This window comes from Candidatus Accumulibacter phosphatis (genome assembly GCF_012939955.1).
GTDB classification, from domain to species: domain Bacteria; phylum Pseudomonadota; class Gammaproteobacteria; order Burkholderiales; family Rhodocyclaceae; genus Accumulibacter; species Accumulibacter delftensis.
On sequence record NZ_SPMY01000005.1, the window covers coordinates 1 to 57,445 of the forward strand.

Below are 57,445 nucleotides of genomic sequence, written 5' to 3' on the forward strand. Positions count from 1 at the left end.
GTGGAAGCGCGAAGCGCGTCAATGAAAATGATGTCCATGCGGCGTGGCGTCAGGTCGGTGTAGAATCCCGGGCTGGTCGCGCAGTCTGCCGCGCGACGAGGAGTGTGCGCATTCTAACCCAGAGCCACGCCGACCATCTGAGCAAGCGAGCAGCCAAGCCGCCACCGACCGTCCGACGACCCACTTTACCCCTATGCCGCCCTCCCTGCTTACCGCCCTTGCCGTCCTGGCTGCCTATCTGCTGGGGTCGATCTCCTTCGCACTGGTCGCCAGTCGCCTGTTCGGCCTCGCCGACCCGCGCAGCTATGGCTCGAAGAACCCCGGTGCGACGAACGTCCTGCGCAGTGGCCACAAGGGTGCGGCGATATTCACCCTGATCGGCGATGCCGGCAAGGGCTGGCTGGCAGTCTTTCTTGCCAGCCACTATGCGGCGCAGTATGGTCTGCCCGACTACACCCTTGGAGTGGTCGCGCTGGCGGTTTTTTTTGGTCACCTGTACCCCGTTTTCCTCCGCTTCAAGGGCGGCAAGGGCGTTGCCACGGCAGCCGGCGTCCTGCTGGCGATCAACCTCTGGCTGGGCCTGGCGACGCTGGGCACCTGGCTGTTCATCGCCTTGATCTCGCGCTACTCGTCACTGGCGGCGCTGATGGCGGCTGCGGCAGCACCCGTTTTCGCCATTCTCGCTTGGGGCAAGGATGGCATCGTCCTGGCCATCGGCATCATTTCGATGACGCTGATCGGCAAGCACTGGCCGAACCTGCAGCGCCTGATGGCTGGCAACGAGCCGAAAATTGGCGGCAGGACGCAAACGCCGGCCAGCGACACCACGTCAGTGAAAGCAGCGAAGCCAGTGAAACCAACGCGATCAAAGAGCCCGCGTTAGGCGCTAAACGCCATGCAGCGGCCAGCGTGGCCGCACGGCAAAAGCGCCGGCCACTTTTCCGGCCATGTCGGAATTGGCGCTCTGCAAACGCAAGGCACCGGCCAGGGCGATCATCGCGCCGTTGTCGGTACAGAATTCGAGTTCTGGGTAAAAGACCGCGATTCCGGCCTTCCCGGCGCGCGCGTCGAGCTGGCGGCGCAGTTCACGGTTGGCGCCGACGCCGCCGGCGACAACCAATTGCTTGAGACCGCTCAAGGCCACCGCGCGCAGCGCCTTGCTGACCAGCACTTCGACGATCGCATCCTGGAAACCACGCGCAATATCCGCCCGCTGCTGCTCGCTGATCGTCGCCAGCTCGCGGACCTTGGTCAGCACCGCGGTCTTCAAGCCGCTGAAGCTGAAATTCAGATCAGCGGACTTGAGCATCGGGCGCGGCAACTTCACCACATCCGGGCGACCCCGTTCGGCCAGCTCGGCCAGCGCCGGCCCCCCCGGGTAAGCCAGGCCGAGCAGCTTGGCGGTCTTGTCGAAGGCCTCGCCAGCCGCGTCGTCGAGGGTTTCTCCCAGCAACTCGTACTCGCCGACAGCGGTAACGCGCATCAATTGGCTGTGGCCGCCCGAAACCAGCAAAGCGACAAAGGGAAAACGCGGCGGCCTGCGCGACAGTAGTGGCGACAACAGATGGCCCTCGAGATGGTGGACCGGCACGCTTGGCCGCTCGAGCGCCGTCGCCAGCGCTTCGGCAAAGGCCGCACCGACCAGCAAGGCGCCCGCCAGACCCGGTCCCTGAGTGTAGGCAACGGCGTCGATGTCGGTCAGCGAGCGGCCGCTGTCGGCAAGAACCTGGCGCAGCAAGGGTACGACGCGCCGGATATGATCGCGCGAGGCGAGTTCTGGCACCACGCCGCCGTAGGCCTGGTGCATGGGTACCTGCGAGTGCAGGGCGTGCGCGAGCAGGGCGCCGCCAGCAGAGGTGCTGTACAGCGCCATACCCGTTTCGTCGCAAGAGGATTCGATTCCAAGAACCAGCATCGCGCCATTCTACCGCGGCCGGCCGACACGGTTTCATGAGTGCTCGCCGGCACGCGTAAGCAGAGGACAAAAAAAAAGCCCTTGCCCAACAAACGGGCAAGGGCTTTGCGAGCAACGAGCACTAGTTGCGTTGCTGCAGAACCGTCGGCAACACGGTCTTGGCCATGCGCTTGGCGAAGTAGTAGATACGCTTCTGTTTCTCGATGATCTCCACTTCCAGCGTGTAGGCCAGGATGCGATTGGGCTCCTCCGCCACCAGCCGGCGAGCCTCGTGAGTGGCGGCGGAGTCGGCGATTCGGTTGATCTCGTCCTTCATCCCGGTGACTATCTGTGCGGAGCGCTCGTTGCTCTGCGCAACCGCCATCACCGCCGCCGCAACGGCCTTGCTGATGGCCGCCTGGAAGCCATTGAGCACTCCCTGGGTCTGTTCGCTGACCTGGATCTTGTCCTTGATGCGGTCATGCCCCAGCGCTACCAGGTTGGTTTCGACGATATCGCCGATGTTCTCCAGGTTGCTCACCGCTTCCATCAGTTGCATCAGCTCCTTGGTCTGTTCTTCAAGCAGCGGCTGCCGGCTGATCTTGGCCAGGTAGTCGAGGATGCCAGCGTGCAGGATATCGACCGTGTCGTCCATCTGGCGTATTTCCTCGAGCGCCTTGATATCGCCCTTGATGATCGCCGGCATGATCCCCTTCAACATCGCGTTGACGGTTTCGCCCATGTGCATGACTTCCATGCGCACGCTGTCCAGGGCCAGCGTCGGCGTGGTCAGCAGCTCCTCCTGCAGGAACTTGGTGCGTACGATCATCGCCTCCTCCTCGAGCGGCTTGTCAGGCACCAGCCACTCCGCCGCGCGTGCGATATAGGTGGTGAACCAGATGAAGATGCAGCCATTGGCGACGTTGAAGAAGGTGTGTGCGTTGGCGATCTGGCGCGGTGTCTCCGCTGCGAGCAGCTCTATGCCGCTGAGCCCCGGATAGACCGGCGACATGGCGACGGCCACGTCCCTGATAACGGAGACAAACGGCAGCCACATCAGGACGCCGGTAGTCGCGAGACCGGTATGCACGATGGCGCAGCGCACGGCTTCCCGCGGCTTGCCGATGGCGGCCAGCATTGCCGTCACGCAGGTGCCGATGTTGGCACCCATGACCAGCGGGACACCGGCATCCAGGCTGATAAAGCCCTGCGACGCCATGACGATGATAATCGCCGTGGTTGCCGAAGAGGACTGGATGATCCCGGTAAAGATAGCCGAGACGAGCACCGCGAGAAGCGGGTTGGTCATCGTCTGCATCAAGTCGAGGAAGGGCTGGTAGCTGCGCAGCGGGTGCATTGCCTCACCCATCACGTGCATGCCGAAGAACACCAGGCCGAGGCCCATGAGCATGCCGCCATAGGCCTTGATCTTCTCGTTCTTGGAGACAAAGAGCATGCCAAAGCCGATGGCGACCATCGCCAACGCCGCCTTGGTGATCTTGAAGGCGACAATCTGTCCGGTAATCGTGGTGCCGATCTTGGCACCGATGATCACTCCGACCGACTGTGGCAACGACATCAGCCCTGCCGAAATGAAGCCGACCAGGAGTACGGTGGTCACCGACGACGACTGGATCACCGCCGTAACCACGGCGCCGGTTCCAACGCCCGCGAACCGATTGACGGTCAGCTTGGCGAGGATGCTCTTCATGCGCTCGCCGGCCACCGCTTTCAGCCCTGTTTCCATCTGCGTCATGCCGTAGAGGAAGAGCGCCAGGCCGCCGAGCAGCTCCATGGTCATGCCGCCCCAGTTCATGCCGGCATCGCTCGCCGTCGCGGCCAGCGCCGGCCAGGCGATGACGCCGAGCAGCGCGCCGACGATGCCTAGCGCAACCGTCGCCCCGGTAGTTGTCTGGGATTGTTTCAGATAAGCGTCGAGCATAGCTTAAGTCTCCTCCGGTCGTTACGACTCAGTGTTTTGCTTGTTCTTTGACGATGGTCACCGGCAGCTTGGCAAGGCCAAGAACCTGCTCGGCCACGGATCCCAGCAGCAGGTGCCGCAGGCCCGTCGCGCCTTTGCTGCCCATGACGATCATCCGGGCCTTCTCCTTCTCTACGACCTGGAGAATGCGCGTCACCGGAATACCTGTCACCAGCAGGATTTCTGCGCTGTGCAGTGCTTTCCGCTCGGGGTGCCTCTTCTGCACTTTGGCCATGAACTCATCGAGCATCTCGGCAGCGATATCGGCGATTCTGGTCAGCGTCTTTTTGCTGGCCATGCGCGCGTAGTAGCCGGGCATGTTCTGTGGATCGTGGACCACATGCAGAACCACGAGCCTGGCCCCCAGGCCAGCAGCAAAATCGCTGGCCAGCAGCAGCGCAGCCTCGGAATGCGGGGAGAAATCGACAGGCACGAGAATCGGCCCCTGGGCGGAGTCCTGCGGGTGTGAATCGTGTTTCTTGTCAGTCATGCGGCAAAAAGTCCTCTTCTGGTGGAAACTGACTTGCGCAGTCAGTCGCCGAATGAAATTCAGACCGAGAAAGCCGAGCAAGCCGACATCTCGTCACGAGCTTTCGGCCCCCGCCGCCGCCCCCTCGACAGCCGCTCCTGGGGCAATAGGTCACGGGCGAGCGCCCGACTGATAAATAACTGAAGGCTTCACTGAGAATGCTTTTTGTAGGCGCTCTGCGGCCAAGCAGACGCAAGAATACTATAGGTTGTTGCCACATATCGTGTTTTTTGTGCGTTTTTTTTCCCGCCAAATGCGCACGCTTGGCGGCGGGGCGCTGCCGACGAGACGGCGTGCAGTCACACGCTGGCAAACTGCTGGCGGCGGCGCGCCAAACGACGCTAAAGCTCGGAACAAGCGGTGTTTTCCCGGGAAAAGGCTTGTTTCAACACCGTATTGCGCCTATCCTTGCGGCTTGCGCGTTCCCCGCATCGTCTCGGCTGCCAGTCGGTCGGTCGAAGGGTAGTGCACTGCGATCCGGCTCGCCAAATGGCGATCTATGCTGGCCAACAAATCCTGGGACGGGGGCATTTCATGGACTGGTTGAGGGAAACCGTCGACTTGATCAATCTGTCGGAAATCGATTGGGAACTGACCATTCGAATTCTGATTCAGTGCATTCTGTTCTCCTTTTCGGCGTTTTTTCTCCGGCTCCGAGACCGCACTTTTCTCGCTTAGTCGCATTGATCTGCAGAAATTGCGCAATTCGCGCAGCCCGCATTCCGAAAGCATCCATGCGATGCTCGACGAGCCGCGGCGACTGATCGTCTCGCTGCTCTGCGGCAATGAGTTGGTCAACATTGCGGCAGCCGCCAACATGACCATGATCCTGGTCACAGTGTTTGGCGAGAAGGATGCCGGCTGGATCAACATCGTCGTCATGGTGCCGCTGCTACTGCTCTTCGGCGAGGTGACGCCGAAAACCATCGCCGTCAATGCGCCGGTAAAGTTCGCCACCAAGCTGTCAGCGCGTTTCCTGCCCAAGTGGATCTTCATTGTCACCCCCTTGCGTGACGTGGTACGGCTGGTTGCCGACCGCGTCACCACCTTCGTCGTCGGCGAACACGTCGATCGCGAGAACATCCTCAAGCCCGACGAGTTACGCACCCTGATGGCCGACAGCGAGGAAACCGGGGTCATCGAAGCCTCTGAGCGAGTGCTCATCGACAAGGTCCTCGAGTCCGCGGAAACCGACGTGGCGCGAATCATGACGCCGGGACCGCGCATCCGCTTTCTCGACGCCGATCTGCCGATTGCGGAATTGATCGAGCGCTTCCGTGGCTATCGCCATCCGCGCGTTCCCGTCTACCGGGGCCACTGGGACAACGTGATCGGTTTCCTGCACGCCGAAGATCTGCTGCGCCGGGTGCGTGTCGATGGCGATATCGCGAAGATCGAACTGCCCGAGATTCTGAAGCCCGCGCATTTTGTCCCACCCACCAAGAAAGTCGACGAGATGCTGGAATATTTCCAGCGCTTCAACACCCGCGCCGCGGTGGTCATTGGCGAGTACGGCGAGGTCCTGGGTATCGTTACCATCAAGGACGTAATGACTTTCATCTTTGGCGAGATTTCCGGGAAGATGAGAGGACAGGAGCATTACCAGCAGGAAGGCAACAACAGCTTTACCGTCCCGGGCTACATGCGCCTCGCCGATTTCCGCACGCTCACCAACTTTGACATCGACGACCCGCTGATGAACACCATCGGTGGCGTTGCACTGGTACTTTTTTGGCCGCCTGCCGCGGGTCGGCGAGAAGATATTCAGTGCCGACTATGAGCTCACGGTGAAGGAAGTGAGCGGCATGCGCATCACCAAAGTGCGCGTCTCGTTTGGACGTACGCAGGAGGAAGATGGCAGCTCTGCTCCGGCAGAACCGCTGGACATGGAAAGCCTCGCCGATGCAACGTCGAACGAATCACCAGCCGATCAGGAACAGGAGTCGCTGGACGAATACGAGGACGAGTTGTTGCGAGAAGCCAGAGACGAGGATTCCGAGACCGCTGACGATCAGCCAGCGGAGAACGACAAGCCGGTAGATCAAACCACGGCCGCGACAAACTAGGCGAGGAGAAGAAGAATGGACGGGGTTTCGATGGACGTAGTCTTTCAACTGCTGATCATCCTGTTTTTTCTATTGCTGAAGGGGTTTTTCTCGGGTTCCGAGCTAGCAATGGTCAATGCCGACAAGATCCATCTTCGCCATCAGGCACGCCTGGGTGACCCGGGAGCGAAGCTGGTGCTGGAGCTGTTTCGGACACCCGATGTCATGCTCGGAACGACACTGGTCGGGACCAACATTGCCACGGTGACCATCACCACCATGGGCACACTGATGTTCATCGACCTGCTGGGAGAGTCCGGTGACCTGGTCTCGGTGCTGGTGTTCACGCCCTTCCTGCTGATTTTTGGCGAGATCGTTCCGAAGAGTATCTGCCAGCAAAAGTCCGACTGGATCGTCACCAAGATCATTTACGGGCTGCGCTTCTTCTCGTTCGTGTTCTATCCGGTGATCTTCGTCTTCAGCCGCGTCGCACGTTTTGCGGCGCGCCTTTTCGGCGGAGCATCATCTGGGCAAATTGGCTTTATCACCAAGGACGAGTTGCGCGTTTTGCTCGATCTCTCGGAAACGCCCGCCGACGGCGGTGGAGCCACCAATAAGCAGCGCATTCGGCGCATTTTTCGCTTCGCCGACACCACGGTCGGTGAAGTGATGACGCCGCTGGCCGAAGTCATTGGCTTCAGCGAGCGGCGCGGCATGGACGAAGCGGTCAGTCGAGTCTGGGAGCACGGCTTCAATCGTCTGCCCGTCTTTCGCGGCAACATCACCAACGTCACCGGCGTGATGACCCTGACTACCTGGGACCTGTTGCTGCCGGACATTGACAAGCGTCCAACGGGTGACTTCATTCGCCCGGCGCTCTACCTCTCTCCGAAGCAGACCATCGATCAGGTCCTGCCCATGCTGCGGGGGCGCAACGACCACATGGCGATCATCGTGGACGAGTTCGGCTCGGCGGTCGGCATCCTGACCATGGAAGACATTTTCGAAGAGGTCGTCGGAACGGTCGACTCGGGCTACGACTTCGACAACATGAAGCCACCACGGGTCGTCATCGAGTCGGAGAACGACGATCGACATCTGGTCGGCGGCCGAGCCCCGATCTCGGAACTCAACGACTCGCTACGGCTGAATCTGCCTGTTGGCGAAGCGCACACCCTCGCCGGTTTCCTGATCAGCCGTCTGCGCCACATTCCCCTGGTCGGGGACAGTGTCGAAGAGCGAGGCCATCGCTACACGGTCATCGAAGCCGATGCGCGCACCGTCACCAAGGTGCGCGTCGAACGTTTGTAAGCTTCTCCCGGCGAGGCGAGAAGCGAGTTTCGTCAGTCGCTGATGCGAGGTGCACGATAAGCCGGTAGCACCAACGCTACCCCGGCTTGCCCACGGTCACTTGCCGCACTTCACGCCAGCGGTGAGCGTGGCCCACCGTCCGGGATGTAGGCCTCCTGCGCCGATTCTCCCGTTCCTGCTGTCGGAAGCGAACTGCGTTTCCCGAGACTTTGTCTCGCGCTCCGTGACCTATTTCCTCTCGCGTTCTACCGTACAAGCCTATCGTCTCGGTCAACGGGGCGCATTGGCGCCAACCGGTCAACAAGGAGGCAGGAAGTGAGTGAAGGCGGTCTGGAGAAATGCGAGCTATGCGACTCACCAGGTGGGGAAATAATCTGGGAGAACGGTATCTGTCGCGTGGTGATGGTCGCAGACGCGGACTATCCAGGTTTCTGCCGGGTGATCCTGAACCGCCATCTCCGCGAGATGACCGACCTGCCGCACAAGGAAAGAATGCAGCTAATGACGGTGGTTTTTGCCGTCGAAAGCGCAATGCGCCGCCTTTACCAGCCGGACAAGGTCAATCTGGCGAGCCTGGGCAATATGACGCCACACGTGCATTGGCACCTGATTCCTCGTTGGCAGGACGACCGGCATTTCCCACAGCCCATCTGGGCGCCAACACAGCGGGCGAGAGCTGCCACGCAGCGCCAGCAGGTCAATGCCCGGCAGCTGGGCGACCAGATCATCGCCGCCCTACGTACCACTTAGATCGCAGCTTGCAGTCAGCAAAGAGGCAACATCATGAGCGCAGTTCTCACCACAACCAGAGCCACCATGAAAATTTCGGACCTCCAAACGGGTTTCAGAATTCTCTCGCGCCTGCCTTTGGCCAACTCACATCAAGCTCAGTTGGAGATCAACAACTTCCTGGATAGCATGCTGCAGGCACCGCCACCGGCCGACGTCTACCTGCAACTCCTCGAACAGACCCGGATTTCCCTGTGTTTCATCGAGGAACAGCTGGCCCGCGAGTACACCGGCAAGGCCTTGCCACTGAACGACCTGGAGGAAGCCGCTTTTCGGCAGGTGGTCGCGACCTGGCTCAAGGCCTCGCACGCCTACGCGCATTGCGCGCAGTTGCAGGCCGCTGACGACGGCGAGAACGAGGCCGACCGGCTGGCACTGATCCTGCATCGCTGCATCTACTACACCGGGATGGCGATCACCGAACATCATCGCGCCCGTCGGCAACTGCCGCATGGGATATGGTTGAACCTGCACGGCTTCTATGCCAGTGCCGAGGAATGGGGGGGTGGCGACGCTGGCGGTGCCAGACTCCCTGGACCCGCTGGGGCGCAGCACACACTGCACCGCCGCATTCGCCACTCAGCTACTAACCGAGCTTGCCGGCCCGTACAGTCTCAGTGTGCGGCAACTCGGCGTGGTTCGACGCTGGGCGGGCAACTGGGCGCCACTGCTGACCGTCCATCCGGTGCTGCCCGGGGAAACCCTTCCAGCCACGGCCGTGGACCTGATGAAGGATGCCGGCCTGCGGCCCACCAGTGAGTGCCGGCAACCAGAAAACATCCGTCGTATCGACAGCACTCGTCTGGCGCTGCAGGTCAAGCAGACCATGAAGCAACTGCAGGAGAAGATTGCACCGTCACAGCTCGGTCTCGGGGAGGACAGCACCGCCAGCCAGTGCCTGCAGCTGCTTAAGGACCTGGCCAGGCCGTGGTCCTTCCTGCGCGCGGCGCGCCATTTCCGCCGCCACCTGAGCTCAGGAACGGCGAAGGTGTGCACCGGCTTTGCCGGCGTGCACTATGCCATCTCGGGGACAGAGTTCAGCCAACCCGAAAGTGCGCACCATTATTCTCGCGAGGAGTTCGACAGCCTGTTCACCTTCCGTCACGGGCTGGACCCGACGCAGCGGCTGGAAGTTCGCAAGACCCAGCTGGGCTTTGCGGCCGACGATTGGGAGCTACTTGACGAGAGTGCCAATGGTTTCCGTTTGCTACGCTCGACCGCTGGACGCCGCTTGGCACCCGATCAGTTGCTGTCGATTTGCCCACAGGACGGCGGCTCGCATTTGCTGGCACGGGTGGTGTGGTTGATGCAGGAGCAAGACGGTGGCCTGATGGCCGGCATTTCTGCGCTTCCTGGCAAACCCCAGGCAGTGGCCGCACGGCCGCTGGCGCGCGAGGCGGGACACGCCGAACTTTATCGCCGCGCCTTCATTTTGCCGGCGGTTGCCGCCATCGCTGCCGAGCAAAGCCTGGTCATTCCACGAGGGTGGTTCTACTCCGGGCGGCAGCTGGAAATCCACCTCGATGGCGTTTGGCGAGTGAAGTTGGACCGCGTTATCACCTCCGGCGAGGATTTTGACCAAGTGAGCTTTTCAGTCACCTGAACGCTGCCGGGGCGCCCACCCCGGGTCGCCATGGAACTTGCTGCGCACAAGGGTCCTTCGCCGCACTGCCGCCGCGCCGGCAAGGCTTGCTGCCAAGCGCTTCCCTGCGGCAGTTTTGCGCTATCATGGCTGGCCCGACTGTGTGTAGAGGCATCCATGGCTGGCTTGGACGAGACCACGAAGATTCCGACCGAAATCAAACTGCATCAGAAGTCCCGCATCCTGGAGCTTGTTTTTCCCGACGACGAGCGTTTCGAGCTCAGCTACGAGTTCCTGCGCGTGTTTACCCCATCCGCCGAGGCGCGTGGCCACGGCCCGGGCCAGGAAGTCCTGCAAGTGGGCAAGCGTGAAGTCGGGATCGAGCGCATCGAGGCGGTCGGCAACTACGCCATCCGACCCATTTTCTCAGACGGTCACGACAGTGGCCTCTATTCCTGGGACGTGCTCTACCAACTCGGCAGCCAAAAGGAAGAACTCTGGGCGCACTATCTGGCCCGCTTGGCGACGGCTGGCGCCAGCCGGGAGCCGGGGCAAGCGCCTGCGCTGCCCGCCAAGGCCCCGACGGGCAGCTGCGGCAAGCGTTAATCCATGTGAGCTTATTTCTTTGAGTTGGAACGATGGACGATAGAAGCACGACCCATTTCGGCTTTGAGGAAGTCGCCGAAGGCGAGAAGGCGCAGCGCGTTGCGGATGTTTTCGACTCGGTGGCACAACGGTACGACCTGATGAATGATGTCATGTCGGGGGGCTTGCATCGCCTGTGGAAAGCCTTTGCCATCGCCAAGAGTGGCGTCCGCGAAAACTTCCGGGTGCTCGACGTGGCCGGGGGCACCGGCGACTTGGCCCTGGCTTTCGCCAAAAAACTGCGCGGTAGCGGAGAGGTCTGGCTGACCGATATCAACAACGCCATGCTCACGCGCGGCCGCGACCGTCTGTATGATCGCGGCGCCCTGGTCCGCGTCACTCAATGCGATGCCGAGAGCTTGCCGTATCCCGACGACTACTTCGACTGCGTGACGGTTGCCTTTGGCCTACGCAATATGACGCACAAGGGTCTCGCGCTGGGCGAAATGCGCCGCGTCCTGCGACCGGGCGGTCGCCTGCTGGTGCTGGAGTTCTCGCAGGTCTGGAAGCCGCTGGCGCCAGCCTATGACTTCTACTCGTTTAAGGTCATCCCACGCCTCGGCCAGCTGATCACTCGGGACGAGGCGAGCTACCGCTATCTTGCGGAATCGATTCGAGTCCATCCTGACCAGGAGGGCCTGAAAGGCTTGATGGAACAGGCAGGGCTCGAACGTGTCGAATACTTCAATTTGGCGCTGGGCGTTGTTGCCCTGCATCGTGGTTTCAAGTTCTGATGAGGAGAGAATCGTGAAGAAATTGTTTCTAGCTTTGGCTGTGTGCGCCTGTAGTTTCGGCCTGATGGTCGAGGACGCCGAGGCACGTCGCTTCGGAGGCGGCAGCTCGATGGGCATGCAGCGCCAGGCCACGCCTCAGAAGGCCGCTCCAGCTCCGACGAATGCAGCGTCACCCGCCGCCGCTGCACCCAAGCGCAATTGGATGGGCCCCTTGGCTGGACTCGCTGCCGGCTTGGGCATAGCGGCACTCTTGTCGCATTTTGGTTTGGGTGAAGGAATGGCCAACTTGCTGATGATCGCGCTACTGGCGATGGCGGCGTTTTTTCGTCTTCAAGCTGCTGTTTCGTCGCAAGGCTGCGTCGGCGGCAGGTGCTGGCCAGAGACCATTGGGCTACGCAGGCGCAGGCGCTACAACGGAAGTGCCCGCGCCCGCGCAGCGCTTTGACGCGCGCCAGGAACTCGCTGGCGGCGGCCAGCCGGGGCCGAGTTTCGGCGCTGCCGAGAAGCTGTCGGCGCAAGCACCAACGAAGATTCCGGCGGATTTCGACGTGGCCGGTTTTCTACGCGTCGCCAAGCTGAATTTCGTTCGCCTGCAAGCGGCCAATGACGCTGGAAATATGGAGGATATCCGCGAGTTTGTCAGCCCCGAAGTTTTTGCCGAGATCAAGCTGCAGATGGGTGAACGGCACGAGGCGAACCAGCAGACAGACGTGGTGACAGTCGATGCCGAGCTGCTCGAGCTAGTTACCGAGGGAACCCGCCATATAGCCAGCGTGCGTATGAACGGCATGATTCGCGAGGAGGCCGATACAGCAGCCGTAGCGTTTGACGAAGTGTGGAACCTGTCCAAACCGGTCGACGGATCTGGCGGTTGGGTGGTTGCCGGTATCCAGCAAGTTTCCTGAAGAGCATGTGGAGCAAGCCGCCGCTTGCGGTCCTCAATCACATTTTGACGGGTGAAGACTGGGCGCGTGCGCGTCTGGCCCGCTTTGCCGGGCTGACGGCGCGAGTCCAATTCGCCAACATGCTCCTGCAGTTCACGATACTGGAGTCCGGCTTGTTGGCCGTAGCCGAAACGTCGGCACCCGTGGCGGTCAGCATTCGGCTGCCCGATGACGCGCCGCTGAGGGCGCTGACCGATCGCCCGTCACTGTTTTCATCGGTGACCATTTCAGGCTCGGTGGATCTGGCAGAGACGCTCGCTTTCGTTTTCCGGAACCTGCGTTGGGATGTCGAGCAGGATTTGTCAGAACTGCTAGGCGACATCGTCGCCCGGAGAGCCGTGCGGCTGGCAAGAGGACTGGCGCAATGGCAGGTTCGAGGCGCGAGGAATCTCGCATTTGGCCTGGCGGAGTACCTGACCGAAGAAGAGAAAGCCATTGCCCCGCGCCGCGAGCTTGAAGCTTTCTGTACAGAGGTCGACGCGCTTCGCGACGATTTCGCGCGCATCGAGAAGAGGCTTGGACGGATCGAACTGCGTTGCCGCGAGCCCGGGCGTACCTCCCTGAGTTGAGCCCCAGAAATTAAGCCCGCCCCCCAAAAAAAAAAGCAGCCTGAGCTGCTTTTTTTTTGCCTTGCGAATGTCGGCGCCAGCATGAACTCTGCTTCAGCGCGGCCGCAGTCTCTTGATCGCCGCCAACTGGGCAACTGCCTGCGCCAGTTCAGCTTCCGCTGCGGCCAGACCAACGTCCGAGGTATGATTCTGCAACAGTTCCTCGGCATGGCGCTTGGCTTCGACCGCCTTGGCCTCATCGAGGTCAGCGGCACGCACCGCGGTGTCGGCCAATACGGTAATCAGCGCCGGCTGCACTTCGAGCATCCCGCCGGACACATAGACCAGTTCGTATTCCTCGCGATCCGGAATCTTGAGGCGCACGGTGCCCGGCTTGATGCGCGTCAGCAACGGCGTGTGACGCGGATAGATGCCGAGTTCGCCGGACTCGCCTGGAAATACCGCGAAGTCGGTCTGGCCGGAAAAAATCAACTCCTCCGCACTGACAACGTCGACGTGTACTCTGAGTGACATGATGTTCTTCCCTTGCTGAGTCGCTTTCGCACCCGAAAGCAGCGCGAAAACGACGTTCTCTTGGCCCGCTCTAGAGCGTCTTGGCTTTCTCGAGCACTTCTTCGATACCGCCAACCATGTAAAATGCCTGCTCAGGGATGTTGTCGCATTCGCCGTCGACAATCATCTTGAAGCCCTTGAGGGTGTCCTTGAGCGGGACATACTTGCCCGGAGAGCCGGTAAAGACCTCGGCAACACTGAACGGTTGCGACAGGAAGCGTTGAATCTTGCGCGCCCGATGGACGGCCAGCTTGTCTTCCGGCGACAATTCGTCCATTCCGAGAATGGCGATGATGTCACGCAATTCCTTGTATTTCTGGAGAGTCATCTGCACGGCGCGAGCAACGTTGTAATGCTCTTCGCCAACGACCTGCGGATCGAGCTGACGCGAAGTCGAGTCAAGCGGGTCGACGGCCGGGTAGATACCCAGCGATGCGATATCACGCGAGAGAACGACTGTTGAGTCGAGGTGCTGGAAGGTCGTCGCCGGGAGAGGGGTCGGTCAGGTCGGTCGGCGGGCACATAGACGGCCTGAATCGAGGTGATCGAGCCCACTTTTGTCGACGCGATACGTTCCTGGAGGCGGCCCATTTCTTCGGCCAGCGTCGGCTGATAGCCGACTGCAGACGGCATCCGGCCGAGCAGCGCCGACACTTCGGTACCCGCCAGCGTGTAACGGTAGATGTTATCGACAAAGAAGAGAATATCGCGCCCATCGTCGCGAAAGCGCTCGGCCATGGTCAGCCCGGTCAAAGCCACGCGCAGGCGGTTGCCCGGCGGCTCGTTCATCTGGCCGAACACCATCGCCACCTTGTCAAGAACATTGGACTCCTTCATCTCATGGTAGAAGTCGTTGCCCTCGCGAGTCCGTTCACCGACACCGGCGAATACGGAAAGGCCCGCATGTTGCTTGGCGATGTTGTTGATCAGTTCCATCATGTTGACGGTCTTGCCGACGCCGGCGCCCCCGAACAGGCCAACCTTACCGCCCTTGGCAAAGGGACAGACGAGATCGATAACCTTAATCCCGGTTTCCAGCAGATCGACGGATGGCGACAATTCGTCAAACTTGGGTGCCAACTGGTGAATCTCGCGCCGCTCGTCGGTGCCAATGGGCCCGGCTTCGTCGATCGGCCGCCCGAGAACGTTCATGATGCGGCCGATCGTGGCGTCACCGACCGGCACGGAAATGCCGGCACCAGTATCGTTGACCTTCATGCCACGGCGGAGTCCATCGGAAGAGCCCATGGCAATGGTGCGCACGATACCGTCACCCAGTTGTTGCTGGACTTCGAACACTAGGTCGGCTTCGCACATCTCCGACTCTTCGGCCTTGTCGAGCTGGAGGGCGTTGTAGATGTGCGGCATGGCGTCACGTGGGAACTGGACGTCCACCACGGCGCCGATACACTGAACAATGTTTCCTTGATTCATGGTTGTATCCCTAATCAATAAACTAACTATCGCGTGGTCAGGCGTCAGACAGCCGCTGCGCCGGCGCAAATCTCTGATATCTCTTGCGTAATTGCGGCCTGGCGAGCCTTGTTGTACACCAGCTTGAGTTCACCGATAACGTTCTTGGCGTTATCCGTAGCGGACTTCATGGCCACCATGCGTGCACTTTGTTCGGAAGCCATGTTCTCGGCAACGGCCTGGTAGATCATCGCCTCTACATAACGCACCAGCAGGTCGTCAATGACCGTCTTGGCATCAGGTTCGTAGATATAATCCCAGCGATTCTCTCCACCACCGACGAGGTCGCCAGACAGCGGCAGCAACTGATAGAGTATTGGTTCCTGTTTCATGGTGTTGATGAACTGCGTGCAACCGATGTACAGGACGTCAATCTCGCCTTTGATGTAGGCGTCGAGCTGAACCTTGACCGGGCCAATGAGTTTTTCCAGGTGCGGCGTGTCGCCGAGCCCGGTCAGCTGCGATACGATGTCGGCCCCAGCACGCTGCATGAAACCCAGACCCTTGCTACCGATCGTCGTTACCCGCAGTTTCTTGCCTTCGGCATTCCACTCTTTCATCTTTCCGAGAGCAAGACGCAAAAGGTTGGTGTTCAGACCGCCGCACAGTCCCTTGTCGGAGGTGATGGTGATCAAGCCGATGGCTTTCACATCCTCACGGACCGTCAGGAAGGGATGGCGATAGTCGGTCAAGGCGTGCGAGAGGTTGCCCGCTACCTGGCGAATTTTCTCGCCGTAAGGGCGAGCCGCTCGCATCCTGTCCTGCGCCTTGCGCATTTTTGATGCGGCGACCATCTGCATGGCCTTGGTAATCTTGGCCGTGCTCTCGATACTCTTGATCTTGTTGCGGATTTCCTTGCCGCTAGCCATGGCAACCTCCTCGATCGATCATCAGGCCAGGGTGGCCTTGAACGCCTCAATCGCCTTGGTGAGCTTTTGCTCAGCGTCAGCGTCGAGGTCCTGTGTTGTGGCGATCTTGCTGATGAGGTCAGCGTGTTTCTGCTCAATGTAGCTCTGCATCTGCTTCTCGACCGCCAGCGCGTCCTTCACCGCAACATCATCGAAAAAGCCCTTGTTCACCGCCAGGAGGGTCACCGCCATCTGGGCAATCGACATTGGCGAGTACTGAGGCTGCTTCATCAGTTCGGTCACCAGACGTCCACGATCGAGCTGTTTGCGCGTCGCTTCGTCCAGGTCAGAGGCGAACTGCGAGAAGGCGGCGAGCTCGCGGTACTGAGCGAGGGCCAGACGAATATGGCTACCGAGCTTCTTGATGACTTTGGTCTGGGCAGCACCACCCACGCGGGAGACGGAGATACCGGCATCCATGGCAGGGCGAACACCGGCATTGAAGAGGTCGGTGTCAAGGAAGATCTGTCCGTCGGTAATCGAGATGACGTTGGTCGGAACGAAGGCAGAAACGTCGCCGGCCTGGGTCTCGATGATCGGCAGGGCGGTAAGCGAGCCGGTCTTGCCGGTGACTTCGCCGTTGGTAAACTTCTCAACCCATTCTTCGGAAACGCGAGCCGCACGCTCAAGCAAGCGTGAGTGCAGGTAAAACACGTCGCCCGGGTAGGCTTCACGTCCTGGCGGGCGGCGCAGCAGCAATGACACCTGGCGATAGGCCCAGGCCTGCTTGGTCAAGTCGTCGTAAATGATCAGCGCATCCTGGCCACGATCCCGGAAGTACTCGCCCATGGTGCACCCCGAGTACGGTGCGATGTACTGCAGGGCGGCAGTTTCCGAGGCTGTGGCGGCAACGACAGTGGTGTACTCCATCGCTCCGTTCTCTTCGAGTTTGCGGACGACAGTGGCGACGGTCGAGGCCTTCTGACCGACAGCAACGTAGATGCAGATAAGGTTCTGGCCTTTCTGGTTGATGATCGTATCAATGGCTACCGCGGTCTTGCCGGTTTGCCGGTCACCAATGATCAGCTCGCGCTGACCGCGACCAACCGGAACCATGGCATCGATCGACTTCAGGCCGGTCTGCACCGGCTGCGAAACCGATTTACGCCAGATCACCCCGGGCGCCACTTTCTCGATCTTGTCGGTCAGCTTGTTGTTGATCGGGCCCTTGCCGTCGATCGGCTGACCAAGCGAGTTCACCACCCGGCCAAGGAGTTCGGGACCGACCGGCACTTCGAGGATGCGTCCGGTGGTCTTGACCGTGTCGCCCTCACTGATCTGCTCGTACTCACCGAGGACCACCGCGCCAACCGAGTCGCGGTCGAGGTTCAGGGCCATGCCGAAGATATTGCCCGGAAATTCGAGCATTTCTCCCTGCATGACGTCGGTAAGGCCATAGATGCGGCAGATGCCGTCGGTCACCGAAACAACGGTGCCCTGGGTGCGCAGATCGGCGCTGATATCAAGATTCTCGATCTTGCTCTTGATCAGTTCGCTGATTTCTGAAGGATTCAACTGCATGGAAATTCTCCTAGTTCTTGAGCGCCAACCGCAGGCTCTCCAATTTTCCGCGCACGGAAGTGTCGAGGACCTGGTCGCCAACCACAATCTTTACGCCGCCGATCAATGATTGATCAACGACCACGTCGGCAGTCAGCCGGGTCTTGAAGCGTGCTTCGAGGTCCTCGATCAGCGCCTTGCGCTGCTTCTCGTTGACCGGAAAAGCGCTATAGATCGTCGCTTCCTTGACGCCCTCCTGGCTGGCCTTGAGGCTCTCGAACAGGTGCGCGATTTCCGGCAGGGCAGAAAGCCGCTCATTGGCAGCAAGAACGTCGATCAGATTGGCTTCGCTGCCCACAAGCGCCTCGCCAGCCAGCGACTTGAAGAGCTCGCTTTTCTGCGCGGCAGACAGTTCCGGGTTGCCGATGCATGAACGCATCTGACTATCCCCGGCTATTGCGGACAGCAGCGACAAGCGCTCGGACCAAGCTGGCAGCGTGTTTTCGTCCAACGCGACGCGGAAAACCGCCTCAGCGTAGGGACGCGCGATGGTAGCGAGTTCGGCCATGGTCTTATAGTTCCTGCTTCAGGGCGGCTAGCATGTCGGCGTGCCCCTTGGCGTCGACTTCGCGCTTCAGGATGCGCTCGGCACCGGCAACCGCGAGATCGGCAACTTTGCCGCGCAGCTCGGCTCTGGCCTGCTCGACCTGCTGAGCAATCTCCGCCTGTGCGGACGCGACCACCTTGTCGGCTTCGACTTTTGCAGCCAGCTTCGCCTCTTCAATCACCTGCAAGGCGCGCTTTTCGGCGGCGACGACTATTTCAGCCGACTTCACCTTGGCTTCACGCAGGGAATCGGCCGAACGCTTCGAGGCCAGCTCGAGCTCATGCCTCCCACGCTCACCGGCGGCAAGCCCGTCGGCAATCAGTGCCTGGCGATCAGCAATCGCCTTTTGCAGCGGCGGCCAGACGTACTTCATGGTGATCCAGATGAAGACGCCGAACCAGACCGCCTCGCCAAATAACGTTGCGTTGATATTCACGCTAACCTCCTTTTAGGGGTGAGTCAGAAAGGAGAAGCGATCAGCCCTTGACGACGGCGATGAAAGGGTTCGCAAAGAGCATGAATAGGGCGATACCAACGCCGATCATGGTCACCGCGTCGAGCAGACCGGCAACGATGAACATCTTGACCTGCAGAGTGGGGATCATTTCCGGCTGGCGAGCGGCTCCTTCGAGGAAGCGGCCACCGAGAATACCAAACCCGATGGCGGTACCCAGGGCACCTGCCCCGATCAGGATGGCGACGGCGATGGCGGTGTTACCAAGCAACATTGACAGAGCGGCTTCCATTGGTGGTTCTCCTAACAAAAAAATGCTAAATGGATTAAACAAGGACGACGTGAAGCGGACAGCGCATCAAAACACCCGGTGTTCGCCCACTAACCGTGGGACTCGCTGGCCATCGACAGATAAACAATGGTCAACATCATGAACACGAAGGCCTGCAGGGTGATGATCAGGATGTGGAACAAGGCCCAGGGCAGTGCCAGCGGCAACTGCCAGACGCCGAGCAAGGCGATCAGGATGAAGACCATCTCGCCAGCGTACATGTTGCCGAACAAACGCAGCGAGAGAGAGATCGGCTTGGCGATGTCTTCAATGACGCGGAAGAGAATATTGACAGGCGCCAGTTTGATGCCAAAAGGTACGGCGACGACTTCGTGGAAAAAGCCACCCGCGCCTTTCACCTTGATGCCCATGACGATCATGATCGCAAACACGCTCAGGGACATGGCGAAAGTCAGATTCGGATCGGTTGTCGGCACCACCTTGAGGTAGTGAATGCCGAAGACGCCGAGAATCAGGGGCAGGAAGTCGACCGGGATCAGGTCCATGGCATTCATCAGGAAAACCCAGACGAAAATGGTAATCGCCAGCGGCGTGACCAGCGGACTTCTGCCGTGATAAGTATCCTTGACCTGCTGATCAACAAAAGTCACCAGAATTTCGATAAAACTCTGCAGCGGGCCGGGAACGCCGGAGCTCGCCTGCTTGGCGACCTTGGCCATGCCGAGAAAAGCGACCAGTCCGATAATCCCGGAAACGAACAAGGTATCCAGGTGAAGCGTCCAGAAGCCTTCACCAACCGTGTTGTTGGTCAGGTGGTGGACGATGTATGCACTGGTCGTTAATGCTTCGCCTGAAGCCATGTTTTTTCCCCTGTTTGACTAGTGCTGCTTGAGCAGCGCCATCCAATAAACAACAATTGTTGCGGCATAAGCCAGGAAGAGCGGCAAGGCGACGAGCTGTGCATAGCTTTTGAAAACCAGGCCAAACAGTAGAAGGGTGACCGCAAACTTATACCCTTCGGCGGCAACCTGAGAATTGAACGCCTTTTTCGCATCAGCAGCTGCCGTTCCCGCTGGCCGCAAACCTCGCCACACATAAGCCAAGGCGCTGGCAATCGCAATGCCACCACCAAGCGCCGCAGAAACGGCCGCATCAGTCCCCGCAACAAGGCCCGCTATCGCCGCAGCCACCAGGGTGACGATCACCTGACAGCGGAAAAACCAGCGAACCTGAGGATGCACGACCAGCCCCTCCAAAACACAGGCAGGATACCAGACTCCTATAGAGGAATCAAACCGCATGTGCAAGAAAGTTCCCTTTCCTTGGCAAACTCTGCCTTGCAGGCAGGTTCCGAGAGCTGCAATAATGCATCTTTGCTGCGCCGCATCAATGGCGTAGCCGCTGCAGGATTCCTTCCAGCTGATCCAGGTCGCCGAACTCGATCAGCACCTTGCCGGCGCCGCGCTGGTTGGCGCGAATGGCCACCTGCGCCCCGAGCAAATCGGCCAGCTCATCCTGCAAACGCAGCACATCACGATCCGGCTTGGGCGGCTCCTGCTCTTTCGGCGGCCGCAGCGCGTATTGTACGAGGCGCTCGGTTTCGCGCACCGATAGTCCTTTCTGCACCACGCGTTGCGCCAGCTGAACCTGCAGTGCGCCGGCCAGGGGGAGAAGTGCGCGCGCATGCCCCATGTCCACTTCGCCGCGCATCAGAAGCTCCTGCACGGGTGGCGCCAGTTGCAACAGACGCAGCAGGTTTGATGCCGCCGGCCGCGAACGACCCACGGCGTCGGCCGCCTGCTGATGGGTCATCGCAAACTCGTCGATCAGTCGCTGCAGGCCGAGCGCTTCTTCCAGCGGGTTGAGGTTTTCGCGCTGGATGTTCTCGATCAAGGCCATCGCCAGCGCCGCTTCATCGGGAATCTCCCGGATCAAGGCTGACACTTCGCTGAGGCCGGCCATCTGCGCCGCCCGCCAGCGTCGCTCGCCAGCGATGATTTCGTAGCGCTCGTCGCTCACCGGGCGGACCAGGATCGGCTGCATCAAGCCCTGCATCCGGATCGACGCGGCCAGTTCTTCGAGCGAGGCGCTGTCCATGTGCGTGCGCGGCTGATACTTGCCGGGCTGGATGTCAGCCAGAGGCACGCTGCGCAGCTGCTCCTTGTTCTGCGCATCGTTACCAGCCAGCAAAGCGTCGAGACCGCGGCCCAAACCCTTCAGTTTCATGACTAGACTCCCAGTCCCGCGGTCGTTGCACCGGCGCGCGCCGTGCCGGCGCGGCGGTCGAGAATCTCCTGCGCCAGCAGCAGATAGGCCTGCGCGCCCTTGGAACTGCGGTCGAAGGCAATTACCGGCTTGCCGTAGGACGGCGCCTCGGCAAGGCGCACGTTGCGCGGGATGATGGTGCGATAGACTTTTTCGCCAAAGTGTTCTTCGAGTTCGTTCGACACCTGCTGCGTCAAGGTCGAGCGTGGGTCGAACATGGTCCGTAGCAGCCCTTCGATCTCGAGCCTCGGATTGAGATTGGCGCGGATTTTCTTCAGCGTCGCGACGAGATCAGTCAGGCCTTCCAGCGCGTAATACTCGCACTGCATTGGAATCATCACCGTATCCGCGGCCACCAAACCATTGACGGTCAGCATATTCAAGGCCGGCGGGCAGTCCATGAGAATGAAGTCATAGTCCGCGCGAACGCTGGCGAGCGCGTCGCGTAAACGATATTCGCGCTGCCCAAGATCAATCAGGTCGATCTCGGCACCGGCCAGTTCGCGGTTCGCCGGTAGCAGGTCGAAGCCGAAGTCACTGCTCAAGCGGGTCTCCGCGGCCGTCGAGCGACCGATCAGTACCTGATAGACGGTGGGCATGGCACCGCGCTTGACGACGCCGCAGCCGGTGGTCGCATTGCCCTGCGGATCGAGATCGATGAGCAGCACGCGCTGCCCACATTCGGCCAGACAGGCCGAAAGGTTAACGGCGGTCGTGGTTTTTCCAACGCCACCTTTCTGGTTGGTTACCGCGAGTATTCTTGCCAAATCGACTCCCCCTCAATGCCCGGCGGCACGACTGCTGATCCGCACCAGATGCCGCTCGCCGGTGACCCCCGGCACTTCCAGACGGTGTATCGCGTCGACCACGACGTCGGCGGGCAAACGCGCGACCTCGGCCTGCGGGCAGACGCCTTTCATGGCCAACCAGTGACCACCCGCTTGCAGCAGGTGGCGCGACAACCTGATCAGCTCGGCGAGATCGGCAAAGGCGCGCGCGGTGATCATCGCGAACGCCATCGCCGGCCGATAGGCCTCGACCCGCCCACAGTGTACGGCAATATTCGCCAGTTCCAGCTCAATCGCCGCCTGGCGCAGAAAGGCGCCCTTCTTCGAATTGCTGTCGAGCAGGACGACGCTCAGCTCGGGGCGGGCGATGGCCAGTGGAATTCCGGGCATGCCACCGCCACTGCCAACGTCAAGCAGGCTCTCGCCACGCAGGAAAGGGAGCACCGCCAGCGAATCAAGCAGGTGATGGCTGACCGTCAGCGCCGAATTCGGGACCGCGGTCAAGCGGTAGGTCCGGTTCCATTTCTCTAGCAGCGCGGTGTAAGCCAGCAATTTGTTCTGCGCAGGCGTTGACAGCTCGACGCCGAGATCCTGCAAGCCCTGCTGGAGTTGGTCCGCGGCGCTCATCAGCTGCCGGCGGCGGCGGCACGCTGGCGCTGCGCGTCCAACTCGCCGCGTTTCAGACAAACCGTCAGGATCGAGATCGCAGCCGGCGTCATGCCCTGGATTCGCGACGCCTGGCCAAGCGTCTGCGGCCGCTGCAGGGACAGCTTCTGCTGCACCTCGCGTGATAGGCCGGGGATGTCGCTGAAATCGAAGTTGGCCGGAAAACAGCGCTCTTCATTGGCCAGGCTCCTGGCCACTTCTTCCTGCTGACGTTCGATGTAGCCCTGGTATTTGGCCTGGATTTCGACCTGTTCGATGACCTGCGGATCGCTCAAGCCAGCGTCAGCCGAAACCTCGCCAAGGCGCAGGCTCATCAAGGCCCGGTAGCTCACATCCGGGCGGCGCAAAAGATCGTGCAGGCTGTACTCGTGCTCAAGTTCCCGGCCAACGACGCGCAAGGCCTCGCCGTCGGCGAGCTTTCCCGGTTGTACCCAGGTCGCTTTCAAGCGCTCCTGCTCGCCGGCAATCGCGTCGCGCTTTTTGCAAAAAGCCGTCCAACGCCGATCGTCCACCAGTCCCAGGCGGCGACCATGTTCGGTGAGGCGCATATCGGCGTTGTCCTCGCGCAGCGACAAGCGGTACTCGGCACGGCTGGTGAACATGCGGTAGGGTTCCGAGACGCCGCGGGTAATCAGGTCGTCGACCAGGACGCCGAGATAGGCTTCGTCACGACGCGGCGTCCACGGTGCCTCCTCCTGTGCCAACAGGGCGGCGTTGGCGCCGGCCAACAGGCCCTGCGCCGCGGCTTCCTCGTAACCGGTGGTGCCGTTGATCTGGCCGGCGAAGAACAACCCGCCGATGGCCTTGGTTTCCAGGGAGGCCTTGAGCGCGCGCGGATCGAAGTAGTCGTATTCGATGGCATAGCCGGGGCGCAGGATATGCGCGCTCTCCAGGCCACGGATCGAGCGCACGATCGCCAACTGCACGTCGAAGGGCAGACTGGTCGAGATCCCGTTGGGATAGATTTCGTGCGTGTGCAGGCCTTCCGGCTCGAGGAAGATGTTGTGGCTGTCCTTACCGGCGAAACGATGAATCTTGTCTTCGATCGAAGGACAGTAGCGCGGACCAATACCTTCGATGACGCCGGTGTACATCGGCGAGCGATCCAGATTGGCGCGGATGATGTCGTGCGTGCCGGAATTGGTGCTGGTAATCCAGCACGGCAGTTGCTGTGGGTGCTGCGCCGCGTCACCAAGAAAGGAGAAAACCGGCCGCGGCTGATCCGAATGTTGTTCGACCATCACCGAAAAATCGATGCTCCGCCCGTCGAGCCGCGGCGGCGTGCCGGTCTTGAGTCGCCCGACCGGCAATTCCAGCTCGCGCAGCCGTGTCGCCAGCGAAACCGCCGGTGGGTCACCCATGCGGCCGCCAACCATGTTCGACATGCCGACGTGAATCAGGCCGTTAAGAAAAGTGCCGGTGGTCAGGACCACCGCTGGCGCCGCAAAGCGCACGCCGAGCTGGGTCACCACTCCGGCCACGCGATTGCCTTCGACGATCAGATCGTCACAGGCCTGCGCGAAAATCGTTAAATTCGGCTGATTCTCCAGGCGGCGACGAATCGCCTGCCGGTAGAGGACGCGGTCGGCCTGCGCGCGCGTCGCACGCACCGCCGGACCCTTGCTCGAATTCAGCGTCCGAAACTGGATACCCGCCTCATCGGTGGCCTCGGCCATCGCCCCGCCCAAGGCGTCGACCTCTTTGACCAGATGCCCTTTGCCGATGCCGCCGATCGACGGATTGCAGCTCATCGCGCCCAGGGTGTCGAGGTTGTGGGTCAGCAGCAGAGTCTTCACTCCCATGCGCGCCGCGGCCAGCGCCGCCTCGGTGCCGGCATGGCCGCCACCGACGACAATCACCTCGAAACGGTCAGGAAAGAGCATGGGCAGTCGGATCTTCCTCGCAGAGAGGCCTGCGCAAAATAGCGGAATTCTACTGCAGTTCGCTGAAAAATAACAGGTTTCAACAAACTCTCCAGCGCTGCGTGAGAGCTCGCCACGGGGCGAATATAGCGTTTGGCTATGAGTCGCATTGCGAGAATCAATTGGAACAATGCTGGCGAATCCTCTACCATGAACCCGTCGATTCAGTTTTTTCACCCCACCCGAAGGAGAGCTCAAGATGTCCTTGATCAATACCGAAATCAAACCATTCAAAGCAACGGCTTTTCACAACGGCAAGTTTGGCCCCGTCACTGACGCCGATCTGAAGGGCAAGTGGTCGGTGGTCTTCTTCTACCCGGCTGACTTTACCTTCGTCTGTCCAACCGAACTCGGCGACCTGGCCGATGAGTACGCATCGTTTCAGAAGCTGGGCCTCGAAGTGTACGCGGTGTCCACCGATACGCACTTCACGCACAAGGCGTGGCACGACACTTCCGAGACCATCAAGAAAATCACTTACCCGATGGTCGGGGACCCCACCGGGGCAATCACCCGCAACTTCGAAGTAATGATCGAAGAGGAAGGCCTGGCGCTGCGCGGCACTTTCGTCATAAACCCCGAAGGGTCATCAAGATCTGTGAAATCCACGACCTGGGGATCGGTCGTGACGCCAAAGAACTGCTGCGCAAGGTACAGGCTGCCCAGTACGTGGCCAGCCATCCGGGTGAAGTCTGCCCGGCCAAGTGGACACCCGGCGACGCGACGCTCTCTCCGTCACTCGACCTGGTCGGCAAAATCTAGAAGCCTTTGCTCATTCGCGCTGCCTGTACTGCGAGGCAGCGCGAGCCCGGGTCCCAATGCAAAGGGGCCGCGAAGCAATGCTTGGCGGCCCCTTTGCATTGGGGGCCCTTTTTCAAACCACTCGACAAGGAAGCGCTTACATGCTCGACGCCAACATCAAGACTCAACTCGCTGCCTACCTGCAAAAACTGCAGCGACCGATCGAATTGCTCGCCTCGCTGGACAGCAGTCAATCCGCCCGCGAGATGCTGGCCCTGCTGCAGGAAATTGCCGCGCTGTCCGAGCAGGTGAGCCTCCGGGAAGACGGCAACGCGGCCCGCAAACCCTCGTTCGCGGTCGGCCTGGCTGGCGAAGAAGCACGCATCAGCTTTGCTGGTATCCCGATGGGGCACGAATTCACGTCGCTGGTTCTAGCCCTGCTGCATGTCGGGGGTCATCCGCCGAAGGCCGACGCCAGTGTGATCGAGGGAATTCGCGCCATTCCCGGCAAATTCCATTTCGAAACCTTCATTTCGCTTTCCTGCCACAACTGCCCGGACGTGGTGCAGGCGCTGAACCTGATGGCCGTCAGCAACCCCGGCATCAGCCACCAGATGATCGACGGAGCACTGTTCCAGGACGAGGTCAGCGCGCGCCAGATCATGGGTGTGCCGACGGTCTTTCTCAACGGCGAGCAGTTCGGCCAGGGCCGCATGGCCCTGGAAGAGATCGTCGCCAAGATCGATTCCGGCGCGGCGCAGCGCGGCGCAGAGAAAATCAACGCTCGCGAGCCCTTCGACGTACTCATCGTCGGTGGCGGCCCGGCTGGCGCCGCGGCGGCGATTTACGCGGCACGCAAAGGCATTCGCACGGGCGTGGTCAGCGAGCGCTTCGGTGGCCAGGTCCTCGATACCCTGGCCATTGAAAACTTCGTCTCGGTGAAGGCAACCGATGGTCCGAAGCTCGCCGTCGCGCTCGAAGAGCACGTCAAGGAGTACGACGTAGATATCATGGATCTGCAGCGTACCGAGGCGCTGCTGCCACAGGCGGTCGACGGCCTGACCGAACTACGCCTGGCCAGTGGTGCGACCCTGCGCAGCAAGACGGTGATCCTCGCCACCGGTGCCCGCTGGCGCGAGATCAACGTTCCTGGCGAGAAGGAGTATCGGGGTCATGGTGTCGCCTACTGTCCGCACTGCGACGGGCCGCTGTTCAAGGGCAAGCGAGTGGCGGTGATCGGTGGCGGCAACTCCGGCGTGGAAGCGGCCATCGACCTCGCCGGTATCGTTGGCCACGTCACCTTGCTCGAATTCGAGGCCAGCCTGCGGGCCGACGCCGTGCTGCAGAAGAAGCTTTTCAGTCTCGGCAACGTCGATGTGATCACCGAGGCGCTGACCACCGAAGTAGCCGGGGACGGCCAGAAAGTCGACGGCCTGCTGTACACCGATCGCGCCAGCGGTGAAAAGCGACGTATCGACCTCGCCGGCATCTTCGTACAGATCGGCCTGCTACCGAACAGCGAGTGGCTCAAGGGCACACTCGAACTGTCTGCGCACGGTGAGATCGAGATCGACGCCCGCTGTGCGACTTCGCTGCCCGGTGTTTTTGCCGCCGGCGACGTGACCACCGTGCCCTACAAACAAATAGTTATCGCCATGGGCGAAGGCACGAAAGCTGCGCTTAGCGCCTTCGATTATCTGATCCGCAGCTAACGGTCATGACAATCGAGACACCCCAGATCATGAAAGTCATGACCGTTTTTCCCTCCACTTGCAGTGCGGATTCCGGCTTGCACGCCGGAATCGTTCGACGGGCTGGGCGCTTGCGCCCAGAATTCCCCGTCTCATCCCCGACCCTTCTCCCGCGCGGCAAGAAGGGAGGTTTGTGAGTCGCTTGCGCGACTTTCACATCATTGCCCTCGCGCGCCGGGGCCTGGTTTCCTTGCTTGCCCGCCTGGGCGCGGTCGGGTAATGTGCCAGCCATGATGAGAGCCGAAACCACCGCCGAGATGCTCCACAAGATGAGCAAGGAACTGGCCCACAAGCGAGCCTTGTTGATCGATCGCTATCCCAACGCACGCAATTCGCTGCGCATCATGCTTTCAGCGCTGGGGGTTACGTCAGTGCACAATGCCGGCACCACGGCTGAAGTGCTCCGTCAGGTCCGCAGCCACCATTTCGACATCATCCTCTCGGACTACCAGCTCGAGGACGGACGCGATGGCCAGCAACTGCTCGAAGAGCTGCGCCAGCAACGCCTGGTGGCGCTAGCGACCGTCTTCATGCTGATTACCAGCGAACGCGCCTATCACAACGTCGTGTCGATCGCCGAGCTGGCCCCGGATGACTACCTGATCAAACCGTTCACCGCCGACGATCTGCACGGCAGGCTGGTGCGCGCACTGTACAGAAAGCAGTTCTTCGCAGCGCTCTACGAGCCTCTCGAGAACGGCGCTTTCAGCGACGCATTGGACGCCTGTGAACGCCTGCTCGCTCAGGATAGCGGCTTCCTCTTCGACCTGCTGCGCTTCAAGGGCGAGATCCTCAATGTGCTCGGGCGCCCGGCGGAGGCGCAAGCGGTCTACCAAGAGGTCCTGCAACAACGCATGGTCCCCTGGGCGCGCATGGGTCTGGCCATCGCCCTGCGCAGTCAACAGCATTTGCGCGAAGCCGAAACCGTCGCCCAGGCGCTGATCGAAGACTTCCCCGAATTCATGGCGGCCTACGACTTCGTCGCCGAGGTACGCGAAGAAATGGGCAAGCTGCGCGAGGCACAGGAAGCCCTGCAGTCGGCGACGATGATCTCGCCCAACAACACGGCCCGGCAGCGGATGGTCGGTGATGTGGCGGCACGAAACCACGATTTCCAGGCTGCCGAACGCGCCTACGGAAAAGTGCTCGAGCGCCGGCGTGGGTCCTCGCTGAACAACATTGACGACTACTCCAATCTCGCGCGCGCGATGATCGATCTGGGGCACGTCGAAGGCGCCAAACGAATTGCCGACGAACTCCGCCGCGACTGGCGCGGCAGCAAGCAGGGCGAGCTGGCGGCACTGGTCATGGACGGGCTCTGTGCGAACAAGGAGGGTGACCCGACCAAAGCCCAGATGGCCATCGAGAAAGCGCTCGTCTTGCATGATGGCTTGAAGGCGGACGGTAAAGACACCCTGGTATCGAGCAAACTGGCTCTCGATCTGGCGCATGCCTGCCTGGCCACCGGCAAAGAAGCCATCGCCCAGGAGATGGTGCGCAAGGTTGCCGCCGAGAACCACCAGGACCGCGCGATGATTGCCCAGATCGAAAGCATCTACGCCAAGGCCGGCAAGGAAGAGGCGGGCAAGGCGCTACTCGCGCAGGTCGGCAGGGAAATCGTCGAACTCAACAACCGCGGCGTCCTTGCCGCCCGCGGCGGCGATCTTGATGGCTCGGTGAAGCTGCTCATGGAGGCTGCCGAACGGGTACCCAACCTGCAGTTCCTGATCAACGCCAGCAAAGCCATTTTTACCCTGCTTGAAATCAAGGGATGGAATCCAGCGCTCGCCAAGCGTGGCCTTGGTTACCTGCGCACAGCCCAGGAAAAGGACTTGCGCAACCCCAAGGTAATTTCGGCGCGAGAGATGTACGAGCGCGTTTCACGCAAGTACGGAATTGCCGTCGTCCCCTTGACGGCGACGCGCAAGCAGGCCGAGCAGCCCCGCACTTAGACGAAGCTGTCGTCGGATGGCGACTGCCTAACTGTACGGCGACCAGCGCCGGACCAACCGGCAAGACAAGCTCAAGCGAAGGTATCGTGGGCGAATTTGATGATAAACAGGCTGACAACGCACAAAAACACCTTCCGAACGAAGCCACTGCCGTGCCGCAGCGCAAGATGGGTGCCGATCAATGAACCGAGGATGTTGCAACTGGCCATCAGAATCGCCAGACCCAGCAGTATATGGCCGTTGGGGAGAAAGTAGCCCAACGCCGCGAGGTTGGTGGCGACGTTCACCACTTTCGACGCCGCCGAAGCGTGCAGGAAATCAAAACCGAAGAAGCGAATAAAGAGAAAAATCAGGAAACTGCCGGTACCCGGCCCGAAGAAGCCATCATAAAAGCCGATTGCGCCGCCAACGATCAGCGCGTAGATCAATTCACGGCGACCGGTGTGTTGCGGCCGGTGAATGGCACCAAAGTCGCTACGCACAAAGGTATAGACGGCCGCGCCGATGAGCAACAAGAGGATCAACGGCCGCAGCAGTTCCGGTGGCATCCAGGCGACCGCCGCCGCGCCGAGATAGGAGAAAGCAAACGCCGCCAGCGCCGCCGGCAGGGTCGTGCGCCAGGGCATGTTGACCCGGCGCGCGTAGCGCCAGGCGGCATTGCTGGTGCCGAAGACGCTGGCGAACTTGTTGGTGCCAAACAAGGTCGCAGGAATTTCATTCGGCAAGGTGGTGAACAACGCCGGAATCTGGATCAGGCCGCCCCCGCCAACGACCGCGTCGATGAAGCCGGCAAACAGCGCGGCCGTCCCCAGGGCAAGAAAAATGGATAGTTCGGCGGCGGTGAATTCCATTCAGCGCTGCGCCACGAAGAAGAGCCGCTTGAAGGGGAACAGGGTATGACCATCACTGCCGCGCGGATAGACCACCGCCAGCGGTGCGCGATAGGCGGCCAAAAACTCTTCTTTGGCGACTGCGTCGAGGCGCGCGAGATAGGGAAGCAAGGTCGTTCCCTTCATCCATTCGATGATTGCGTCGTCACCGCTGAGCACCTGCCAGTAGATGGTCTCCCAGATCTCCAGATGACGACAAAGCGGCGACAACAGGCGGTGGTATTCGGCCGGAGAAAGGACCTTCCCCAGCGCTATGCCGGCTAGCGACTGTTGCCAGCGATCATCGTCAGCCAGCTTGCGCAGAATCTGATGCGACGGTGCAGCAAAGTTCGAGGGCATCTGCACGGCCAGCACGCCACCCTCGGCGAGCTGCGCGATCAGCCCGGGCAGCAGCTGCGGATGATCGCCAAGCCAATGCAGCGCAGCGTTCGAGAAAATAAGATCAGGCGCAAGCCTTGGCCGCCAGTCGACAATATCGCACTGCTGCCAGTCGATCGGCGAGGCGGTCGATGCGGCTTTACGGAGCATAGCCGCGTCCTTGTCCACGCCGACGATCACGGCCTGTGGCCAATGTTCGGCGAGCAAGCGGGTGATGTTGCCGGCGCCGCAGCCGAGGTCAAGGACATTCTTGGGGCCGATGGTGCCAAGCCGGGCGATCAGATCAAGTGCCGGTCGCCGCCGTGCTTCGACGAATTTGAGATATTGCTCGGGGTCCCAATTCATTCCTTGAAATCCTTTGTGGTGACGTGAGCAGCGCAGTCGACGGCAGGAAGGTCAGCAACGCCCTTATTTGCCGATACAGAAACGCCCGAAGATCTCGCCGAGCAGGTCGTCGGCACTGAACTCGCCAGTAATCGTCGCCAGCGCCAGTTGTGCAAGACGCAGTTCTTCTGCGAACAGCTCCAGCCGGGGTAGTTGCGCCTGCGCTTGCTCGATGCGCCAGCGTGTTTCGCTCAAGGCACCCAAGTGGCGTTCGCGAGCGATGAAAACGTCTTCAGCCGGATGCCAGCCGGCAATGTGCAGCAAGGCCCGGCGCAGGAGTTCTAGGCCTTCGCCCGATTTGGCCGAAAGGGCAATGACCACACCATCGGCGTCGTCGACAGCGGCCGCGCCGCGGCCAGCAAGATCGATCTTGTTATGCACCGTTACCCGGGCAAGGTGGCCGGGCAGTTGCGCCAGAATGGCGCGGTCGGCGTCAGCAACGCCGCTGCGCGCGTCTACCAGCAAGACGACGACGTCGGCGCGCTCGATCTCGCGCCAACTACGTTCGATACCGATCTGCTCGATCGGGTCTTCGGTTTCACGCAGGCCCGCAGTATCAATCACGTGCAGCGGGATGCCTTCGAGCTGCAGGGTGCCGCGCACGACGTCGCGAGTGGTTCCCGGCAAAGCCGTAACGATCGCTAAGTCGTCGCCGGCAAGACGATTGAGCAGGCTGGACTTGCCAACGTTTGGCTGGCCGGCGAGGACGACGTGTAGACCACCCTGCAGCAGACGACCCTGCTGGGCACGGTTGAAGACCAGTGCCAGGCGCTGTCGCAGGCGATCGAGACGGCCGAAGGCATCGGCGGCTTCGAGGAAATCGACTTCCTCTTCCGGAAAATCGAGGGTCGCCTCGACTAGCGCGCGCAGTTCGATCAGCTGCTCCAGCAAGGAATTGATTTCGTGCGAGAACTCGCCCTGCAGCGAGCGCACGGCGCTGCGCGCAGCAGCGGCGGTTGCCGCGTCGATCAGATCAATGACCGCTTCAGCTTGTGCCAGATCGAGCTTGCCATTGAGGTAGGCGCGGCGAGTGAACTCGCCTGGCTCGGCCAGGAGTGCGCCGAGTTCGAGGCAGCGCGCCAGGAGCATCTGCATGACCACCGGCCCACCGTGGCCGTGCAGTTCGAGAACTTCTTCGCCGGTAAAGGAATTCGGTCCGGGAAAGTAGAGCAGCAGGCCAGTGTCGATGACGCTGCCGTCGCCGGCCCTGAAAGCAGCGAGCGTCGCCAGGCGAGCGGCAGGCCGCTTGCCGCTGAGTGCCGCGGCGAAGTCGAGGAGCTTCGCTCCTGAGACGCGGACGATGCCGATTCCACCACGACCAGGGGCGGTCGCGATGGCGGCTATGGTCGCTGCCGTTTTTCCCGGCTCAGACTTTGGGATCGTTGGCGGCTTTCGCGCCACCTGCCATCATCCGCGTGATCTGCCATTGCTGGGCAATCGACAGGGTATTGTTGACCACCCAATAGAGCACCAGACCGGCCGGAAAGAAGAAAAACATGGCGCCGAAGATGAACGGCATCATCATCATCACTTTGGCTTGAATCGGATCCGGCGGCGTCGGATTAAGCCGGGTCTGGATGAGCATCGTCACGACCATGATGACCGGCAGGACGTAATACGGATCGCTCGCCGACAAGTCGGTGATCCAGAGGATCCACGGCGCATCACGAATTTCGACGGCACCCAGTAGGGCCCAGTAGAGAGCGATAAAGACGGGGATCTGCACCACAATCGGCAGGCAGCCACCGAGCGGATTTATTTTTTCGCGTTTGTAGAGCTCCATCATTTCCTGGTTGAGCTTCTGTCGATCACCAGCGTGGCGCTCCTTGAGCTTGACCAGAAGCGGTGTCACGTTGCGCATCTTGGCCATCGACTTGTAGCTGGCTGCCGATAGCGGAAAGAACAGCAACTTGATACCGACGGTAAGCAGGACGATCGCCCAGCCCCAGTTGCCGACCACTTTGTGAATCGCCTGCAGACACCAGAAGATCGGCGCGGCGATGATCGTCAGCCAGCCGTAGTCAACGACCAATGGCAAACCCTGTGCACCAATTCCACCTTCAGACGTGGGCAATGCCAGATGGTCGAGCTTGCTTTGCAGTTGCGGACCCGCATAGAGCGGAACAGAAAAAACCACCTTGGCGCCGGGCGCGGCGACCGGTACCGGGACAATCACTCCAGCGGTTATCGCCGGGCTAGTGGCGCTGTCCAGCTTGCGCATGTAGTACTCGCGGGCGAGCTTCTCCGGTGGTACCCAGGCAGCGACAAAATAGTGCTGGATCATGGCGATCCAGCCGTTGTCGGCCTGCGTGACAAACTTGGCTTTGCCCGCTTCGACAGCGGAGAAATCGACTTTCTGGAACTTCTCCTGCTCGGTATAGACGGCGGGCCCGGTGAAGGTCATCACCATCCGGCTCTCGCCTTCAGGTGGCGCCGTATCGCGCTGGAGTTGATAGTAAGCGTGCGCCGCGACCTGCTTCTCGCCACCATTGTCGATTTCGTAGCCGACATCGATCAGATAGCTGCCGCGGGTAAAAGTATAGATTTTTGTTACCTTGACACCATTGCTGGGCGCTGCCTCGAGGCGCAGCTGCAGCGTCTTGGCCTCGCCGCTGAGTTCTCGGTCACCGGGGACGACCGAGAAGACGGTCTTGTGGCTTGGCAAGCCTTCGCCGATCAAGCCACTTTGCGCGGCATACTGGTGACGTCGGTCGAAAAGAGCGAAATCCTTGCTCTTGCTCTCCGTGTCCTTGTATTCGTCCAGGGTCAGGCGAACGATATCACCTCCCTCTGCCGAGATCTCGGCGACAAAAAGGTCGGTCCTGATGGTCACCGTCTCACCCGTTGGCATAAACGGAACGGCGGCGGCGCCGGGTACCGTCGGCACCGGCGAATGCAGGCTTGCCGATGGCTGCGGCGCTGCCGGGTCTGCCGTCGATCCGGGAGCCACTGCCCCGGCTGTCGCTATGGGTGCGACTGGTGGAGGCTGATTGTATTTCTGCCACGCATCCCAGAGCATGACCAGCGAAAAGGAGAAGACCAGCAACAGGAGCAGGCGTCGGTTATCCATGAAAGCCTATACGATTCGATTGATGTTCAGGGTACGGGGTCAAAACCACCCGGATTCCACGGATGACAGCGGAAAATTCTCTGCAGGGCAAGGCGTACTCCCTTGCCGGTGCCATGTTTTTCAAGGGCTTCGGCCGCGTACTCGGAACAGCTTGGGAAGAAGCGGCAACGACTCCCGAGAAAGGGACTGATCGCGTAACGGTAAAAGGCTATCAGCGCGAGCAACAACTGTTTCATCGGCCCATCATCGAGGTGAGGTCATCTTGCTCAGCAGGCGCTGGATTTCCAGCGCCAAAGCTTGGCGTTCAACTGCTTTCGGCTTGGCCGCCAAGCGCAGCACGAAATCGTTGCAGCGAAGACGGGCACGCAGCAAGCGGAAATGCTCTCGTGCCAGTCGCTTGACCAGATTGCGATCAACCGATCGGCGCAGAAAGCGCTTGGCGACGACCAAGCCAAGCCTGGCTCCGGCTATGTCGTCTGCGTCACGAGGGCGGTAATGTAGCAGAAAATGCTGGCTTTTCAGCGCCTTCCGGAAACCAAAAACGGATGAGTACTCATCCGTTTTCAACAGGCGGTAGTGCTTTGGAAAAGCTGCGGCGGCAAACGAAAGATTGCCGACGGAATCAGCTGAATCAGCTGAATCAGCGCTGCCGTTCAAACGGCAAGACGATGACGACCTTTGGCGCGACGGGCACGAATGACGGCGCGACCGCCACGGGTGGACATGCGGACGAGGAAGCCGTGCGTGCGCTTGCGACGAACCACCGACGGTTGATAAGTGCGTTTCATGGTTAAACCCTTGAAGTCATAGCGAAGTGAACGGGTAATTAGACAACCTGAGGGTAAAGCTTGTCAAGGCCATATTTTCAATGAAGCTGTGGATAACTTCGGTCTGACGGGTTAAAATTGTCGTTTGAACGCTCGTGACAAGATAACAATTGCGAAGCGTAGAGGGTCAGCAGCCGGTCTTCCTTACCAGCACCAGGGGGATAGCCTGCAGCAGGCGGGGATTGTGGTCCATCTCGATGATTTCCAAGCTGTCTTGTCATGGCGAACGGTCGCCGTTACGTTTCTGCGTCGGCCCAACACTTCGGAATGTCAGTACATGACTATTGATGGTTAGCTTCTGGTCCGCCTGTCTGAGCCAGTTCGAGCAGGAACTTCCGCCTCAGCAATTCAGTACCTGGATCCGTCCCCTCGTTATGCAAGGGGAGGATGACTGCGCGCGTGGCTTGCGGCTCCTGGCGCCCAACGGTTTTATTCTCAAGTGGGTCAAGGAACGCTATCTGGCACGGATCGAAGAGTTGGCGTGCGAGCACTTTTCGATGCCGGTCAACATCGTCTTGAGCCTCGGTGAGCGCGTCGCACCGCCACGGCAGCAAGCGCCGGGGACAAACAGCACTTCGCCACGGGTTGATAGCCGCTCGACGGCTGCAGGAACGGCAGCCGCCATCAGCAGCACCTCGCTCGCCGCGAGAGACCGTACAGCCTACGAAAAAAACGCGCTTGATCAAGACCTTTACCTTTGAGAACCTGATCGTCGGCAAAGCCAACGATCTGGCGCGCGCCGCTTCGCGACAGGTTTCAATCAACCCTGGCGAGACAACCTACAACCCGCTTTTCATTTATGGGGGTGCCGGTCTCGGTAAGACGCACCTGATCCACGCCATCGGCAATCACATTCTCGATAACTATCCCGAAAGCGTCGTTCGTTACGTCCATGCCGAGGACTATTATTCGGATGTCGTGCGCGCGTACCAGCAGAAGTCCTTCGACGTCTTCAAACGCTACTACCGCTCGCTTGATGTACTGCTGCTCGACGATGTCCAGTTCTTCAACGGCAAGAATCGGACCCAGGAAGAATTCTTTTACGTTTACAACGCGCTGAGCGAAACGCGCAAGCAGATCGTGATCAGCTGTGACACCTATCCGAAGAACATTTCTGGCCTTGAGGATAGGTTGATCACACGCTTCGATTGGGGCTTGACCGTACAGATCGAGCCGCCGGAAACGGAGATGCGGGTGGCGATCCTCAAGAAGAAGGCGGAAGGGGATGGGGTCGCCCTCGACGACGAGGTGGCATTCTACATAGCCAAACATCTACGCTCCAACGTCCGCGAGCTTGAGGGCGCACTCAAAAAAGTGCTCGCCTACTCGGCGTTCCACGGCCTCCTGATCTCGCTGGACCTAGCCAAGGAAGCGCTCAAGGACGTAATTGGCGCAGTCAACCGCCAGATCACTGTCGACAACATCCAGAAGACGGTTGCCGACTACTACAAGATCAAGGTGGCGGACCTGTTCTCAAAAAAGCGGACACGAGTGATCGTCCGACCACGGCAGATCGCCATGTGGCTGGCCAAAAATCTGACCACGATGAGCTACCCGGCCATCGGTGGCGCCTTCGGCGGTCGCGACCACACCACCGTGCTGCACGCGGTACGAACGATCGATGATCTGCGCACCAAGGACAACGAACTCAACCATGATGTGCACGTGCTGCAGCAGGTCCTCAAGAGCTAGGGCGAAGCATGTAGTGAGATGTAGAAGTTCGTGGAAAAAAATGCCGACAGATAGTGGATAAAGGGAACAGAAGGACCCTGTGGATAAATTGTTAGATTTGGCCCACAGGCGAAGACAGGCTTTTTTCAGCTCTAGAAATAGACGCAAGTCTCTGAATATAAGCGTAAATAGCGAACTATCAACAGACTTGTTCCGACTATAGTCTTTATAGGATTTATATATATGCTTCTTATTAAAACAAGACGCGACACTCTGCTGGCACCGTTGCAGGCCGTTTCGGGGATAGTTGAGAAGCGTCACACCTTGCCCATCCTGTCGAACGTCTTGCTCGAAAAGCGGGGCGATGTGTTGACCCTTCTGGCCACCGATATAGAAATCCAGATCACCAGTTCGAGCAACGATGCGACCGGTGATGGCGATGGCGCGGTGACGGTCGGCGCGAGAAAGCTGCAGGAGATTCTGCGTTCCTTGCCAGAAGCCGCCGAAGTGAGCCTGGTTCTGGATGACCGGCGCCTGCAGGTAAAGGCTGGCAAGAGTCGGTTCAGTCTGCAGACCTTGCCGGCTGATGACTTTCCGTGCCTGGCGGTGGCCGAGGGCGAAGTCAAGCGTTTCACTGTCGAGCAGAAGGCGTTCCGCAGCTTGCTGGCGCAAACGCAGTACGCGATGGCGACGCAGGACGTACGCTACTACCTGAACGGGCTTCTGCTGCTCTTTGATGGCAGCGAGCTGCGCGCCGTGGCCACGGATGGACATCGTCTGGCCTACGCCAGCATGCCGCTCGAAGACGCTCCCCAAGCCTTGCGGGCCGAAGGTGCCGCGCGCCTGGAATTGATTCTGCCGCGCAAGACGGTGATCGAACTGAACAGACTGCTCGTTGATAGCGACGAGGCGCTTTCGATCGAGATGCTGCCGAACCAGATTCGTTTCCAGTTCGGCCATATTAGCTTGATCTCAAAGCTGATCGACGGTCGCTTCCCGGACTACGAGCGAGTCATTCCGGCGAGCCTGAGGAACGTCGTTTCGGTCAGTCGCACGCTCTTGCTGCAGTCGATGGTCAGGGCGGCGATTCTGACCAATGAGAAATTCCGCGGCGTTCGTCTGATGCTTGCGGAGGGCTCACTCAAGATCATGGCTGCCAACGCCGAGCAGGAAGAAGCGCTGGAAGAGATCGAAGTCGAGTACGATGGAGAAGCACTCGACGTCGGTTTTAATGTCGCCTACCTGCTCGACGTGTTGAACAACCGCTCGGAGGAAACCATCGAATGGGGCTTCAACGACGCTAATTCAAGTGCGCTGTTGACCATTCCTGGCAACGCGCGATTCCGCTACGTGGTTATGCCAATGCGCATCTGAGGGGATGCGCGGGCCGAACAGCAACACCAGTGCTTAAACCGACGACAGATAGTTTGGATCAAAGAATGAGTGAAGAAAACGAGCAACCCGCCTACGACGAAACGAGCATCCTGCAGCTGGAAGGCCTGGAGGCGGTGCGCAAGCGCCCGGGGATGTACATCGGTGACACCTCTGATGGGACGGGTTTGCACCACATGGTTTTCGAGGTCGTCGATAATGCCATTGACGAGGCGCTGGCCGGTCACTGTGACGACATTGTCATTACCATTCATGCTGATAATTCGATTTCGGTGACCGACAACGGGCGTGGAATCCCGACCGGTGTCAAGTTCGATGACCGTAACGAGCCGAAGCGGTCGGCCGCGGAGATCGTGATGTGCGTGCTGCACGCGGGTGGCAAGTTCAACCAGAATTCGTACAAGGTTTCTGGAGGTTTGCACGGAGTTGGCGTTTCCTGCGTTAACGCCTTGTCCAAGTGGCTGCGGTTGACCATCCGCCGAGATGGTCAGAAGCATTTCATCGAGTTCAACCGTGGCAAGGTCGTCGACCGTCCACTCGAAATGCAACGGGGAGTGGAGGTATCACCGACGAGGATCCTTGGCCACACAGAGAAACGTGGCACCGAACTGCACTTCATGGCCGACGAGGAGATCTTCGGCGAGGTCGAGTTTCACTACGAAATCATAGCCAAGCGTTTGCGCGAGCTGTCGTTCCTCAACAATGGCGTGAAGATCCGCCTGATCGATCAGCGCAACGGCAAGGAAGAAGACTTTGCTTTTCTGGGCGGTGTTCAGGGTTTCGTCGAATACATCAATCGCAGCAAGTCGGTACTGCATCCGAATATTTTCCATGCCGAAGGGGAATCGCTGAGTGCCAATGGCCCGATCAGCGTCGAAGTGGCCATGCAATGGAACGACAGCTACGCCGAACAGGTTCTGTGCTTCACCAACAACATCCCGCAGGCTGACGGTGGAACGCACATGACCGGTCTGCGGGCGGCGATGACGCGGGTCATCAATCGCTATATCGAAGAAAACGAGATTGCCAAGAAGGCCAAGGTCGATATCGCCGGCGACGATATGCGTGAAGGCCTGGCCTGCGTGCTGTCGGTGAAAATGCCCGATCCGAAGTTTGCTTCGCAGACGAAGATGAAACTGGTTTCATCGGAAGCGCGGCCGGCGGTCGAAGAGGTGGTGGCGGCCAAGCTGAGCGAGTTTCTTCAGGAGCGGCCGCTTGACGCCAAGGTGATTACCGGCAAAATCGTCGAAGCGGCGCGGGCTCGCGACGCAGCCAGAAAAGCCAGGGAGATGACGCGCCGCAAGGGTTTGCTCGACGGCGTCGGCTTGCCCGGCAAGCTAGCCGATTGCCAGGAGAAAGACCCGGCGCTTTGCGAGCTATACCTGGTCGAAGGAGATTCCGCTGGCGGTTCTGCGAAACAGGGTCGCGACCGAAAGTTCCAGGCCATCCTGCCGTTGAAGGGAAAGATCCTCAACGTCGAGAAAGCGCGCTTCGACAAGCTTATTTCTTCGCAAGAGATCGTCACCCTGATAACCGCGCTTGGCACCGGTATCGGCAAGGATGAGTACAAGCCGGAGAAGCTGCGTTATCACCGCCTGATCATCATGACCGATGCTGATGTCGATGGTGCGCACATTCGTACCCTGCTGCTGACCTTCTTTTATCGTCAGATGCCCGAGTTGATCGAGAATGGGCACATGTACATAGCGCAGCCACCGCTGTACAAGGTCAAGCACGGCAAGACCGAGCGCTACATCAAGGACGATCAAGCGCTCAAGCAGTTTCTGCTTACTCTGGCGCTGGAGGGTTCCGTGCTCACACCGAAGAGCGCTGCGCTGGAGATTTCCGGGGCTGCTCTGGAAGAGCTGGCGCGCGAGTATCTGCTTGCCGAAGCGGTCATCAACCGTCTGTCGCACCTGATAAACCCCGAGGTGCTGCACGCTTTGATCGATGCCAATCTGAAGATTGACGTCAGTGACGAGGCGTCGGCAACAGCGACCGCAGTGGCTCTGATGGCAGCCGTCGGCGACAAGCTGGGGATCAAGATCTACGCGCGTTACGATGACGCCGAGGAGCGCTGGCAACTACGCCTCGAAAAGGTGCTGCATGGCAATCTCAGAGTTGGTGTCATCGATGAGGATCTCCTGGTCAGCGGCGATTACACGCAACTGCGCAAGACCGCCGAACTCCTGGCTGGCCTGTTTGGCCCTGGGGGCGTCGTGGTCCGCGGTGAAAAGCAGCAGGCAGTCGGCAGTTTTGCCGAAACGATGAAGTGGCTACTCAATGAAGTCGAGCGTACGGTCAGCAAGCAGCGCTACAAAGGGCTTGGTGAAATGAACCCTGATCAGCTTTGGGAAACGACCATGGACCCGAAAGTGCGGCGCTTGCTGAAAGTTCAGATAGAGGACGCGATTCGTGCCGACGAGATCTTCACGACCTTGATGGGTGAGTTGGTCGAACCGCGGCGTAACTTCATCGAGTCAAACGCTCTGGCGGCGAGAAATATTGACGTTTGAGTATTGTCGGATGGGTAAGACTCGAGACTTACCCGGCGAACTAACAAAGTATCTTCAAGCGGCTAGGCGCCGTAAGCCACACCTCGTATAATTCCGAAACAAGAGTCGTGGCCGCAGCATGAAAATCGCATTGGTCTAGGGGTAAGCGTCGTCGGTTTGTTGACGATGGCACCTTGTCCAGACAATCTCATCTTGGAGAAAGTACACAATCATGACGATACATCTCTACTTTTCGCTGGTTCCCGAAGCCCTGATCGCCTCGATGCTGGAACCGGAGGAGTTCGGGCAATACTACTCAACTGGCCACAGCTACAAGTCCAAAGGACAAGCGATTTTTTTTCGAGGTCGATGCAGACTTCCGTCATGAGTTCTTCAACATCGATGAGGGCTTGGAGCGCTGTGTTGCGCACCCCGATGGCACGCCCAAGAACTCGGTGTATATCTCTGTCTACCGGGTGCTGGAGCACATTCCGGTCAGCGCTCTTGGCAAGCTCTACCTGAGCACCGCCTACGGCCAGACCCTCGCCTTGAGCCGCACCGATGCGTTCCCAGAGAAAGGGAAGGGTTTGCACATGTATCAGGACCTGGCACCGGTCAACAGCCTGGTGGTCAGTGCGCAAGACCCGCAGACTTACTATGAAAAAGTTACCAGCCAGCCGAACAAGTTCATTCGCTTTCCCGGGCTGTGTTTTGTCGAATTGGGCCTGGGCGCACTAGCGACGGATCCCGGTGCCGGTGCCATCGGCGATCTCCCGTACTCGTTTGTGCACCACCTGCGCGAGGCCTTGCTGGAAGTGGATCCCAGCGGCAAGCAAAGCAAGCTGGTGCACCGGGTGCACTCACTTGAGTTCCCGTACCGGATGATCAAGAACGGTATTTATGTGGGTAACGGCCCTGATCTCGCCTTCTACGAAATGCCTTCGCATGAGGCTTTGCGACAGAACCACAGCCACTGGTGGCGCTCCTGCAATTTGTAAGCGCTGCTGTTGATGTGAAGATCGCGTAAGCGACTCGCGAAACTCTCGTCTCCCCTTGCGGATGAAGGGGTGGGTGGTGATAGGAGGAATTAAGGGAGCCGGGAGGAAGACTGTCCCGGCTTTTTTTTTGGCGCGAGCGGCAGCTACGCCTCTCGATTGGTTGGGTTAGCCTGTCGGCGGGGGAGCACGGCACTGCAGATTGTCGTGTCGGTGCGAGGAAAGGCGACGAGCTCGCCGCTGGCCTAGCGCTGCTGCTTGTGGCCAGCCTCACACTGCGCGTCACGCACGGATGTCCTGATGACGGCGAATTTCCGATGACCTCGCCACTCTCTTCTCGCAGCACCTTCGTCGTTCTCCGGATCTCGCCGGAGCGCAGCAGCGTGCATGCATGGCGTCTTTGGTAGACGCAATTCTGGCAGACAGAAAAATAGTTGATTCCCATTCGAAAGAATGCGAATTGAATTTTTCATGGATTATGCTCCGCTATCGGTCATGCCAAGTATGGCCACCTGAGCCCTCTATTCTCAAGCCGGCGACGCATTGGCAGCGAATATGCTGGATGAGCTTTAAAGGGGCGTAAACGGATTCCAAATTGTCACCTGAAAAATCGCTTCACCAGAGCGACGACATGCACTTGTACTAGCAGCAGGTGCGTACCCCGGTCTCCACGCAGGGCACTCATTGCCTTGATTTGTCAGTGAAAACAGCTTGGTGGCAACAATTAGGTGACGCTCGTAGCCTGTCTTCCAGAAGCAAGCATTTCTCACGAAAATAGGCTCCGCTAGTCACCGCTTCATGCGCTTGACACGGCTGATGCGGGCGAAGATACTCGCCGCGGCGGTATTGAATCTCGAGTCCTCCTGCCCTGCCAATCGGACACTTGGAAGGATATAGCGAGAAGATATTTACTCCATTTGGACTCCAAAATTATGACATTCGCGCAAAATGCGCTGCCGCCTCCGTGCGCCAGTTTCGTACGCTACCTCGTCCTGGCCTCACTTCTGGTTCTTGGCGTTACGTCATTGCCAGCTCTCGCAAGCACGGCGGGCCATGTTTCCGAAGTCAACCTGGTTCTGCCGGATCTTGCGGATAGTTTGCTGGTAAGCTTTCTCGGTGGGATGTCCGGCTCGACACTGCTTTCCTACGGGCTCGTGGTCGCCATTGGCGGCCTTTTTTTTCGGTGCCGTTATCTACCGCCGGATTCGTAGCCTGCCAGTGCATCGCTCGATGGCTGAAATCAGCGAACTGATCTACGAAACCTGCAAGACTTACATGATTACTCAGGGCAAGTTTCTGCTGATTTTGCAGGGCCTTACCGCGGTGATCATGATCGGCTATTTTTATTTCGTCCAGCAACTGCCGGTTTCCGACGTCGCTACGATCCTGGCGTTTTCGGTGATTGGTATTGCCGGCTCTTTCGGCGTGGCCTGGTTCGGCATACGCATCAATACTCTAGCCAACAGCCGTACGGCATTCGCCTCGCTGGTGGCGAAGCCCTATCAGATTTATTCGATTCCGATCACCTCGGGAATCTCCATCGGCATGCTGCTGATCTCGACCGAGTTGCTGATCATGCTTTGTATCATGCTCTTCGTCCCGGCTTCACTGGCCGGCAAGTGCTTCATCGGATTTGCCATCGGTGAGTCTCTGGGCGCCGCTGCACTGCGCATCGCCGGCGGCATCTTCACCAAGATCGCGGACATTGGTTCCGATTTGATGAAAATAGAATTCGGCATCCAGGAGGACGACGCGCGCAACCCCGGTGTGATTGCGGACTGTGCCGGCGACAACGCCGGCGATTCGGTTGGCCCGACCGCCGACGGCTTCGAGACCTACGGCGTCACCGGTGTGGCACTGATCACCTTCATCATGCTCGCCGTGCCGGAACCTGCCGTTCAGGTTCAGCTGCTGGTGTGGCTGTTTGCCATGCGGGTGATGATGATCGTCGCCTCGGGCATTTCATACGTCGGCAACCAGATGATCGCGCGGCGCCTGTATGGCGAAAAACAACGCTTCAATTTCGAAGCACCGCTGACCTCGCTGGTATGGATTACATCGGTAGTTTCCCTGATCATCACCTTCATTGTGTCCGATCTGCTGATTGGAAACTTCAGCGCCAACGGGACCGCCTACCCCGACCTGTGGTGGCAGCTTTCGCTGATCATCACCCTCGGCACGCTGGCGGGTGCGATCATTCCGGAGGTGGTGAAGGTATTCACCTCGACCAACTCCAAGCACGTTCGCGAAGTGGTGACCGCCTCCGAGGCCGGAGGCGCCAGCCTCAATATCCTCTCCGGCCTTGTCGCCGGCTACTTCTCGGCATTCTGGATCGGCGTGATCATCGTCGGCCTGATGTCCGCTTCCTACCTTCTCTCGCAGCACGAGCTGACAGCGGTGATCAATCCCGATTCCGCCAAGGCGGCGATGATGGCTGCGGTCTTTTCTTTCGGATTGGTCGCCTTCGGCTTCCTGGGAATGGGCCCGGTGACGATTGCTGTCGATAGCTACGGTCCGGTCACCGACAATGCGCAATCGGTCTATGAGCTGTCGATGATCGAGCAGGTTCCCGGTGTCGCGGCTGAAATCAAGAAGGATTACGGCGTCGATGTGGACTTTGCTGCGGCAAAGTTCCTGCTCGAGGAGAACGATGGGGCTGGCAACACTTTCAAGGCCACCGCCAAACCGGTGTTGATCGGCACCGCCGTCGTCGGCGCGACGACCATGGTCTTTTCGATCGTCATGCTGCTCACTGGTGGCTTGACGGAAAACCTCGACAAGCTCTCTTTGTTGCACCCACCGTTCCTGCTCGGCCTGGTCGCTGGTGGCGCAACGATCTTCTGGTTTTCCGGTGCCAGCACCCAGGCCGTATCGACCGGTGCCTACCGGGCCGTGGAGTTCATCAGCACCCACATCCGACTCGATGCTGTGGTCAAGGCGTCGCACAAGGACAGCAAGAAGGTCGTGGAAATCTGTACGATCTATGCCCAGAAGGGGATGTTCAACATTTTCATGGCGGTGTTTTTTGGGACCCTGGCCTGCGCCTTCATCGAACCGTTCTTCTTCATTGGCTATCTGATCTCGCTGGCGATCATCGGTCTCTACCAGGCGGTCTTCATGGCCAACGCCGGGGGTGCCTGGGACAACGCCAAGAAGATCGTCGAAACCGAAATGCACGCCAAGGGGACTGATCTGCACACGGCGTCGGTGGTTGGCGACACCGTCGGCGACCCATTCAAGGATACCGCCTCGGTGGCCATGAACCCGATTATCAAGTTCACCACGCTTTTTGGTCTGCTGGCTGTCGAGATGGCGGTCGGGCTTCAGGCACAGGGACAGCAGGGAGTAGTATTTGCGCTGGCCGCCCTGTTCCTGGTTGTTAACCTCGTTTTCGTCTTTCGCAGCTTCTACGGCATGCGCATCCTCGCCAAAAAGGCTGCCGCCTAGCCGTACACTGCGTGGGTGCTACGCGGGAGGCCAGGGAGGAGGGCTTCGCGGGGTAGCACCGACGTGGCGCTCAACAAGAATGTCGAACAAGCTCGACTATTTCAGGGAGGATTCAAATATGGCCATGCATCTCTACTTTTCGCTGATTCCCGAAGCATTGATAGCATCGATGCTGGAACCCGAGCAGTTCGGGCAATACTATGCGACTGGCCACAAGTTCAAGTCGAAGGGGCAGGCCTTGTTCTTCGAGATCGACCCGTCCTTCCGTCATGAATATTTCGATATCGACGGCGCATTCGCACGCTGTTTGGCGAAAGCGGATGGTACGCCGAAGAACTCCGTCTACATCTCGATGTATCGGGTCATGGAGCATCTATCGATGGCTGCCATCGGCAAGCTCTACCTGACCACCGCGATGGGCGCGACCCTGGGTTTGAAGCGTGCGGGCGGGCTGCCTCAGCCGGACCAGGAACGGCACATGTTCCAGGATCTGGCACCGATCAACAGTCTGGTGGTCAGCGTGCTCGAGCCGGCAAAGTATTACGCGGACGTGACCACCCAGCCATCGAAGTTTTTTAGCTTTCCCGGGATGTGTTTCGTCGAACTCGGACTCGGCCCGCTGGCTCGCGATCCGGAGAACGGCCAGGAAGGCGATCTCCCCTATACCTTCCTGTTGCACCTGCGCGAGGCCTTGCTGGAACTGCAGCCAGGGTCAAAGCAGAACAAGCTCGTACACCGCGTGCACTCGCTTCAGTTCCCCTATCGAATGGTCAAGGAAGGTTTCTATCTGGGTATTGGCGAGCAGCTCGTCCATTATCCGATGCTCTCGCACGAGGTGCTGCGCAAGGATCACAGCAACTGGTGGCGTTCGGCCAATCTCTGACCCCAACGCGCGCATTGGGGAGAAGCGAGATAGGGGAGTCGCGCAGGCGACTCTCACAACAACAGTTGAAGGAAGGTCGTATCGATGGTCAGCAATCTCTCAAGCACCATTGGCGTACTGACTAGCGGCGGTGATGCCCAAGGCATGAACGCCGCAGTGCGCGCGGTGGTTCGCTCGGCGCTGAACCGGGGCGTCGGCGTGCACGCCATTCTGGAGGGCTATCAGGGGATGGTGGATGGCGGTGAGCGCATTCGCTCCCTGTCCTGGGATGATGTCGGAAGCATTTTGAACCGCGGTGGAACGATCATCGGGACGGCCCGCTGCCCAGCGTTTCGCGAGCGGGAAGGTCGCCTGATTGCCGCCCGAAACCTGCTCCAGCACGGGATCGACCGGCTGGTGGTGATCGGCGGCGATGGCAGCTTGACCGGTGCCAACCTGTTTCGCCAGGAGTGGCCTAGCCTCCTGGCGGAGCTGGTCGAGCGCGGCGATATTGACGCGCTGACCGCGCAAAGGCACCCGGCGCTGATGATTACCGGTTTGGTGGGTTCGATCGACAACGACATGGTCGGCACGGACATGACCATTGGTGCCGATACTGCGCTGCACCGGATCGTCGAGGCCATCGACGCCATTACCAGCACCGCCGCCAGCCACCAGCGCACCTTCGTGGTCGAGGTGATGGGCCGCCACTGCGGCTATCTGGCGCTGATGAGCGCCATCGCCGGCGGTGCGGACTACGTCCTGATCCCGGAAAGCGCACCGCCAGAAGACTGGCAGCAGGAGATGTGCGAGCGTCTGCGCAGCGGTCGGGCGGCTGGTCGGCGCGATAGCATCGTCGTCGTCGCTGAGGGGGCCTGCGACAAGGAGGGCAAGGGGATCAGCAGCGACCAGGTGCGGCAGGTGCTGCAAGACCGGCTTGGGGAGGACACGCGCGTGACCATCCTCGGCCACGTGCAGCGCGGCGGCAAGCCGAGCGCCTTCGACCGTTGCATGAGCACGCTGGTCGGCCATGCCGCCGTCCAGGAGCTGTTGGCGGCCACCGTGGACAGCGAACCGCAGATGGTCGGCATGCGCTATAACCGGGTACGACACGCACCGTTGATGGAATGCGTCGAGCAAACTCACGCCGTGGCGCGCAGGATCGCTGAGCATGATTATGCGAAAGCGATGGAGTTGCGTGGCAGCAGTTTCAGCGAGATGTTTCAGACCTTCAAGGCCATGGCCGGCGCGCCGCCGAGTGTCATACCGCCGGCGCGCCCGCGCCGGCTCGCCGTGTTGCACGGCGGCGGGCTTGCGCCAGGCATGAATACCGCGGCTCGCGCCGCTGTTCGGCTGGGACTGGATCGTGGCCACACCATGCTCGGAGTACGTGGCAGTTTCGAGGGTCTGCTTGCCGGCCGGATCGAGGAGTTGAGCTGGGGCGACGTCGAAGGGTGGGCGGCGATGGGCGGCGCCGAACTGGGGACGACGCGGCAGGCGCCGACCGTCGAACAGCTCTACGCAGTCGCACGGGCGCTGGAAACGCACCAGATAGACGGTTTGCTGATCATCGGTGGCTGGCTGGCCTACAGGGTCGCCCACAATCTGTACAGCGAGCGGGAACGCTATCCGGCCTTCAAGATTCCGATCATTTGCCTGCCGGCGAGTATCGACAATAACCTGCCCGGCTCCGAGTTGAGCATAGGCGCCGACACCGCGCTCAATGTCATCGTTGAGGCCCTCGACCGGATCAAGCAGTCGGCGATGGCCGCTCGGCGTTGCTTCGTGGTCGAAGTCATGGGCCGCTATTGCGGCTATCTGGCGCTGATGAGCGGTCTTGGAAGCGGCGCTGAGCGCATCTATCTGCCCGAGGAAGGGGTTTCCCTCAAGGACCTGCAAGCCGATGTGGAACGGATGATCGAGGGCTTTCAGGGCGGTCGGCGTTTCTATCTCACGATTCGCAACGAGCGCGCAAACGCGCAGTACACCACCGATTTTATGTGCCGGCTGTTCGAGGAAGAAGGCCACGGCCTTTTCGACGTGCGTCAGGCGATCCTGGGTCACGTTCAGCAGGGCGGCAATCCCTCGCCGTTTGACCGTGTGCTGGCGACTCGCCTGGCTGCACACGGTATCGATTTCCTGACCCGAGAACTGGATCGGGGTTCTGCGACCGGGGCCTATATTGGCCTGGTCGAAGGCAGAGTGACGATCTCCCCGATCAAGCGCATGCACGACGAGGTCGATCTGCAGCATCGGCGGCCGACGGAGCAATGGTGGCTCGATTTGCGGCCGGTCATGGAGGCCGTGGCGCGCCCGAGGAAGGAAGCTTTGGATGCCGCTCGCCGCCTTTAAGCCGGGTGGCGACAGGCATTGATGGCGTCGCGAGTGTCCACCGCCACGCGCCGCGCGGCGTTGGCGAAATCTTCACCGTTTCCGGCATAGAGGATGGCGCGCGAGGAATTGATCAGCAGGCCGTCGCCCGTAGCGGTACAGCCGGCGCGGACGGTGGCTTCGATGTCGCCGCCCTGTGCGCCGATTCCCGGCACGAGCAGGGGCATGTTGCCGGTGAGTTCGCGGACGCGGGCGATTTCTCCCGGGAAGGTGGCGCCGACGACGAGCGCGCACTGGCCGCTCTGGTTCCAGTCGCCGCTGACCAGGCGGGCGAGGCGCTCGTAGAGCTTTTCGCCACCGACGTCGAGGAATTGCAGGTCGCTGCCGCCGGGGTTCGAGGTTCGGCAGAGCAGGATAATGCCTTTGTCGCCGTAAGCCAGATAGGGTTCGATGGAGTCTCGCCCCATGTAGGGGTTGACCGTCAGCGCGTCCGCTTTGAAGCGTTCGAAGGCCTCTATGGCGTATTGCTCGGCGGTACTGCCAATGTCGCCGCGCTTGGCATCGAGGATTACCGGTATCGTCGGGTGAGCGCTGTGGATGTGGGCGATCAGTGCTTGCAGCTGTTCTTCGGCGCGTTGTGCGGCGAAATAGGCGATCTGCGGCTTGAAGGAGCAGACCAGATCGGCGGTGGCGTCGACGATTGCTTTGCAGAAAGTGAAAATGGCGTCAGGCTGGCCGCGCAAGTGGGCCGGGAAGCGCGCTGGGTCGGGGTCGAGGCCGACGCACAGCAGGCTATTGCGGTCCTGCCAGGCGGCGTTGAGGGCGTGCATGAAGTTCATCGGGTGATCATCGCTGGTAAGAAAAACTGCATTCTAACGGCCACGACTCGATCAGATGGCGGCGATCCTGCCTTGCCTTCGGCGAAAAAGGTAGACTCTGAGTCTTTTGAGTACGGAGGCAGCTTGAAGACACTGGAGCACGACGTCTACCTTGCCATGCGCGCCGGGGCGGCCGTTCTTGAGGCAGACGGTTTTGGCGACAAGGTCCTGCGGCTTGCTGACGGGACGATCCTCAAGCTTTTTCGCCGCAAGCGCCTGTTCTCGTCGGCAGCCTGGTCGCCCTATGCACAACGCTTTGCCGACCATGCCGAGGCTCTCCACCAGCGCCACATTCCGGCGCCGGTGATCATCGCTGTGTGGCGAATTCCTTCGCTTGGGCGTGACGCTGTGCACTACCAGCCGCTGGCCGGGAAGACGCTGCGTGAAATGCTGCGCGAGGGCCTCGACCCGGCGATCGAGCCGGGCTTGAAAGCGGCGTTCACGGATTTCATCATTCGTTTGCATGAAGCCGGGGTGTATTTTCGCTCCTTGCATCTCGGCAACGTGGTTTACACGCCCGATCAGGAATTCGGGCTGATCGATATTTCCGACGCGCGCATTGGGCCGCGCTCGCTGAGCAAGCAGCTACGCGCGCGCAACCTGCGCCGCTTGCAGGGCATCGACGGAGAGAGCGACTGGGTGAATTACTCGGTGGTTATGAACGGCGCTTTACAAGGCAGGCCTCGAACCCTATAATGCGCGCTTCTTTCGCGGGGGGTATAGCTCAGCTGGGAGAGCGCTTGCATGGCATGCAAGAGGTCCGCGGTTCGATCCCGCGTACCTCCACCAGCGAGTCGAAAGATGTCAGTTCCGGGTCCCCATCGTCTAGAGGCCTAGGACACTACCCTTTCACGGTAGGTACCGGGGTTCGAATCCCCGTGGGGACGCCAGCGCTACTGCAGTTCTTGCAGGCGCCGCGCACGATCGTGGCTTCGCTTGCCACATGCCGGGAAACCGGGGCAGCCATCGCGTGCTCGGTTTTTGGTGCCAAATCCATAGCTTACGATGGTCAGTGCGTCGCCATTGACTCGACAGTTGTCCGACGATCGCCAAATAGACGGTGTCCGCGGAGTGCCTTTCCGTAGCAGCGAGCGCCGCCGAAAGATATCAATATTCTTGCTAAAGTCCTGCGATTCCAGTAACTTGGGTGCTCACGTTGGGGGTGCCGCGCTGCTCGGGTGTGGCTGAGAGAGTCCCTTCGAACCTGTACGGGTCATGCCGTCGTAGGGAAGCGGAGCGCACCATGTTTGCTTTGTGCGCAGGGTGATAGCCTTCACTCCGTCTCGCTCGTCTTGCTGACCCCTTGCACGCTGCACGTTTGCGTAGCGCTTTTGCCTTACCCCTCTGCAAGGAAACACCATGAACGCTAACGAGAAGTTCATCGCCGCTGACGCTCACGTCGACCAGGCTGCCATCCAGCCATTGCCGAATTCGCGCAAGATCTACATCACCGGTAGCCGCGCTGATCTGCGCGTGCCGATGCGCGAAATTTCTCAAGCCGATACCGATACCGCTTTCGGCGGCGAGAAAAACCCGCCGATTTACGTTTACGACTGCTCGGGACTGTACTCCGATCCGCAGGCGACGATCGATATCCGTCAGGGCTTGCCGGCGCTGCGCGCGCAGTGGATTGCCGAGCGTGGCGATAGCGAGGCACTCGGCGGCCTGAGTTCCGATTTCGGGCGTGTTCGCGCCGCCGATGCGGCGCTCGATGACTTGCGTTTTCCCGGCCTGCAGCGCCGCCCGCTGCGTGCCAGGAGCGGCGCCAACGTCAGCCAGATGCATTACGCGCGGCGCGGCATGATCACCCCGGAAATGGAATACGTCGCCATTCGCGAGAACAACAATCGCCGCGCCTACATCGAGCAACTGCATGCTTCGGGGCCCCAGGGCGAACGCTTCGCCGAGATTCTCTGCCGTCAGCATCCGGGCAACAGCTTCGGCGCCAGTATTCCGGAGGAGATCACGCCGGAGTTCGTACGCTCGGAAGTCGCTCGTGGGCGCGCGATCATTCCCTGCAATATTAATCACCCGGAAAGCGAACCGATGATCATCGGTCGTAACTTCCTGACCAAGATCAACGCCAATATCGGCAATTCGGCGCTCGGTTCAAGCATCCAGGAAGAGGTCGAGAAGATGACCTGGTCGATCCGCTGGGGCGGCGACACAGTGATGGATCTATCGACCGGAAAGAACATTCACGAAACGCGCGAGTGGATCATTCGCAACAGCCCGGTGCCGATCGGCACGGTGCCGATCTACCAGGCGCTCGAGAAGGTCAATGGCAAGGCCGAAGACCTGACCTGGGAGATCTTCCGCGATACCTTGATCGAGCAGGCCGAGCAGGGCGTCGACTACTTCACGATTCACGCCGGCGTGTTGTTGCGTTACGTGCCGCTGACTGCCAGCCGGCTGACCGGCATTGTCTCGCGCGGTGGTTCGATCATGGCCAAGTGGTGTCTCGCGCACCACAAGGAGAGTTTCCTATACACCCACTTCGAAGAGATCTGCGCGATCATGAAAGCCTACGACGTGGCTTTCAGCCTCGGTGATGGCTTGCGTCCGGGATCTATCTACGATGCCAACGACGCCGCCCAACTAGGCGAGCTGGCAACGCTCGGCGAGCTGACCGACATCGCCTGGAAGCACGACGTGCAGGTGATGATCGAGGGTCCGGGCCATGTGCCGATGCACATGATCAAGGAGAACATGGACCTGCAGCTCGAACAATGCAAGGAAGCGCCGTTTTACACCCTTGGCCCCTTGACCACCGATATCGCTCCCGGCTACGACCATATCACCAGCGGTATCGGTGCGGCGATGATAGGTTGGTTCGGTACCGCCATGCTCTGCTACGTGACGCCAAAAGAGCACCTCGGGCTGCCGGACAAGGACGATGTGAAAGTGGGCATCATTACCTACAAATTGGCGGCACACGCTTCCGATCTGGCGAAAGGCCACCCGGGTGCGCAGATTCGCGACAACGCGCTGTCGAAGGCGCGCTTCGAGTTTCGCTGGGATGACCAGTTCAACCTCGGCCTGGACCCCGACAAGGCGCGCGAGTTTCACGATGAGACCCTGCCCAAGGAGTCGGCCAAGGTGGCGCACTTCTGCTCGATGTGCGGCCCGCATTTCTGTTCGATGAAGATCACCCAGGAAGTCCGCGAGTTTGCCGCGGCACAGGGAGTCAGTGAGGCACAGGCGCTGAGCAAGGGGATGGAGGCGAAGGCGATCGAGTTCGTGAAGGCCGGTGCAGAGGTGTATCGAAAGGTCTGAACGCGGGGCTTCAGCGCCGGCAGCGGGCCTTGCTTGCCGCTCAGGGGGGCGCGGCCGCTGTTGGCGCGTCCTTCTGCGGCTTGCCGTTCGCGCTCTGGCCAGCGTACAGGCAGGCGGCGATACCGGTGGCGATGCCGTCGGCCATGCGTGCCTGGCGTTTGGCGTCGAGCAGCGACAACTCCTCGTCACGGTTCTTGATCACTCCGGCTTCGAAGAGTACCGCCGGTAGCGTCGTGCGGTAGAGGACGACAAGCTTGTCGTAGTAGTGCACCGCGTTGGCTGCGTCGGCCACCTCGCGCGGTGTTCCGGAGGGCGGATTGGCATGATGGCGGGCCGGCAGGAAACCCATCCGCCGCAGGCGGGCGCCGATTGCTGACGCACAGCGCAGGCTGGTCGCCAGATCAGGGCTGTCATGTGAAACGAAGAGCGCGAAGCCGCTGTAGTCATCGCTGTAGGTCTGCGGGATTCCCTGCCAATCCCATTTCTGCAGTAGATCGGCGTGCACTGAATCATGGTGGATTGAAATAAAGAAGTCGCTCCCGGCGGCCTGTTCGGGGCGGGCGGCCAGACTTTCTATCTTGCCGTCGAAGTTGATGGGTCGGACGGCCAGGTGGCGTAAGCCGAGTTCGTGGCTCACCCGTTGCGCGAGCACACGGTTGAAATCGAATTCACGGCGACCACGCGCACTGCTTGCGCCGTGGGCAGCCAGCGTGTGACCGGCGTCGACCGCTACCTCGCTTGCGTCGACAGGGCTTGCTGGCAAGGCGAGGACGCCGCTGACGACGATCGTCGTCAAGCTGCGGAAATCGAAGCGCTGATAGATGACGCCGCGACAGGATAGGGTCCAACGCACTCTAGAAATCCTTGGCCGCTTCCCAGAGAATGAATCCGTCCTCCTTCTGCGTCCACTCCAGGAGTTCGATCAGTGGGAAGGCGCGCTGAGCCAATCCGATGGGCGGGCCATCTTCTGGATGATCACCGTCGCTACCTTTATTGTTTTCGGGGGCGGTGGACGGCGTGGGAAGTGCTTCGGGGACGCTGCGCCTGCCACCGACCACGGCTGTTCGCAGGCGTTCGATGGCTTCGGGTAGTTGCTCGGTGGTAATCACGCCGCGCGCAGTGCAGTCCTTGTGAAGGATTTCGAGGAGTTGGCGGGCGGCAGGTGCGAACATCATCATCTGTCCGGAGGTGCTCGAGTTGAATTTGACCAGCATGCTCGGCTTTCCTTGACGTTGAGTAGGGTGCTGTCTATTGTCGTCGCTGGCGCAGCCGAGGACAATAGCCGGCACTGGGCAAGCGTTGCAATCGCTGCGCTTCCTGCGAATGCTCGTGGTGCAGGTCGTGTACACTGCGCTGATGAGTTCAAACCTTGAGCAACAAGAGTACTGTTGGCCGCTGAGTAGCTGCGTGCGTTTCACCGCTTTTCCTGGGGAGCAATGATGATCGAGCTGGAACGTTTGTTGCGATCGCAGGGCTTTGGCAGCAGAGCCGACTGCCGGGCGCTGGTTCGCTCGGGCAGCGTCGGCGTTGCCGGGCAGCTCTGCGAGAATCCCTTTGCACGCTTCGAGGCGGACGGCCTGAGCTTCACGGTGGACGGTGTTGCCTGGCTGTATCGGCGCTTCGCGTATCTTGCACTACACAAGCCGGCGGGCTACGAATGCTCACAACGCCCGTTACACCATCCCAGTGTCTACTCGCTTCTTCCCGATCCCTTGCTGACCCGCGGTGTGCAGGCAGTTGGACGGCTCGACGAAGACAGCACCGGGCTCTTGCTGCTGACCGACGACGGGCAGTTCATACATCGCTATACCTCACCGAAAAAAGCGGTGCCCAAGGTCTATGAGGTGACGACGCGACATGTCGTTGACGCGCCACAGATTGCCGCCCTGCTCGCTGGCGTGGTGCTAAACGACGACCCCAGGCCGGTTGCTGCGCAGGACTGTGTTCTTCTCGGCCCGCGCTGCCTGTGCCTGACGGTGACCGAGGGTCGCTATCATCTGGTCAAGCGCATGCTCGCCGCCGCCGGGAATCGGGTGGAGGCGCTGCATCGGATCAGCATCGGTGGTTTCGTGTTGCCAGCATCGCTCGAGGTGGGGAAGTGGATGTGGCTGGAGGCGCCGGAGTTGGAGCTGCTCGCTGCCGACAAGGTCAGCACCTTCTGAAACGAGAGGATCGCCGATGACCTTGACCGAGTTACGCTACATCGCGATGCTTGCTCGTGAGAAGCATTTTGGTCGGGCGGCGGAGAAATGTCACGTCAGCCAACCGACCTTGTCGGTGGCCTTGAAGAAGTTCGAGCAGCGCTACGGCGTGATTCTCTTCGAGCGATCGTCTGCCGAGGTGCGCTTGACGATGCTGGGTGAGCAGATGGCCGTTCAGGCTGAACGGGTTCTGGAGGAGGCGGGTAGACTGAAGGAACTCGTCGAGCAGGGAAAAGATCCCTTGTTGGGGCCCTTGCGCTTGGGGGTCATCTACACCATCGCACCCTACTTGCTGCCGCGTCTGATCCCCGCCCTGCATGCGCGTGCGCCGCGGATGCCGCTCTTTCTGCACGAGAACTTCACGGTGAATCTGAGTGCGCAGTTGCGTCGCGGCGAACTGGATGTGATTGTTGTCGCCTTGCCATTCGATGAGGCAGGCATCGTTTCGCGGGTGGTTTACGAAGAGCCGTTTTGCATGGTCTTGCCGAACGGGCATCCGCTGACGCGGCAGGCCCTGATCGACCCGGATCAGGTCGCTTCGGAGAATCTGCTGCTGCTCGGCAACGGCAACTGCTTCCGTGATCAAGTGGTGCAGGCGTGCCCCAAGCTTTCGGCAGTGGGCGGTACCGACGGCGCGCTTGAGGGAAGCTCGCTGGAGACGGTGCGTTACATGGTTGCCAGTGGCGCAGGTCTCTCGGTAGTGCCGGCCTCGGCGGCGGCTGCGTGGCCGCGCGACGAGCTGTTGGAGTTTCGCGAGTTCAGTGATCCGGTGCCGGTGCGCAAGGTGGTGATCGCTTGGCGGGCGAGTTTCCCGCGGCCGCAGGCGATTGACGTCTTGCGCGCGGCGATCCTGGACGCCCCGCCGCCCGGCGTGCTTGCGGGCTGACGAGTGCTGCTTGCGGCGCTGCGCCGCGCTGCTGTTTCACGTGAAACAGCAGCGTGCAGGGTTGCCCGTGAGTGAGCGGCTGCTGGTACTAGCTGGCCACCTTTTTGCGAGGGCTGGGTTTCTTTCCTGTTTCTGGCGTGTCAGTGTCGGTCTTGGTGGCGGCTGGCTTTTTGCTGGTGGCTTTTGGTTCCCGTTTCTCGAACTCGAAGCCGACTTTTCCATCGCTGCCGCGTACCAGAAAGGCGGAGAACTTGCGGCGCGTACGCGCCGAGACGAAGCCGCGTAGTAGGTCGGTCCGCCCGGTACTCAATAGCTTTTGCATCTGTTCGGGCTCGATCGGCTGCTGGAGAATGATCGTCCCCGAACGGAAGTCACAGCTCTTGTTGGGCCCTTGCCATTTCTCGCAAACGTAGGCCATGCCGTGCGGGAATACGCGGGCAGCGCACTTCGGGCAGGCACCCTGGGCTTCGCTCTGCGAGAAGTCGACTTCTTCGGCGGCGTCGCCGGCACTTCCCTGGCCAAAGTCAAACTCAGGTGCGTTGTCGGTGTTTAGTTTGATGATCGCGTTGAAGGGGCGTCCCATCTTGTTGCGGAAGCCGGTCAGTGGTCCGATCTTACGCTCGGTGAGCAGTTCATCAATCTCGCGGTCTTCGAACTGACGGCCGGCGACAATCTTCCAGAGGGAGAAATCGCAGGCCTGGCACTGAAACTTCTTGTAGGTTTCCTTGATCAGGCCGCCGCACTTCGGACAAGGTGTTTTCAGTTCGCCGAAATCACCGGGGATGGTGTCGCTATCGTAGCTCTTGGCACGAGCAACGATGCGCTCGGTCATCGCCGCGATCTCGCTCATGAATTCCTTGCGCGACATCTCGCCACGTTCCATGCGCGCGAGCTTCCATTCCCATTCTCCGGTCAACTCCGGAGCCGTCAGCTCCGGAATGCCCAGGCCGTTGAGCAGGGTCATCAGCGAGAAAGCCTTGGCGGTCGGCTGCAGTTCGCGGCCGTCGCGGTGAAGATACTGTTCGGCGATCAGGTTCTCGATGATCTGCGCACGTGTTGCCGGCGTGCCGAGGCCACGTCCAGCCATCGCCGCGCGCAGTTCCTCGTCGTCCATCGTCTTGCCGGCGCCCTCCATGGCGGTCAGTAGCGTTGCTTCCGAGTAGCGCGGTAGCGGCTTGGTTTCATGTGCGTTGAGGAGCACCTCCTCGGCATTCACGACTTCCTTGGGCTGTACGGCGACCAGATTGCCCTCGCTGCCCTCCTGTGCGTCACGGCCGTAGACCGCCAGCCAGCCGGGATTGACCAGCACTTTGCCTTCGGTCTTGAAGGGCTCGCCCTCGACGCGCGTGATGCGCGTTGTGATCAGCGATTCGGCAGCTGGGTAGAAGACGGCGAGGAAACGCTTGACGACCATGTCGTAGAGTTTCATCTCCGGTTCGGACAGGTGCTTGGGCGCCTGCAGCGTCGGGATGATGGCGAAGTGATCGGAGATCTTGGCGTTGTTGAAGACGCGCTTATTGGGTACCACCCACTGACGAGCCAGGATGTTTGCGGCGAAAGGCGCATAGCGGGCCAGGGTGGCTTCGTCAGTGCCTTTTGCCGCCCCTTCGCCGGTGAGCATCGACAAGGTCGCTTGTACGGTATCGCGGTAATCCTCGGGCAGGGCGCGAGCATCGGTCCGTGGGTAGGTCAATACCTTGTGCTTTTCGTAGAGCGCTTGCGCCAGGCCAAGCGTTGCTTTCGCGGAGAAGCCGAAGCGGCCGTTAGCTTCGCGTTGCAGGCTGGTCAGATCGTAGAGCAGCGGCGACAGCTGCGTCGAGGGTTTGGCCTCTTCGCTGACTTCGCCGTCCTTGCCGGCGCATTTCTGCTGCAGGGCGATGGCACGCGCTTCGTCCCACAAGCGGTCCGCGCGCGCGTGCTCGTCGTGGTCCTTGCCCTTGTACTTCTCATCGAACCACTTGCCGCGGTAGTCGCCGGCGGCACAAACGAAGAGCCCCTCGACTTCCCAGTAGGCGCGCGGTTTGAACTTGCGAATGCGGTCTTCGCGGTCGACCATCAGCGCCAGCGTTGGCGTCTGGACGCGGCCGACGGTGGTCAGGTGGAAGCCACCCGTTTTCGAGTTGAAGGCAGTCATCGCGCGCGTACCATTGATGCCGACCAACCAGTCCGACTCCGAGCGGCAGACGGCAGCGTCACCAAGGCCGTGCATATCGGTGCCGTTGCGCAGGCGCGAGAAGCCGTCTCTGATCGCCTGTTGGGTCATCGACTGCAGCCATAGGCGTTCGACCGGTTTCGTATTCTTGGCGTGCTGAACGATGTAGTTGAAAATCAGCTCACCCTCGCGGCCGGCGTCGCAGGCGTTGACCAGGCTGACGACATCCTTGCGTTTGAGCAGACGGACCAGCAATTTGAGGCGCGACTCGGTTTTCAGAATCGGCTGCAGCGCGAAGTGCGGCGGTATTACCGGCAGGTGGGCGAAAGACCACTTGCCGCGCTTGACCTCGTACTCCTCTGGACAGGCCAGTTCAAGCAAATGTCCGACGGCTGAGGAGAGGACGTAGTCGTCAC

Annotated in this window: 50 protein-coding genes, 2 tRNA genes, 4 pseudogenes and 1 riboswitch (1 of these 57 cut by a window edge); of the genes and pseudogenes, 28 read left to right on the forward strand and 28 right to left on the reverse strand. The window is 60.3% G+C overall.

From position 1 onward, the window contains the following. The first annotated feature begins 193 nt into the window (after positions 1-193). Positions 194-883 carry a glycerol-3-phosphate 1-O-acyltransferase PlsY gene (plsY, locus tag E4Q23_RS01400; RefSeq protein WP_169064980.1) on the forward strand — a complete coding sequence of 230 codons (690 nt, stop codon included), beginning with the start codon at positions 194-196 and terminating at the stop codon, positions 881-883. 3 nt (positions 884-886) lie between these two features. Here the strand turns inward: plsY and tsaD are convergent, their stop codons facing one another. From tsaD to E4Q23_RS01415, 3 genes are all read right to left on the reverse strand, one after another. Further along, positions 887-1,915 carry a tRNA (adenosine(37)-N6)-threonylcarbamoyltransferase complex transferase subunit TsaD gene (gene tsaD, locus E4Q23_RS01405; protein WP_169064981.1) on the reverse strand — a complete coding sequence of 343 codons (1,029 nt, stop codon included), beginning with the start codon at positions 1,913-1,915 and terminating at the stop codon, positions 887-889. Between the two features lie 121 nt (positions 1,916-2,036). Further along, positions 2,037-3,836, reverse strand: a complete 1,800-nt coding sequence (locus E4Q23_RS01410) for a Na/Pi cotransporter family protein (RefSeq protein WP_169064982.1) — start codon at positions 3,834-3,836, stop codon at positions 2,037-2,039. A 28-nt stretch (positions 3,837-3,864) separates the two neighbouring features. After that, on the reverse strand, positions 3,865-4,365 hold the full coding sequence (locus tag E4Q23_RS01415) for a universal stress protein (RefSeq protein ID WP_169064983.1): 501 nt from the start codon (positions 4,363-4,365) through the stop codon (positions 3,865-3,867). Positions 4,366-5,035: 670 nt separating this feature from the next. Between E4Q23_RS01415 and E4Q23_RS23435 the strand changes: the two are divergent. The 11 genes and pseudogenes from E4Q23_RS23435 to E4Q23_RS01465 form a co-directional block, all read left to right on the forward strand. Continuing rightward, a pseudogene (locus tag E4Q23_RS23435) lies at positions 5,036-5,545 on the forward strand (DUF21 domain-containing protein); the annotation flags it as partial. A 66-nt stretch (positions 5,546-5,611) separates the two neighbouring features. Beyond that, entirely contained in the window at positions 5,612-6,184 is a 573-nt protein-coding gene (locus tag E4Q23_RS24465) for a CBS domain-containing protein (RefSeq protein ID WP_272873621.1), read from the forward strand. A 25-nt stretch (positions 6,185-6,209) separates the two neighbouring features. Beyond that, complete coding sequence (locus E4Q23_RS01425) at positions 6,210-6,470, forward strand: hypothetical protein (protein ID WP_248595179.1); 261 nt, start codon at positions 6,210-6,212, stop codon at positions 6,468-6,470. A 15-nt stretch (positions 6,471-6,485) separates the two neighbouring features. Then, positions 6,486-7,760 carry a hemolysin family protein gene (locus E4Q23_RS01430; RefSeq protein WP_169064986.1) on the forward strand — a complete coding sequence of 425 codons (1,275 nt, stop codon included), beginning with the start codon at positions 6,486-6,488 and terminating at the stop codon, positions 7,758-7,760. Between the two features lie 315 nt (positions 7,761-8,075). After that, entirely contained in the window at positions 8,076-8,510 is a 435-nt protein-coding gene (locus E4Q23_RS01435; RefSeq protein WP_291998261.1) for an HIT family protein, read from the forward strand. A 66-nt stretch (positions 8,511-8,576) separates the two neighbouring features. After that, a complete protein-coding gene (locus E4Q23_RS01440) occupies positions 8,577-9,308 on the forward strand; it encodes a hypothetical protein (RefSeq protein ID WP_169064987.1) in 732 nt (243 codons plus the stop codon). After that, entirely contained in the window at positions 9,268-10,152 is an 885-nt protein-coding gene (locus tag E4Q23_RS01445; RefSeq protein WP_169064988.1) for a hypothetical protein, read from the forward strand. Before E4Q23_RS01440 ends, E4Q23_RS01445 begins: the two co-directional genes overlap by 41 nt. Before the next feature lie 156 nt (positions 10,153-10,308). After that, complete coding sequence (locus E4Q23_RS01450; RefSeq protein ID WP_169064989.1) at positions 10,309-10,737, forward strand: gamma-butyrobetaine hydroxylase-like domain-containing protein; 429 nt, start codon at positions 10,309-10,311, stop codon at positions 10,735-10,737. A 32-nt stretch (positions 10,738-10,769) separates the two neighbouring features. Beyond that, positions 10,770-11,510, forward strand: coding sequence for a bifunctional demethylmenaquinone methyltransferase/2-methoxy-6-polyprenyl-1,4-benzoquinol methylase UbiE (gene ubiE / locus E4Q23_RS01455; RefSeq protein ID WP_169064990.1), 741 nt, complete (start codon positions 10,770-10,772; stop codon positions 11,508-11,510). Positions 11,511-11,929: 419 nt separating this feature from the next. Further along, complete coding sequence (locus E4Q23_RS25055) at positions 11,930-12,415, forward strand: Tim44 domain-containing protein (RefSeq protein WP_423753289.1); 486 nt, start codon at positions 11,930-11,932, stop codon at positions 12,413-12,415. Positions 12,416-12,420: 5 nt separating this feature from the next. Then, positions 12,421-13,023: a ubiquinone biosynthesis accessory factor UbiJ gene (locus tag E4Q23_RS01465; protein WP_169064991.1), complete on the forward strand. Its 603-nt coding sequence runs from the start codon at positions 12,421-12,423 to the stop codon at positions 13,021-13,023. Positions 13,024-13,116: 93 nt separating this feature from the next. Here the strand turns inward: E4Q23_RS01465 and E4Q23_RS01470 are convergent, their stop codons facing one another. The 14 genes from E4Q23_RS01470 to mnmG form a co-directional block, all read right to left on the reverse strand. Continuing rightward, positions 13,117-13,536: a F0F1 ATP synthase subunit epsilon gene (locus E4Q23_RS01470; RefSeq protein WP_169064992.1), complete on the reverse strand. Its 420-nt coding sequence runs from the start codon at positions 13,534-13,536 to the stop codon at positions 13,117-13,119. 70 nt (positions 13,537-13,606) lie between these two features. Continuing rightward, a complete protein-coding gene (locus E4Q23_RS23445; RefSeq protein WP_423753294.1) occupies positions 13,607-14,014 on the reverse strand; it encodes a hypothetical protein in 408 nt (135 codons plus the stop codon). Further along, positions 13,900-14,943: a F0F1 ATP synthase subunit beta gene (gene atpD / locus E4Q23_RS01475; protein ID WP_248595181.1), complete on the reverse strand. Its 1,044-nt coding sequence runs from the start codon at positions 14,941-14,943 to the stop codon at positions 13,900-13,902. The genes E4Q23_RS23445 and atpD overlap by 115 nt, the downstream gene beginning before the upstream one ends. Before the next feature lie 110 nt (positions 14,944-15,053). Next, on the reverse strand, positions 15,054-15,917 hold the full coding sequence (atpG, locus tag E4Q23_RS01480) for a F0F1 ATP synthase subunit gamma (protein ID WP_169064993.1): 864 nt from the start codon (positions 15,915-15,917) through the stop codon (positions 15,054-15,056). Positions 15,918-15,938: 21 nt separating this feature from the next. Further along, complete coding sequence (gene atpA / locus E4Q23_RS01485; protein WP_169064994.1) at positions 15,939-17,477, reverse strand: F0F1 ATP synthase subunit alpha; 1,539 nt, start codon at positions 17,475-17,477, stop codon at positions 15,939-15,941. Between the two features lie 10 nt (positions 17,478-17,487). Continuing rightward, positions 17,488-18,024, reverse strand: a complete 537-nt coding sequence (locus tag E4Q23_RS01490; protein WP_169064995.1) for a F0F1 ATP synthase subunit delta — start codon at positions 18,022-18,024, stop codon at positions 17,488-17,490. Between the two features lie 4 nt (positions 18,025-18,028). Further along, positions 18,029-18,499: a F0F1 ATP synthase subunit B gene (locus E4Q23_RS01495; RefSeq protein ID WP_169064996.1), complete on the reverse strand. Its 471-nt coding sequence runs from the start codon at positions 18,497-18,499 to the stop codon at positions 18,029-18,031. Between the two features lie 40 nt (positions 18,500-18,539). Further along, positions 18,540-18,791, reverse strand: coding sequence for a F0F1 ATP synthase subunit C (gene atpE / locus E4Q23_RS01500; protein WP_043562738.1), 252 nt, complete (start codon positions 18,789-18,791; stop codon positions 18,540-18,542). Positions 18,792-18,898: 107 nt separating this feature from the next. Next, the gene (atpB, locus tag E4Q23_RS01505) at positions 18,899-19,669 is read right to left on the reverse strand and encodes a F0F1 ATP synthase subunit A (RefSeq protein ID WP_169064997.1); all 771 of its coding nucleotides are present in this window, start codon (positions 19,667-19,669) and stop codon (positions 18,899-18,901) included. An 18-nt stretch (positions 19,670-19,687) separates the two neighbouring features. After that, entirely contained in the window at positions 19,688-20,110 is a 423-nt protein-coding gene (locus E4Q23_RS01510; protein WP_211203585.1) for an ATP synthase subunit I, read from the reverse strand. A gap of 85 nt (positions 20,111-20,195) precedes the next feature. Next, a complete protein-coding gene (locus tag E4Q23_RS01515; RefSeq protein WP_169064999.1) occupies positions 20,196-21,035 on the reverse strand; it encodes a ParB/RepB/Spo0J family partition protein in 840 nt (279 codons plus the stop codon). Positions 21,036-21,037: 2 nt separating this feature from the next. Next, positions 21,038-21,841, reverse strand: coding sequence for a ParA family protein (locus E4Q23_RS01520; RefSeq protein ID WP_169065000.1), 804 nt, complete (start codon positions 21,839-21,841; stop codon positions 21,038-21,040). 12 nt (positions 21,842-21,853) lie between these two features. Next, positions 21,854-22,489: a 16S rRNA (guanine(527)-N(7))-methyltransferase RsmG gene (gene rsmG, locus E4Q23_RS01525; RefSeq protein WP_169065001.1), complete on the reverse strand. Its 636-nt coding sequence runs from the start codon at positions 22,487-22,489 to the stop codon at positions 21,854-21,856. Next, positions 22,489-24,411, reverse strand: coding sequence for a tRNA uridine-5-carboxymethylaminomethyl(34) synthesis enzyme MnmG (gene mnmG / locus E4Q23_RS01530; protein ID WP_169065002.1), 1,923 nt, complete (start codon positions 24,409-24,411; stop codon positions 22,489-22,491). Before mnmG ends, rsmG begins: the two co-directional genes overlap by 1 nt. A 238-nt stretch (positions 24,412-24,649) precedes the next feature. Between mnmG and ahpC the strand changes: the two are divergent. The 3 genes and pseudogenes from ahpC to E4Q23_RS01545 all read left to right on the forward strand — a co-directional run bounded on the left by ahpC (position 24,650) and on the right by E4Q23_RS01545 (position 28,894). Continuing rightward, positions 24,650-25,212: pseudogene (gene ahpC, locus E4Q23_RS01535) on the forward strand (alkyl hydroperoxide reductase subunit C). Positions 25,213-25,352: 140 nt separating this feature from the next. Beyond that, complete coding sequence (gene ahpF / locus E4Q23_RS01540; RefSeq protein WP_169065003.1) at positions 25,353-26,903, forward strand: alkyl hydroperoxide reductase subunit F; 1,551 nt, start codon at positions 25,353-25,355, stop codon at positions 26,901-26,903. Between the two features lie 269 nt (positions 26,904-27,172). After that, complete coding sequence (locus E4Q23_RS01545; RefSeq protein ID WP_169065004.1) at positions 27,173-28,894, forward strand: response regulator; 1,722 nt, start codon at positions 27,173-27,175, stop codon at positions 28,892-28,894. A gap of 71 nt (positions 28,895-28,965) precedes the next feature. On the opposite strand, the gene E4Q23_RS01550 is transcribed toward E4Q23_RS01545, so the two are convergent. The 7 genes from E4Q23_RS01550 to rpmH form a co-directional block, all read right to left on the reverse strand. Further along, positions 28,966-29,745 (reverse strand): sulfite exporter TauE/SafE family protein, encoded by a 780-nt coding sequence (locus tag E4Q23_RS01550; protein WP_169065005.1) that lies wholly within the window; start codon positions 29,743-29,745, stop codon positions 28,966-28,968. Beyond that, on the reverse strand, positions 29,746-30,507 hold the full coding sequence (locus E4Q23_RS01555) for a methyltransferase domain-containing protein (RefSeq protein WP_169065006.1): 762 nt from the start codon (positions 30,505-30,507) through the stop codon (positions 29,746-29,748). It lies immediately after the preceding gene. A 63-nt stretch (positions 30,508-30,570) separates the two neighbouring features. Beyond that, positions 30,571-31,947 carry a tRNA uridine-5-carboxymethylaminomethyl(34) synthesis GTPase MnmE gene (mnmE, locus tag E4Q23_RS01560; protein ID WP_169065007.1) on the reverse strand — a complete coding sequence of 459 codons (1,377 nt, stop codon included), beginning with the start codon at positions 31,945-31,947 and terminating at the stop codon, positions 30,571-30,573. Then, positions 31,913-33,616, reverse strand: coding sequence for a membrane protein insertase YidC (gene yidC / locus E4Q23_RS01565; RefSeq protein ID WP_169065008.1), 1,704 nt, complete (start codon positions 33,614-33,616; stop codon positions 31,913-31,915). Before yidC ends, mnmE begins: the two co-directional genes overlap by 35 nt. Positions 33,617-33,642: 26 nt before the next feature. After that, complete coding sequence (gene yidD, locus E4Q23_RS01570; RefSeq protein WP_169065009.1) at positions 33,643-33,852, reverse strand: membrane protein insertion efficiency factor YidD; 210 nt, start codon at positions 33,850-33,852, stop codon at positions 33,643-33,645. Positions 33,853-33,859: 7 nt separating this feature from the next. Further along, positions 33,860-34,273, reverse strand: a complete 414-nt coding sequence (gene rnpA / locus E4Q23_RS01575) for a ribonuclease P protein component (RefSeq protein WP_169065010.1) — start codon at positions 34,271-34,273, stop codon at positions 33,860-33,862. Continuing rightward, the gene (rpmH, locus tag E4Q23_RS01580) at positions 34,270-34,404 is read right to left on the reverse strand and encodes a 50S ribosomal protein L34 (RefSeq protein WP_081444259.1); all 135 of its coding nucleotides are present in this window, start codon (positions 34,402-34,404) and stop codon (positions 34,270-34,272) included. The genes rnpA and rpmH overlap by 4 nt, the downstream gene beginning before the upstream one ends. A gap of 326 nt (positions 34,405-34,730) precedes the next feature. Here rpmH and dnaA point away from each other — a divergent pair. The 7 genes and pseudogenes from dnaA to E4Q23_RS01615 all read left to right on the forward strand — a co-directional run bounded on the left by dnaA (position 34,731) and on the right by E4Q23_RS01615 (position 47,657). Beyond that, positions 34,731-36,135, forward strand: a pseudogene (gene dnaA, locus E4Q23_RS01585) (chromosomal replication initiator protein DnaA). 222 nt (positions 36,136-36,357) lie between these two features. Beyond that, positions 36,358-37,488 (forward strand): DNA polymerase III subunit beta, encoded by a 1,131-nt coding sequence (dnaN, locus tag E4Q23_RS01590; protein WP_169065011.1) that lies wholly within the window; start codon positions 36,358-36,360, stop codon positions 37,486-37,488. Between the two features lie 65 nt (positions 37,489-37,553). Continuing rightward, a complete protein-coding gene (gyrB, locus tag E4Q23_RS01595) occupies positions 37,554-40,022 on the forward strand; it encodes a DNA topoisomerase (ATP-hydrolyzing) subunit B (protein WP_169065012.1) in 2,469 nt (822 codons plus the stop codon). A gap of 389 nt (positions 40,023-40,411) precedes the next feature. After that, on the forward strand, positions 40,412-40,999 hold the full coding sequence (locus E4Q23_RS01600; protein ID WP_248595183.1) for a hypothetical protein: 588 nt from the start codon (positions 40,412-40,414) through the stop codon (positions 40,997-40,999). 929 nt (positions 41,000-41,928) lie between these two features. Then, positions 41,929-44,443, forward strand: a pseudogene (locus E4Q23_RS01605) (sodium-translocating pyrophosphatase). Between the two features lie 118 nt (positions 44,444-44,561). Further along, positions 44,562-45,326 (forward strand): hypothetical protein, encoded by a 765-nt coding sequence (locus E4Q23_RS01610; RefSeq protein ID WP_169065013.1) that lies wholly within the window; start codon positions 44,562-44,564, stop codon positions 45,324-45,326. A gap of 84 nt (positions 45,327-45,410) precedes the next feature. Beyond that, positions 45,411-47,657: a 6-phosphofructokinase gene (locus tag E4Q23_RS01615; RefSeq protein ID WP_169065014.1), complete on the forward strand. Its 2,247-nt coding sequence runs from the start codon at positions 45,411-45,413 to the stop codon at positions 47,655-47,657. On the opposite strand, the gene pyrF is transcribed toward E4Q23_RS01615, so the two are convergent. Next, a complete protein-coding gene (pyrF, locus tag E4Q23_RS01620; RefSeq protein ID WP_169065015.1) occupies positions 47,654-48,475 on the reverse strand; it encodes an orotidine-5'-phosphate decarboxylase in 822 nt (273 codons plus the stop codon). The genes E4Q23_RS01615 and pyrF overlap by 4 nt on opposite strands. 123 nt (positions 48,476-48,598) lie before the next feature. Between pyrF and E4Q23_RS01625 the strand changes: the two genes are divergently transcribed. From E4Q23_RS01625 to thiC, 4 genes are all read left to right on the forward strand, one after another. Beyond that, positions 48,599-49,210 (forward strand): toluene tolerance protein, encoded by a 612-nt coding sequence (locus E4Q23_RS01625; RefSeq protein WP_248595184.1) that lies wholly within the window; start codon positions 48,599-48,601, stop codon positions 49,208-49,210. 17 nt (positions 49,211-49,227) lie between these two features. Further along, positions 49,228-49,303, forward strand: a tRNA-Ala gene (locus E4Q23_RS01630). A 25-nt stretch (positions 49,304-49,328) separates the two neighbouring features. Further along, positions 49,329-49,404: transfer RNA gene (locus tag E4Q23_RS01635), tRNA-Glu, on the forward strand. Between the two features lie 258 nt (positions 49,405-49,662). Further along, positions 49,663-49,761: riboswitch (TPP riboswitch) on the forward strand. A 112-nt stretch (positions 49,762-49,873) separates the two neighbouring features. Further along, positions 49,874-51,790, forward strand: coding sequence for a phosphomethylpyrimidine synthase ThiC (gene thiC / locus E4Q23_RS01640; RefSeq protein WP_169065016.1), 1,917 nt, complete (start codon positions 49,874-49,876; stop codon positions 51,788-51,790). A 40-nt stretch (positions 51,791-51,830) separates the two neighbouring features. Here thiC and E4Q23_RS01645 read toward each other — a convergent pair whose 3' ends face one another. Then, positions 51,831-52,643 carry an N-acetylmuramoyl-L-alanine amidase gene (locus E4Q23_RS01645; RefSeq protein WP_336511583.1) on the reverse strand — a complete coding sequence of 271 codons (813 nt, stop codon included), beginning with the start codon at positions 52,641-52,643 and terminating at the stop codon, positions 51,831-51,833. 1 nt (position 52,644) lies between these two features. Further along, positions 52,645-53,004: a DUF1840 domain-containing protein gene (locus E4Q23_RS01650; RefSeq protein WP_169065017.1), complete on the reverse strand. Its 360-nt coding sequence runs from the start codon at positions 53,002-53,004 to the stop codon at positions 52,645-52,647. A 225-nt stretch (positions 53,005-53,229) separates the two neighbouring features. Between E4Q23_RS01650 and E4Q23_RS01655 the strand changes: the two genes are divergently transcribed. Next, a complete protein-coding gene (locus tag E4Q23_RS01655) occupies positions 53,230-53,952 on the forward strand; it encodes a 16S rRNA pseudouridine(516) synthase (RefSeq protein ID WP_248595185.1) in 723 nt (240 codons plus the stop codon). 16 nt (positions 53,953-53,968) lie between these two features. Beyond that, positions 53,969-54,877 carry a hydrogen peroxide-inducible genes activator gene (locus tag E4Q23_RS01660; RefSeq protein ID WP_169065019.1) on the forward strand — a complete coding sequence of 303 codons (909 nt, stop codon included), beginning with the start codon at positions 53,969-53,971 and terminating at the stop codon, positions 54,875-54,877. Between the two features lie 88 nt (positions 54,878-54,965). Here E4Q23_RS01660 and E4Q23_RS01665 read toward each other — a convergent pair whose 3' ends face one another. After that, positions 54,966-57,445, reverse strand: partial view of a DNA topoisomerase III gene (locus E4Q23_RS01665; protein WP_169065020.1) — the 3' portion only. Its footprint extends 97 nt past the window's final position; 2,480 of the gene's 2,577 nt are visible here — the last part of the coding sequence; its start codon lies beyond the right edge, outside the window; the stop codon is at positions 54,966-54,968.

What these genes read in the sequence shown, in the direction of transcription:
- plsY (WP_169064980.1), top strand. Translation starts at nt 194, where the DNA reads ATGCCGCCCTCCCTGCTTACCGCCCTTGCCGTCCTGGCTGCCTATCTG.
- E4Q23_RS01660 (WP_169065019.1), top strand. Translation starts at nt 53,969, where the DNA reads ATGACCTTGACCGAGTTACGCTACATCGCGATGCTTGCTCGTGAGAAG.
- E4Q23_RS01415 (WP_169064983.1), bottom strand. Translation starts at nt 4,365, where the DNA reads ATGACTGACAAGAAACACGATTCACACCCGCAGGACTCCGCCCAGGGG.
- E4Q23_RS01430 (WP_169064986.1), top strand. Translation starts at nt 6,486, where the DNA reads ATGGACGGGGTTTCGATGGACGTAGTCTTTCAACTGCTGATCATCCTG.
- E4Q23_RS01450 (WP_169064989.1), top strand. Translation starts at nt 10,309, where the DNA reads ATGGCTGGCTTGGACGAGACCACGAAGATTCCGACCGAAATCAAACTG.
- E4Q23_RS01510 (WP_211203585.1), bottom strand. Translation starts at nt 20,110, where the DNA reads ATGCGGTTTGATTCCTCTATAGGAGTCTGGTATCCTGCCTGTGTTTTG.
- E4Q23_RS01410 (WP_169064982.1), bottom strand. Translation starts at nt 3,836, where the DNA reads ATGCTCGACGCTTATCTGAAACAATCCCAGACAACTACCGGGGCGACG.
- ubiE (WP_169064990.1), top strand. Translation starts at nt 10,770, where the DNA reads ATGGACGATAGAAGCACGACCCATTTCGGCTTTGAGGAAGTCGCCGAA.
- atpG (WP_169064993.1), bottom strand. Translation starts at nt 15,917, where the DNA reads ATGGCTAGCGGCAAGGAAATCCGCAACAAGATCAAGAGTATCGAGAGC.
- E4Q23_RS01650 (WP_169065017.1), bottom strand. Translation starts at nt 53,004, where the DNA reads ATGCTGGTCAAATTCAACTCGAGCACCTCCGGACAGATGATGATGTTC.
- E4Q23_RS01515 (WP_169064999.1), bottom strand. Translation starts at nt 21,035, where the DNA reads ATGAAACTGAAGGGTTTGGGCCGCGGTCTCGACGCTTTGCTGGCTGGT.
- gyrB (WP_169065012.1), top strand. Translation starts at nt 37,554, where the DNA reads ATGAGTGAAGAAAACGAGCAACCCGCCTACGACGAAACGAGCATCCTG.
- ahpF (WP_169065003.1), top strand. Translation starts at nt 25,353, where the DNA reads ATGCTCGACGCCAACATCAAGACTCAACTCGCTGCCTACCTGCAAAAA.
- yidD (WP_169065009.1), bottom strand. Translation starts at nt 33,852, where the DNA reads ATGAAACAGTTGTTGCTCGCGCTGATAGCCTTTTACCGTTACGCGATC.
- E4Q23_RS01555 (WP_169065006.1), bottom strand. Translation starts at nt 30,507, where the DNA reads ATGAATTGGGACCCCGAGCAATATCTCAAATTCGTCGAAGCACGGCGG.
- atpA (WP_169064994.1), bottom strand. Translation starts at nt 17,477, where the DNA reads ATGCAGTTGAATCCTTCAGAAATCAGCGAACTGATCAAGAGCAAGATC.
- tsaD (WP_169064981.1), bottom strand. Translation starts at nt 1,915, where the DNA reads ATGCTGGTTCTTGGAATCGAATCCTCTTGCGACGAAACGGGTATGGCG.
- mnmG (WP_169065002.1), bottom strand. Translation starts at nt 24,411, where the DNA reads ATGCTCTTTCCTGACCGTTTCGAGGTGATTGTCGTCGGTGGCGGCCAT.
- pyrF (WP_169065015.1), bottom strand. Translation starts at nt 48,475, where the DNA reads ATGAACTTCATGCACGCCCTCAACGCCGCCTGGCAGGACCGCAATAGC.
- E4Q23_RS01465 (WP_169064991.1), top strand. Translation starts at nt 12,421, where the DNA reads ATGTGGAGCAAGCCGCCGCTTGCGGTCCTCAATCACATTTTGACGGGT.
- atpE (WP_043562738.1), bottom strand. Translation starts at nt 18,791, where the DNA reads ATGTTGCTTGGTAACACCGCCATCGCCGTCGCCATCCTGATCGGGGCA.
- thiC (WP_169065016.1), top strand. Translation starts at nt 49,874, where the DNA reads ATGAACGCTAACGAGAAGTTCATCGCCGCTGACGCTCACGTCGACCAG.
- rsmG (WP_169065001.1), bottom strand. Translation starts at nt 22,489, where the DNA reads ATGAGCGCCGCGGACCAACTCCAGCAGGGCTTGCAGGATCTCGGCGTC.
- atpB (WP_169064997.1), bottom strand. Translation starts at nt 19,669, where the DNA reads ATGGCTTCAGGCGAAGCATTAACGACCAGTGCATACATCGTCCACCAC.
- E4Q23_RS24465 (WP_272873621.1), top strand. Translation starts at nt 5,612, where the DNA reads ATGACGCCGGGACCGCGCATCCGCTTTCTCGACGCCGATCTGCCGATT.
- E4Q23_RS01440 (WP_169064987.1), top strand. Translation starts at nt 8,577, where the DNA reads ATGAAAATTTCGGACCTCCAAACGGGTTTCAGAATTCTCTCGCGCCTG.
- E4Q23_RS01615 (WP_169065014.1), top strand. Translation starts at nt 45,411, where the DNA reads ATGGTCAGCAATCTCTCAAGCACCATTGGCGTACTGACTAGCGGCGGT.
- E4Q23_RS01490 (WP_169064995.1), bottom strand. Translation starts at nt 18,024, where the DNA reads ATGGCCGAACTCGCTACCATCGCGCGTCCCTACGCTGAGGCGGTTTTC.
- E4Q23_RS01610 (WP_169065013.1), top strand. Translation starts at nt 44,562, where the DNA reads ATGGCCATGCATCTCTACTTTTCGCTGATTCCCGAAGCATTGATAGCA.
- atpD (WP_248595181.1), bottom strand. Translation starts at nt 14,943, where the DNA reads ATGCCGCACATCTACAACGCCCTCCAGCTCGACAAGGCCGAAGAGTCG.
- yidC (WP_169065008.1), bottom strand. Translation starts at nt 33,616, where the DNA reads ATGGATAACCGACGCCTGCTCCTGTTGCTGGTCTTCTCCTTTTCGCTG.
- dnaN (WP_169065011.1), top strand. Translation starts at nt 36,358, where the DNA reads ATGCTTCTTATTAAAACAAGACGCGACACTCTGCTGGCACCGTTGCAG.
- E4Q23_RS01425 (WP_248595179.1), top strand. Translation starts at nt 6,210, where the DNA reads ATGCGCATCACCAAAGTGCGCGTCTCGTTTGGACGTACGCAGGAGGAA.
- E4Q23_RS01545 (WP_169065004.1), top strand. Translation starts at nt 27,173, where the DNA reads ATGATGAGAGCCGAAACCACCGCCGAGATGCTCCACAAGATGAGCAAG.
- E4Q23_RS01470 (WP_169064992.1), bottom strand. Translation starts at nt 13,536, where the DNA reads ATGTCACTCAGAGTACACGTCGACGTTGTCAGTGCGGAGGAGTTGATT.
- E4Q23_RS01550 (WP_169065005.1), bottom strand. Translation starts at nt 29,745, where the DNA reads ATGGAATTCACCGCCGCCGAACTATCCATTTTTCTTGCCCTGGGGACG.
- E4Q23_RS01655 (WP_248595185.1), top strand. Translation starts at nt 53,230, where the DNA reads ATGATCGAGCTGGAACGTTTGTTGCGATCGCAGGGCTTTGGCAGCAGA.
- rpmH (WP_081444259.1), bottom strand. Translation starts at nt 34,404, where the DNA reads ATGAAACGCACTTATCAACCGTCGGTGGTTCGTCGCAAGCGCACGCAC.